The organism is Streptomyces sp. E2N166 (assembly GCF_003671715.1).
Classification (GTDB): domain Bacteria; phylum Actinomycetota; class Actinomycetes; order Streptomycetales; family Streptomycetaceae; genus Streptomyces; species Streptomyces thinghirensis.
The window spans coordinates 1876632-1933877 of the sequence record NZ_RAIF01000032.1 but is presented as its reverse complement, the minus strand read 5'-3'; the positions used below and the strand labels follow the sequence as shown (position 1 = coordinate 1933877).

Below are 57246 nucleotides of genomic sequence, written 5' to 3'. Positions count from 1 at the left end.
GCCGGCACCAGTTCGTGCGACTGCCGTTGGTACCTGGAGCTGGACTGGTCCTCCCAAGGCCGCAAGGGCACCGTGCGCGTCGACGACGACGGCCGCCCCTTTCGCACCAGCGCCATCGAGAACCTCCCCCAGTACACGTACGACACCCTGGAACACCAGTGGACACCCGACGGCTCGGACGCGGCATAGCTGCACGCGGGTGGGAGCGGCCCGAGGGGGAGGCCGGCTCGTAGCTCGTGGCGGGCCGCAGGCACTGCGCACCGAGGGCCCCTTCGGGTACGGGGATGCACCAGACGCCGCGGCCACCAGGTCCCAACAAGTCGAGACGTATCGTCTTGCCTATCGGCTCGTCGTGGCGTACCGTCCTGCGCATGGGTTCCCTGTGAGATCAACGATGACGACCGCGTAGAGCAGTGCTCCGCCGTCGCCGCACACAGCCGTGCAGTCATCCACCCCGAACCGGCCCGGGCCGAAGCCCGCGCGGCCAGGAGGAACCCAATCATGCACACCTCACAACTCACCCTTCGCCACGTCACCAAGCGCTACCCCGGCCGCACCGTCCTGGACCAGGTTTCCTTCACGCTGAGACCGGGCGAGAAGGCCGGTCTGATCGGTGACAACGGCGCCGGCAAGTCCACCCTCCTCAGACTCGTCGCAGGTCAGGAGCGCCCGGACAGCGGCGAGGTGACCGTGACCGCCGCCGGAGGCGTCGGCTACCTGCCGCAGACCGTCCCCCTGCCCCCGACCGCCACCGTCCAGGACGCCGTCGACCTGGCACTCGCGGACCTGCGCGCCCTGGAGGCGGACCTGCGCCGGGCCGAGCAGACACTCGGTGACGGCGAGGACCCGGCGGCACTTGCCGAGTACGGAGTTCTCCTCGGGCGTTATGAAGCCCGGGACGGCTACGACGCCGACCACCGGGTGGACGTCGCGCTGCACCACCTCGGCCTGCCGGCTCTGCGCCGCGAGCGCCGGCTGGGCACCCTCTCCGGCGGCGAGCGCTCGCGTCTCGCCCTGGCCGGCGTCCTCGCCGGCCGACCGGAGTTGCTGCTGCTGGACGAGCCGACGAACGATCTGGACGATCAGGCCGTGGAGTGGCTGGAGGCGCAGTTGCGGGCACACCGCGGCACGGTGCTCGCGGTCACCCATGACCGCGTCTTCCTGGAGCGTCTGACGGCCACGGTCCTGGAGGCCGAGGCGGGACAGGTCACCCGTTACGGCGACGGTTACACCGGCTACCGCACGGCGAAGGCGGCGGAACGGCGCCGCCGGCTCCAGGAGTACGAGGAGTGGCGGTCCGAACTGGCCCGCAACGAGCGGCTGGCCGTCGGCCACGCTGCCCGGCTCGACGCCATCCCGCGCAAGGCGTCGTTGGCCAACTTCGGCCACGGCGGCTTCCGCGCCCGCGGCCGGGCGCACGGTGCGATGGCCCGGGTCCGCAACGCCCACGAGCGGGTCGAGCGGCTGACCGCGAACCCGGTGGCACCGCCGCCGGAGCCGCTGGCCTTCACGGCGCGCATGGCGAGGACTGCGCCCGTCGTGGAAGGCACCGAGGCCGCTTCCGCGGAGCTGCTCGCCGTACGGCTGTCGGACGTACACGTCGGTGGCCGCCTCCAGCTGGGCTCCCTCGCCCTCGGCCGCCAGGGCCGGCTCCTCGTCACCGGCCCCAACGGTGCCGGCAAGACGACGCTGCTGAAGCTGCTCGCCGGTGAGCTGCGGCCGGACGAGGGCTCAGTGCGCGTGCCGGGCCGGGTGGGCCATCTGCGCCAGGACGAGACGCCGTGGCCGCCGGACTTGACGGTGGTCGAGGCGTTCGGGCTGGGCCGCGCGGGTAACGCCGACGAGCAGGCCGACGCTCTGCTTGCCCTCGGCCTCTTCCGCCCCGCCGAACTGCGGCTGCGCATGAGCGAGCTGTCGTACGGCCAGCGCCGCCGCGTGGACCTGGCCCGACTGGTCTCGGAACCCACCGACCTCCTGCTGCTCGATGAGCCGACGAATCACCTGTCACCGGCGCTGGTCGAGGAAGTGGAAGAGGCGCTGACCGGGTTCCCGGGGGCGATTGTGCTGGTCACGCACGATCGTGCGCTGCGGAGGCGGTTCCAGGGCGAGCATCTGGAACTGCCGGGGAGAGCGGGTGCCCGAGTGGGGTGACGGTCGGCCGGGCCTGCCTGCCCCGGTGCACGGACACCGGAGCATGGGGCATCGGCGCGGCAGCCGGCCACCGAACCGCCGGAAAGGGCCGAAGCCCACTGTGCAACACGCGAGTTGACCGTCTGTGGTGACCTTCACGCCGCCGACGGCGTCGAACAACCGCTACTCCTGCGTGGTGTGGCAGACGGGCAGGTCCGTGTCCCGGGCCGCACCGGGCGACGCGATGCCGGTAGGAGGACCGGTGGGCAGGACGTCGCCGTCGAGGACGGGGGCGCGGAGCGAGAGGTCGTGGTGGCGGGATCCGGAGGCGGGGGGCCACGTCGTCGCTGCTTCCGGTGCCGCCCGGGCGGCCCAAAAGCGCAGTCCCTCAGTGCTCGGGGTCGCGCAGGCCGACGCAGTCGAAGGCCCAGAACGCCTCCGAGTAGACGAAGGTGCCCGTCATCCACGGCTCGTGAGCGGACAACCGGGCGACCTGAAACGCCGGTTCAGGGATACGCAGCGACGGCGAACGGAAGCCCACCGCGCCGGCGCCCTCGAAACCGCGCGTACCGTAGTAGTGCGGCGAACCCTCCAGGAACACCAACGGCACACCCTGGCCGTCGGCCGCCTCGAGGGCGTGGGCGATGAGCTGCGTACCGATGCCCTGGCGCTGGAACTCCGGGACCACCCCCAGCGGTGACAGCGACAGGACGTCCACGATGCGGCGCGGAGCGTCCAACCGCGTCGCGCTCAGCAGGACATGCCCGACGACCCGGTCGTCGGCGACAGCGACGAAGGACATCGGCGCCAATGCGGCCTCCGCGACGCGAAGTGCCTCCACGAGCCCGGGAACGCGATCGCTGTCCCCGAAGGCCCGCGTGTGAACCTCGCGCACCTCTCGGTGATCGTCGGCGGTTTCCCGCCGGATCACCAGCCCGGTACCGGCGGGAGCGATCCGGGAGCCCGCAGGCTCATCGTGTGACGTCATGGCCGCGAGGGTAGATCGCATGGCGGCCCAGCGCGAGGCAATTACGCACCAGCTCGTGAGCCAGGACACCCTTCCAGGAACGTACTTACCAGTTGGAAGGGTGCTCCGCGCGATCGGGCAACGGCTCCGGGATCCACTCGCCCACATACCTCTCGCGCCGCGCCCGCGCCCGCGCCGGAAGGCCGGTCGTCGAGGCCGCTCGTTCACACGCTAGTCGGCGACTATGCCGCGGGCGCTGAGGACGTTCAGCAACTCCGGGCCCAGGAACTCGGAGCCGAGCACACGCCGGAGATTGGGAAGCAGTACGAGGTCGTCGAGGGTGGTCACGTCGAACAGGTCGTCCTCGCCGTCCCACACCGGGGCGCACTCCTGGTACACCTGGTTACCGCCGTCCATGCACAGCTCCTCGACGCCGGCCAGGAGTTCGTCGCTGATCTCCAGTGACTCGAAGTAGCCGCGTGCCTCGGGCACGATCTGGTAGGCGAGGCCGTGCTGCTCGGCGTACTCCCAAGGGGAGTCGCCGAGCCCCTTCTCCTTCAGGAGGTCGGCGAGGCGGAACCGAGGCGTGAGGGTCTCATCGATGAACATCAGCTGCTCGACGACGATGAGCTTGAAATTGAAGTCCTTGAATGTGGCCATGCGCACAACATAGACGGACGTTCGGTCATTGACTGTTCGGTGGGCCGTAGGGCTGGAGGAGCTGGTCGACGGGTGCGTAGTCGTCGGTGAGCACCTGGGCGTCGCCGATCCAGGAGGAGAGGTCGTCTCCGGAGGAGATCCTCCAGCCGGTTCCCCGGGTATCAAGCGCTTCCTGGGTCGCGCGGAGGTCGACCTGCCGGTCGGAGGCGAGCACCACCAGGTTGCCGCCCTTGGGGGTGGTTGTCCGGCTGAGGCCGATGTCGCCGGGTTCACCGATGAGGACGACATGGTCGAAGGTCTCGGCCAGGGTGGCCACTTCGGCACGTGCGAACTCAAGAGCGCCATGATCGATGAGGTTGGCGACGTACAGGCCGTCCTCGTCGAGCACCCTGCGCACGTCGGTCATCGCCTCCACCGTGGTGAGGTGCCATGGGACGCTGACACCCCCGAAGGCGTCGCCGACGACGAGGTCACGACTGTTCGTGGCCAGTCGTCGCAGGCCGAGCCTGCCGTCCTCCGTGCGTACGTCGATTCCGGCCTGCGGCGTCAGACCGAGTTGGTCATGGTTGATGCGCGCGACCCCGCTGTCGATCTCGGACACAACGCTGTGCGTCCCGGAACGCGTCGCCGCGAGGTAGCGCGGCAAGGTGAGCCCGCCGCCGCCCAGATGGTGAGCGGTGAGTGACTCTCCTCCGGGGTAGGCGCTGTCGACCACCGAGGCGATGGCGCGCACGTACTCGAACTTGAGGAAGGTCGGGTCGTCGATGTCGACGTACGAGTGCCTCAAACCGTCCAGGACGAGTGTGCGGCCGCCGGCCCGGTCGGGATCCGCGACGACCCGTGCGCAGTGGTACCTGGTCTCCGTGTCGCAGGCACCGGGCGCCACACTGCCGGCGAGGCCGCCGGCTACGACCACGAGTATGAGGGCAGGGGCGCTGGTCCACCCGCGCACGCGCCACTCGACCAGTGCCGAGCCGACCACCAGCAGTACTCCGAGGCCGACGAGGATGCCGCTGACGGGCCATCGCGAAATAAGGACGAAGCCGGTGAGGACAGTGCCGAAGATGGCGCCGACGGTACCGACGCCGGACAGCCGTCCGACAACCGTTCCGGTCTCGGCAATGGTGGTGAGACGCAGTTTGGTCACCACGGGCGTCACCGCGGAGAGCAGCGCGCCCGGCAGGAGGACGGTCAGCGCCGCGATCAACAGGAGCATCGCCGGTGCCCACTCCGCGGTGGTGCGGAGCACGGCAGGGGTCAGCGCGACGACCGCTCCCGACACCCCGAGCGAGGGGCCCAGAAGCCGGCGTGGATCGACCTGGTCGGCTACGCGCCCGCCCAGCCAGGAGCCGAGAGCGATCGCGGTGAGGGCGATGCCGATCACCATGGTGCTGGTCTCGAGGGTGAGGCCGAGATAGGGAGCCAGCAGCCGCAGAGCTACGATCTCGACCACCAGGACCGCGGCGGAGGACCCGAAGACGAGCGCGGCAGCCGCACGGGAACCCAGGCCGCCGCTGTCAGGCGTGCCCTCGGCGAGAGGCGCGGAAGACGATCCGGTCATGGGCGACATCCTGGCATGCGGCGCCAACACGGGCAGGAGTTGAGGAAAGGCCGTCATTCCGCACTCCGCTGCAAAGCGTCGTTGTCGGTCGTGAGCGCCCGGGCCCGGGACTGGCCGACTGGTCACCGCGTTCGCTTCGGTGTGAGCGCCGTCCGTTCTGGCGACGTCGCCCCGAAGCGGCCGCGGCGCCTGCGGGCGATACGCGCCCTAGGCGTCCGCGAGGAGGGGGTCGTACGGGGTGCTGGTGCGGCGGGCGGACATGAACGAGAGGAAGTCGCTCACGAAGGCGCTCCGGCCGTAGGCACCACCCGTGGTGGCGAGGTCGCGGTGGAAGGCGGTGCGGAAGAGATTCCGGTGCTCCTCCGCGTCGATGGTTCCGCTGCCGTCCTTGTCGGTGGCGTCGAAGAGGACCTCGGCGACGCGGATGAGCGCGGCTCCCGCGAGGGAGGGCACGGCCGCGGCGTACTCCTGCGCGCTCACCCGGCCGTCACCGTCCGTGTCGAGGGCGGTCTGAAGTTCGCGCCACCAGGCGGCGAAGGCGTCGTACAGCCGAGTCTCCTCGGGCTCGTCCAAGTCGAGTCGGGTGGAGAGTTCACGGGCCATGGCGGCGAGGTCGGGCCAGTCGAGGTGGCCGTCGCCGGTCTGGTCCAGCACCTGGTGGAAGAATTCTTCCGCCGAGCGCCGGTCCTCGCCCGCGCCCGCCGCGGGGGCCGGATCCGGAGCAAGGTCGTCGCCCAGCGGGGTGAGGAGGCGGAGCAGGGCCGACGCCCGCTTCATGCGGCCGCGCAGGGCGGCCACGGTCCGGGCTCGGGGGTCGTCGCTTCCGGGTGACAGGGAGAGGAGTTCGATGACGCTTCCGGCGTTGAGCCACCCGTCGGGCAGGAATCGGGCCAGTCCGGCGGCGAGGTAGGCGCCCTGCATGAGGGTCTGGGCACCGGGCATCTCCGGCAGGCCGGCCCGGCGCCGGTACGGCTCGGGGAGCGAGGCAACGGTGATCGCACCGAGGACGGGACCGACGACGGCCCGGCCGGCCGCCCACAGCGTCGGCGCGCCGTCGAGCAGCGCCGGGGCGGGCAGGTGGTCGAAGAGGCGGTAGAGGATGACGCGGGCGGCTTCGGTGTTCTCCAGCCGGGTTTCGACGATCCGGTCGAAGTACCGCCAGAAGTCGTCGAGTTCGTCGGGGAGTTCGCTGGAGTCGCCGTCGAGAGCGGCCAGGAACGCACGGTACTCGGCGTACATCTGCTCCATGGTGTCCTGGTCGAGCGGCTGGCCGCTGAACCGGCACATGGTGACGGCGCTCTCGAAGAGCGTGGCGACCACCCAGGCCCGAGCCGCGCGGTCCATCGCGTCGTAGGACCGGCCGCGGGCGTCGGATCCGCTCATGCGGGCGTGCAGCCGGTTGAGCCGGGCGGCCTCCCGCTCCCGTGCCGCGGGGTCGTCACCGAACATGCGCCGCATGCTGAGGAAGGTGTTGCGGAGCCGGCGCCATGGGTGAGCGAGGAAGGTCGAGTTGTCGACCAGGGCGGCGCCGATCTGCGGATGGGCGGCCTCGAGCACGGTCGCGCGGATCATGGCGAGCGCCCAGCGCGGATCGTCGAAGAAGGCGTGGAACTGCGAGTCGGGTCCGAACAAGGGCGGCACGCCGGCCGGCCGCGGGGTGCCGGTACCGGCAGGACCGGTCGTTCCGGTCGTCATCGTGGATCTCCGTTCGTCTGGGACGGCAGGCCGCCGAAGCGGCGGGCGCGACGCTGATAGGCGTGCAGGCACGCGAGGAAGTCGGAGGCTCGAAAGTCCGGCCAGAGCACTTCGGGGAAGACCCACTCGGAGTAGGCGACCTTCCAGAGCATGAAGTTGGAGATTCGCTGCTCACCGGAGGTACGGATGACGAGGTCCACGTCCGGGGTGTCGGGAAACGGCAGGTACTCCGCGAACAGCCGCTCGGTCACCTCGTCCGCCGGCGTCCCGCTGAGGATCAGCGCTCGAGTGGCCTCTACGATGTCCCGGCGTCCGCCGTGGTCGAAGGCCACGGTCAGCGTCATCCCCCGGTTGTCGCCGGTCAGCATCGCGAGGTCGTCGAAGTCCCTGGCCAGTCCGTGAGGGATGCGCGGGTCCGCGGCCCCAGTGAAACGGCAGCGGATTCCGCGGGCCAGCAACAGCGGCGCGTGCTTGCGCACCACCCGGCGAACCAGACGCATCAGGTAGTCGACCTCGGCACCGGGCCGGTTCCAGTTCTCGGTGGAGAAGGCGTAAAGGCTGAGCCACTCGACACCGGCGGACCGGGCCGCCTCGATGATGTCGATGACGGTGGCCTCGGCAGCCTGGTGCCCCGCCGTGCGCGGCAGTGAACGCCGCTGCGCCCACCGCCCGTTGCCGTCCATCACGCACGCCACGTGTCGGGGCACCGCGCGCGCCGCTCCGTCGCTCCGCCGTTCCCGGCCCGGCAGGCCCTCCGTCGCCGAGCGTCCGCCCGGAACGTCGTACTCCGTCATGCCCGGCCCCGCTCCCCCGCAGTGACGCGACCGGTAGTGCCGTGCTCGCTCACGCCTGTCCCGCCTCGTCCCCCGCCCTCACCGGCGTGTTTCCTGCCGGAATTGTGGCAGGAAGGAGAGGCGCCGGCCTGCTGGTACGGGGCACTGTCACCCTTGGCTCGTACGTCCGAGTCCCCTCCCCCACCCCGGCCGGCCGTCTCCGCCGAAACCTTGACCTGCTGGAGGCCGCACAGGGCGTGTGGGTACCGCGCCTCGTCCACCGGGCCCTCGATGGACGCCACGAGCTGCCGGACGTGGTCGGCGTCGTTGGACAGCCCGCGCAGGGGGTTGGCGGCCGCCACGACTGTGCAGTCGTGCGACTGGCGTGCCTCAACGACACCGTCCCGGCTGGAGGAGTCCGCGAAGGCGCCCTGGACAGGAACGATGGTGGCCGGCTGGACGCGATCCCCGCGCGTACCGAAGTGACCTCACCCTCGGCGCCGGTGACGGCCCCGAAGGGCCGGCCGACGACCTGCATGGCGCTATGAGAGGTCCAGGTCGGCGTACATCCGGTGGTGGTCGGAGTACCGGGAGGGGTGCACGCGGTGTTCGGCGGGGGTGATGCCGCGCAGGAAGACGTAGTCGAACTTGCTCTGCCAGTCGGTGGTCGCCCGGCAGGCACCGGCGGCGGTGCGCGTCGGACGGCACTGGGGGTCCGCGTCGGCGGCCAGTGCCCAGATGCGCGTGAGTTCGGAAGCGTCCGGCACCGCGTTGAAGTCGCCGAGGACGACGGCACGCTCGTGCCGGGCGACTTCGGTGGCGAGTACGCGGGTCTGCCCCGCCCGGAAGGACTCCTGCCGGCGTTGGGCGAGGTGCGTGTTGAAGACCCTGACGTTCCGGCCGCCCACCGTGGTGGTGACCGCCATGTAGCCGCGGTCCTCGGAGCCGCCCTCGGGGTATTCCACGCTGACGTGGTCGGTCATTGGCGCCGCGGAGAGGATCGCCTGGCCGAACTCTCCCGGGTTCCACGGCGTTCCGCCGCAGCGGCTGCGTTTGTGCAGGACCATTCCGTACTCGACGCGGTAGACGAGCCCGTGGCGGTTCCGCAGGTATTCCCGGATGGCCTCGACATCGCGGACGCATGCTTCCTGTACGCCGATGACCTGGGGCGCGAAGACGGCTATCTCCGCTGCCCGGTGGACGTTGCCCGCTTCGCAGGGGTTGCACAGGTTCCAGGTCATGACCCGGTTCGGCACGACGTCCCGGACCGGGTCCACGGGGGCCGCCCGGCCAAAGTGGGGGCCGTCGGGGGCGCTGGAGCCGATGAGGATCACGCAGAGGACGGCCAGGGCACCCACGAGCAACCGTGTGCGACTTGCGAGCACCGTCGCCTCCTCCGTGTCGACGCGCGGAGCGTTCGATGTCTTCACGCACGAGGTTATGGGACAAGTCCTCCGCGCCCCGGGCCGGGGCACGGGTTGCCGCCGGTGCGGCCGGTGTTCCGTGACGCGGGCAGTACCTGAGTAGGAAGTGAGTACGCGCGCTCATGCCCGGCGGGGTGACGGGGAGCACACTCCGAGACATGACGAACCTTCCGCCCCCGGCCGAGGAGCTGCGGCTCCTCGACGCCGAGTTGTGGCACCTCGACGCCCGCCGGGCCGTCCTGCTGCAGCGACGCGCGTGGCTGATCCACACGTTGCGGTCGGCAGCCGCGTCCCGTGGCGGCCAGGACGGCGGTGCCGTGCCGCCGGTGTGGCCGGGCCGGGGCTCCGGCTTCGCCCACCGGCCGGAGGCCACCGCCCCCGGCGTGCAGAACCTGCTCCTCGTCCTCGGCGGAGTCCTGCTGACGGTCGCCGGGGTCGCGTTCACCTTGGTCGGCTGGGGACATATGGGGATCGCCGGACGTTCGCTGGTGCTCGGGGCCGTGACCGTGGGGACCCTGGGCGCGCCGGTGGCGCTCCTGCGCCGAGGACTGACGTCGACGGCCGAGGCTGTCGCCGGTCTGGGGCTCGCCCTCACCGTGCTCGACGCCTACGCGCTGTACCAGGTGGCGTTCACCGGCACGGACGTTCTCACGTACACGGCCGCCGCGTCGGCCGTCCTGGCGGGAGCATGGGCCGCATACGGCCTGGGATCGGGCTCGAAGCCCGCGACGGACGCCCCGGGTGAGGAGGGCACGGAACAGAAGGCGGCACGGCTCATGCTCCGTCTTCCTCTCCCCCTGGCCACGGCGACCGCGCACCTTCCCCTGCTCCTGTGGGCACTCGCCGCCGGCGCGGGGCCGCCCACGCTCACGGCCGTGCTGCTGGTGACCGCGGCGGCCGGAGCCGCCGTCGCACTGCGGACGGGATCGGTGCCGGTGCGGATCGTCGCGGCCGTCGGCTCGCTCGGTACGGGGGCCGTGGGAGTTGTCTCGGCCAGTCTGCTCACCTGGAGTGCTTCCGCCCCGGGCACCGCCGTGCGGTCGGCCGCGCTGCTGGCCCTGGCCGCGTCGACCGCCCTGGTGGTGGCCCGGTTCGTCCCGAAGCCGGACGTCGCGGTGGGCGCGGCGATGACGGCGGGGCTGTGCGTGGCGGCCGGAGCGGGCGGGATGATTCGGGTGTCGCTGCCCGGAGCGTGGACTGTGCCGGGGTGCCTGGTCTGCGGCGTCGCCCTGCTGGCGGCCGTCCGGACGCCGCTCCCCCGGACATCGCGCAGAGGGCTTGTGCTCGCTTCGCTGACCGTCCAGGGTCTCGCGGTGGTGTGGGCGGTGCCTGTGGTCGCCGGGACGCTCCTCGGTCCGGTGGCCGGTGTGGGGCGGCCCTGGTCCGGTGTGCCGCGGGACATCCGAGCCGCCGTGTTCACGGACGTGCCCTGGCCTCCGCACGCGGCCACCGTACCGCTCGTGCTCACCGTCGTCGCGGGCGTGCTGGCGGTGGTGGCCCGGCGCGGTGAGGGACGGCGGCCCGCGGCCGCGGTGGGAGCGCTCGTCCTGGGGTGGGCGGCGGTGCTCGTGCTTCCGCTCGTGCTCGAACTGTCCTACGGCGCGGGCCTGGTGGCGCAGGGCGCCGTGGTCGTGGGCGCGCTGGGCTGCGCGGAGTGGGCCCGCCGTGCGACTGACGGAGCGTCGCCACTGACCCTCACGGCCATGATCCTGGCCCTCGTGACCTCCGTCGCCCTCGCTCTCGTCTCCCTGGCGTCCGAGGCGGTGACGATCGGTGTGCTCGTGGTGTTGACCCTGCTGTTCGGCGCCGCGGGCCCGCGCCCGGGGACCGGTCCGTTCGCGGCGCCCGCGGCTCTCGTTCATGCCACGGCCCTGGCCTGCGCGATCGGCGCGTCCATCGGCTTGCAGCCGCAGCACACGGCGCTGCTGGTTCTCGTCGTGCCCGCCCTCGCGGCCCTCGTCGCGGCACGTCCGGTCGGCTCGTCCACGACTGCGCCGGTCGAAGGGGCGGGCGCGGCAGCGGGGCTGCTCGCCCTCGTTCTCGCCGCGACCGACCCGCCGATGCTGGCTCTGGTGCTCTCGCTCGGCGGGGTCATCGCGGCCGGGACCGCGCTGCGACGAGAGCGGCGGCCGGTCGCCCATGTGGCCGCCGTTTTCTTCCTGCTGGCCACGTGGGTGCGATGGGCGGCCTGGGACGTCACCACGCCGGAGGCCTACACGCTGCCGGTGACCGTGCCCGCACTCGTCGTCGGTTTCCTCGGGCGCCGCCGTGACCCGGCCCTCTCCTCCTGGACGGCGTACGGTGCCGGCCTGGCCGTCACCGCGGTGCCGAGCCTCTTTGCGGCGTGGGGCGACCCGCACTGGCTCCGGCCCCTGCTGCTCGGTACCGCGGCGCTGGCGGCCACCCTGGTGGGAGCCGGCAACCGGCTCAAAGCGCCGCTGGTTCTCGGCGGGGTCGTGCTCGCCCTGGTGGCACTGCACGAGCTCGCCCCGCACGTCGCCCAGGTCGTCGGCCTGCTCCCCCGGTGGGCGCCTCCCGCACTGGCCGGTCTGGTGTTGCTCGCGCTCGGTGCCACCTACGAGCAGCGCCTGCGCGACGCACAGCGCGTACGGGAGGCGTTCGGGCGGTTCCACTAGGCCGCGTGAGACCGTCGGCGTCTCCGCGGACGCGCCGGCGGCTCCCCGGCACCGGACCGTTGGCCGATGCCGGGACCGGCTCCTCCTACGGGGCCATCTCGTAGGCGCCGGACAGCGCCTCGACACGCTCCCAGACGCGGGCCGACCGGGCCTCGTCCACGACGGGCCGCCGGACGGCGCCGAGAGCCCAGCTCTGCTGGAGCTCCGTGGCCGAGTCCTTGCCGTGCAGTTCGACGGCATGGTTCGAGAAGTCACGGACGAGGACGGAGAACAGCTCGTCGAGGACGTCCTCGTCCAGGTCGGTCAGCTCGGCCTGTTCCAGGATCAGCTGACCGTGTACGACCAGGGCGAACAGCTGGCCGACGGCGAGCAGCAGATCCAGGTCGCGGCTCTGCCGCTCGTCGGGTGCCGCGGTGGTGACGAACGTGCACAGGGCATCGGCCTGCTCCCGGAACCGGGCCACGTTCGGCACCCCGGCGTAGGTGTCGAAGGCGGAGCGCCAGTCGTGGAACCGGATCGAGCCGAGCCCGCGGGCCGGGCCCTGCCGGAAGAGGAAGGTGTCGTCGGCGGCGTCGAGACGGGTCGGCACCCGCGGGTGGTCGACCGGGTCCAGCAGGTGGTTGCGCATGAACTTCAGGATCAGCGCCAGGTTGACGTGCACCGTGCCCTCGAGCTTCGGCAGGCCCCGGATCTCGATCGCGGCCTGGGCGAAGTAGTTGTCCTTCTCGAATCCCTTGGCCGCGATGACGTCCCACATCAGGTCGATGACCTTCTCGCCCTCGGTGGTGACCTTCATCTTGGTCATCGGGTTGAAGAGCAGGTACCGGCGGTCGTCCGGGCCGGCGGAGCGGAAGTAGTCGACGGCGCGGGCGCTGAACAGCTTCATGCCGGCCAGGCGCACGTATGCGTCGATCAGCTCCCGCCGTACGTGCGGGAAGGCGGTCACGGGGCGGCCGTACAGGATGCGGGTGTGGGCGTGCGTGACGGCCTCGTACATGGCGTGCTCGCAGATGCCGATCGAGGCGGTGCACAGGTTGAACTTGCCGACGTTGACGGTGTTCAGGGCGGCGTCGAAGGCGGCTCGCCCGGTGTGCAGGACGTCCTCGCGGCCGACCGGGTAGTCCTCAAGCCGGAACTCGCTGACGTACTTGGAGGAGTCGACGACGTTCTTGACCAGGTGGTAGGCGGGATGACGGCTGTCGGCGGCGAAGAAGACGTAGCCCTCCGGCCCCTCGACGTCGGTGCGGCGGCCGAACACCGACACGAGCCCGGCGGCGTTGCCGTTACCGATGTAGTACTTGGAACCGGTCGCCCGGAAGCCGCCCTGCCCGTCGGGCTCCAGCAGCATGTCCGTGGAGTAGATGTCGGCGCCGTGGCTCTTCTCGGAGAGGCCGAACGCGAACACCTCGCCCCGGGCGAGGAGTTCGGCCGCTCGGGCACGGGCGGAGGCGTTGTCGCTCTGCCAGACCGGGCCGAGGCCGAGGATGGTGACCTGCCAGGCGTACCAGTAGTCGAGGCCGTAGAACCCGAAGATCTCGTTGAGGGCCGCGATTCGGGCGGTGTCCCAACGCTGGTCCGGACCGTCGCCGTCCGCCGCCGGGGTCAGGAAGGTGGCGAAGAGGCCCTCCTTCGCGGCGAATGCGAGGAAGTCCTCCAGCCACACTCGTGAGCGGTAGTCCTCGATCAGCCTGCGCTTGCCGCGCGCCTCGAACCAGTCGACCGTGGCACGCAGCAGCCTGCGGGTCTCGGGGTCGAAGTGCGCCGGGTCGTACGTGCGCGGGTTGAACAGGAGCTGGTCGGCCATGAGGGGTGCCTTCCGGATATCGGGTCGAACGGAAACGGGCGGATGCGGACAGGTCGTGGGCGGGTTCGCGAGGGGTCAAAGGCAGGTTCCGGCGCCGACGGGGCTCGAAGTCAGTCTCGGCTGCCGGGTCGCGCGGCGCGGAGCCTGCGGAGGGTGTCGAGGACGTCGTCGAGCCATGCGACGGTCATCCGCTCGAAGGCGATGCCTCCGCGCAGGACGGCGTGCTGGAGCTCCTGGCCGACGTCGAGCGGCCGGGGAGCGTCCGGGCCGCCGAAGTCCCGTCGCTCTCCGGCCAGGTAGTGCCGGAGCCGGTCGTCGTGTGCCTCGCGGTGACGTTCGACCTCGGAGATCAGTGCGGACGGTTCGTCGAAGGCCGCGCCCCGGATCTTGACGGCGAGCTCGTGCCGGATGCTTTCCGGTTCGACCGGCTCGTGCAGCCATGCGGTGAGTGCCGCGCGCCCCGGCGCCGCGACGGAGTACTCCTTCTTGTCCGGCCTTCCCTGCTGCGCCACTTCCCGGACTTCCAGCAGGCCGTCGCCGTCCATGCGCCGCAGCACGCGGTAGATCTGCTGGTGGGTCGCGGTCCAGAAGTATCCGATGGATCGATCGAACCGGCGCGCGAGTTCGTACCCCGAGCCCGGCTTCTCCAGCAGCGAGACGAGGATCGCGTGTTCGAGCGCCATGTTCCGGATCTTTCTATGCAACTTGTTGCATAGACAAGTCGTCGCGCTCCGATGAGATCCGGCTCACTCCGCCTTCACGTGGATTCGCGCGTTTTCTCCATGGTCAGGGCTGCTGCTCCGGCTCCGTCGCGCAGCCCTGACCGGGGAGGCCATGTCCGAGGGCGTGACGACGCGCGCGGCGGAAGTCGGCCCCGGAGGCCTGGCGTGGCCTACGCCGCCAGCGTCTCGTCCTCGCGGGAGACGCTTGTCCGGCCGGCGTACTGCGCGAGCAAGGTGTCTGCCGTGAGCAGTGCCTGATCGACGGTGCGGGCCCCGGTCATCACGCACAGCGTGTACGTCGTGTCCTCGAGCACCCTGCTGGTGTGGCCGGTGGGGCACAGATCGTGCTCGATGCGCGCCTGAGCGAACCGGGCCAGCACCGCACGCAGCTCCTTCTCCGCCGGAAGGATCATGGTGATACCTCTCCCCTCACAAGCCCACCCGCGGCACGGTCGGCCCGCACCGCGAGGAAGTGGCTGTCTCCATCACGTCTGACGGCCGCGGTCCAGGTCCGGCGGCGTCAACCGCACTTCGAATGCCCCGTTCCGACAGGTCTACGCCGCAGCGCCCACCGCCGTTCCGCTCGCCCGTACGCTCCAGCCCGTGCCGGCTGTCCGACGACCGCAGGCGGAGGCCTGGCGCCCAGGCGGACAACGGTCCGCTCACAGTCCGCTGCGCCACCGCGCCGGGTCGATCCGCCCCTCGTACAGGGGGAGTTCCAGGGGAGTTCCAAAGGCTGCCGGCCGTTCGCGAACGTGTCCCGGACTGGGGTGAGACCCGCGGTGCCGTGCTCGCGGACCCGACGGGTATCGGCCAGGCCGAGGACGTCCGTCACGACGATTGCCCGCCGTCATGTGGACCATGCATGGCACCTACCGGGGCACGCCCACCTTCGGCGCTCTGACCGGGCAGCCGGTGACCGTGCTGGGCGTCTCCCAGTTCCTGATCCAGAACGGCCGGATCGTGCGGGAGTACCGCGTGTACGACGAGATCCCGCTGCGCGCCCCGATCAACGCGGCACGCGGGGACGGCGCTGACGAGGTCGACGCCAACATCTACTGAGCCGCACACACCGCAGCTCCCGTCGGACAGCGGCGGCGGGGGCTCCGCGCTGTCAGGCGACCGTCCCGCCCGCGTTGCGGATCAGTCGCCGGAGCACTTTCAGTGTGCTGACGTAGTCCGAGTCGTCGATGCCCTCGTGAAGGGCGGCGCGGATCGCGGGCGCGTTGCGCGCCAGACCGACGCGGGCCCTCTCCCCCTCCTCAGTGAGCCATAGACGGTGCTCGGCGTCCCGGGTCAGCCAGCCGCGTTCCAGGAGCAGCTCGGCCTCCGCTGTCAGATCGTCCTCGGGTCGGATGTAGGAGGTCATGGCCTCCCGAAGGTCGGCCAGGGTCATCCCCTCGCCGTCGGGGGAGATGTCGTTCGCCGACAGGTTGCGCAGCAGCCAGAACTGGGGCTGGGTGTAGCCCTTTTCGACGAGCTGGGACCGGGTGTACGCGATGAGCGCCTCGTAGGCGACCCCGGTCCAGTACGCGGCGGGCTGTCCGGCGAGTTCGGCATCGGAGATCTGCTGGGTCGCCACCATGGGGTGTCCCTCCTGCATTTCGCGGAGCCTGCACGCTCTGCGGTTCATGCAGGGAACATACGACCTCAAGTGCGGTTGAGGGCAAGCAGGTGATCTTCCAAAGGTCGTCGGTGCGGAGGCGGGAAGCCGGCCGGTCCGCGAGCCTTGATCGCTTCCGCGCCCGGTGGCAGGTCGGCCGGCATGGCTGACCCCAGACCCCTCGCCCGGCCGACTGCCCCGATCAAGACCGAGCCGCTCGTACTCCGCGAGTCGGAGGCCCGGGACCGCGCGGCGGTCATCGGGCTGAACGCCACGGACGACTGGTCGGCTACCGCGTGTGCGGTACCCGGGCGCCGCCTGCCGCGTCCGCGGTACCCGGATGCCGCAACGGCGGCAGCGGCAGATGCCCGCGCCTGCTGGACGACCGGCGGGGAGACCGGCGCGCATGCTCGAGCCCGTCGAACGTCGCAATCAGCGACGGAGAGGCTGGCAACGGGCTCGTCGGCGCCGTCGCAGCCGTCCCGCTGGGGGTGGGCGCCGTGTTCCTCGGCCGCCAGGCGCTGACCCGCTCGCGCCGCGACGACCGGCAGACCGATCGGGCGGCCGTCTGACCGCCCTCTGTCTCCGGGCCACGGCCTGCGTGCGGCCACCGCGCGCCGAGGACACGTCGCTGCCACTCTTCGCGCCGCATGCACTGCTCAGGCCCGATGGGGAGACACGCGGTGATCCGCTCTGCCATGAGCCAAGGGTGACGACCACTTGGGCGCCGACACTGTGCACAGGATCGTGAACGACCGATACCGGAAGGGCCGGCGCCACCCTCGGCCACCTGCACGCCACCGCCGCTGAACGGGAGTTCCGACGTGGCTCCGCCCGATGGTTGCCCGTGCCGTGGAGGGGTACCCCGTCGATCTTGGAAGGAGAGAGAGGAGAGTCGTGTCTGAGGACAATGTCAGGAACATCTTCGTGGTCGGCCTCGACGAGGCCAACCTTCCGACGCTCCAGGCCGTACCGGGCGCCGATACACTGCGCTTCCACGGCCTGTTGACGGTGGAGGAGCTACAGGACGGCGAGGTGTCGCTACCGGCGGTCCTGGAAAAGGCACAGAAGGTGCTGGACAGCTTCGACGGAAGCATCGACGCGATAGTCGGCTACTGGGATTTCCCGGTCAGCACCCTCGTCCCGATCCTCGGCGAACGGTACGGCACCCGGACCACCAGCCTCGAGTCGGTGGTCAAGTGCGAGCACAAGTACTGGAGCAGGCTCGAGCAGCAGAAGGTGACGGACCGGCATCCGCGCTTCGGCCGCGTCGACCTGGAGGCGGATCCGCCGCGGCCCCCGGACGGGGTGCGGTTCCCGATGTGGCTGAAGCCCGCTTTGTCCTACTCGTCCGAACTCGCCTTCGGGGTCGGGGACGAGGAGGAGTTCCGGGCGGCCGTCGCGGAGATACGCGAGGGCATCTCCCGTATCGGCCGCCCCTTCGAGCACATCCTCGAACAGGTCGAGCTGCCGCCGGAGATGGACGGTGTCGGTGGCCGGGTGTGTCTCGCCGAGGAGTCGCTGTCGGGTGTGCAGGTCGCGGTGGAGGGTTACGTGCACGAGGGGGAGGTGACCGTCTACGGCACGCTGGACTCCATCGACTACCCGGACACACCGTGCTTCCTGCGTCACCAGTACCCCTCCATGCTGCCCCCGCAGGTCGTCGCCCGGCTGCACGAGGTCACCGAGCGGGTGATGCGCCGCATCGGCTTCGACTCGGCGACGTTCAGCGTGGAGTACTTCTACGACCCCGGCAGCCAGGACATCAGCCTGCTGGAGATCAACCCGCGCCACTCGCAGTCGCACGCCGAGCTGTTCCAGTACGTGGACGGTGTCCCCAACCACCACGCCATGGTCGCCCTCGCCCTCGGGGACGACCCGCGCATGCCCCACCGGCAGGGCCCGTACGCGATGGCGGCCAAGTGGTACCACCGGTGGTTCACGGACGGAGTGGTGCGCCGTGTGCCCTCCCCCGAGGACATCGCCCGCATCGAGAGCGAGATACCGGGTGTACGCATCGAGGTCATGCCCGAGCCCGGCCAGCGGCTTTCCGACCTTTCCCAGCAGGACAGCTACAGCTACGAACTCGCACACATCTTCACCGGCGGCGACGACGAACAGGACTTGCGCAGGAAGTACGACCAGTGCGTCGCCGCCCTGGGCCTCACCTTCGACGAGCCGTCCGAAGGAGCGCGAGGTTAAGGAGCGCCGACCATGCGTCATGTGACCCACCTGCCGCACACCACCAAGGAAGAAGAACACGTCGTCATCCCCATGTCGGACGGCGTCCGTCTGTCGGCGCGCATCTGGCGGCCCACGTCGTCGGACGACGACCCGGTACCGGCGGTGCTGGAGTACATCCCGTACCGCAAGCGTGACCTCACCGCGGAACGCGACTCCATCCACCACCCGTACATCGCCGGGCACGGCTACGCCTGCGTCCGCGTCGACCTGCGGGGCACCGGTGAGTCGGAGGGGGTGCTGCGCGACGAGTACCTGGAGATCGAACAGCGCGACGCCGAGGAGGTACTGGCCTGGCTCGCCGACCAGCCCTGGTGCGACGGCACCACGGGGATGATGGGCCTGTCCTGGGGCGCGTTCGCGGCCCTTCAGGTGGCAGCCCGGCGTCCGCCGAGCCTCAAGGCCATCGTCATCGCGTCCTTCACGGACGACCGGCACGCCGACGACATGCACTACATGGGCGGGGCCATGCTGTCGGACAACCTGGCCGAGGCGGGCACCATGTTCGCCTACGCCACCTGTCCCCCCGACCCGGCCGTGGTGGGCGACCGCTGGCGCGACATGTGGCACGAACGCCTCGAACACGCACGGCCCTGGGTCCTGGAGTGGCTGCGCCACCAACGCCTCGACGACTACTGGCGGCACGCCTCGGTCGCCGAGAACTACCAGGACGTACGCTGCCCGGTGCTCGCCTCCAGCGGCTGGGCGGACGGCTACTCCAACGCGGTCACCCGGCTGCTCGCCCACCTGGACGTCCCCAGGAAGGGGCTCATCGGCCCCTGGTCGCACAAGTTCCCGCACCTCGGTGAGCCGGGCCCCGCCATCGGCTACCTGCAGGAGGTGGTGCGCTGGTGGGACCACTGGCTCAAGGGCGTCGACAACGGCGCCATGGACGGGCCGATGCTGCGGACGTGGATGCAGGACAGCGTCCCACCGTCCACCTCGTACGAGGAACGGCCTGGACGCTGGGTGGCGGAACCCCGCTGGCCGTCCCCGCACGTCCACCCGGTCACGCACCCGCTCATCGGGCACCGGATCGCACCTCCCGGCGCGCTGCACGCAGGGACGGCTCCGGAGGCGACGGAGGACGGAGCGGAGGACACGGGCGTCCGGACCGGCGGAACGGACGGAGCCGGCGATCACAGCGTCCTGACCGTGCGGTCTCCGTTGTCCGTCGGGCAGTTCGCCGGCAAGTGGGCCTCCTACAACGCACCCCCCGACCTGCCCTACGACCAGCGCGAGGAGGACGGCGGCTCACTGGTCTTCGAGACCGCACCGCTCACCGAACGGGTGGAGATCCTCGGTTCGCCCACCCTCGATCTCGACCTGTCGTCCGACGAACCGGTCGCCATGGTGGCCGCACGGCTGTCGGACGTCCGCCCGGACGGAGCGGCCACCCGGGTCACCTACGGCCTTCTCAACCTCACCCGGCTGGACAGCCCGGAGCAGCCCGAGCCCCTCGTGCCCGGCCGTCGCTACCGCGCCACGGTCCACCTCAACGGAGTGGCGCAGAGCTTCCCGCCCGGCCATCGCATCCGGCTCTCCCTGTCCACCTCCTACTGGCCGCTCGCCTGGCCGCCGCCGAAGCCGGCGATGCTCAGCGTCCACGAGCACTCCAGCACGCTCACCCTCCCCGTCCGGCCGCCGGAGAAGGCCGACGACACCCTGGCCGCGCCGTTCGGCGAGGCCGAGGGCACCCCGCCCGTCAGCAGCACGACGGTGACGCCCCCGGAGGAACGGTGGGATGTCAGGCGGGACCTGGTCGGCTACCGCTCCGAGCTGGACACGGTGAAGGACCGGGGCACGGTCCGCTTCGAGGACATCGGCCTGGACGTCGGCCGGCGCGCGCACGAACGCTACGCCTCCGTCGCCGACGACTTCACGTCCGTGAGCGGCGAGTCCACGTGGACCATGGGCTTCCGGCGCGACGACTGGGACGTACGGGTGGTCACCCATACCCGCCTCACCTGCGACGAAGGCCGGTTCTTCGTCGACGCCACACTGGACGGGTACGAAGGCGGCCGACGGGTGTTCTCGCGCACCTGGAACGAGACGGCGCCCCGCGATCTGCTCTAGTGATCCGATCCGGAGGCTCACCGCCAGGTCCTCGTCCGGCGGCGGCACGCGACGGGGCGTGCCGCCGTCGCGGAGGAAACCCGGGCGACCGGGCGGCGATCTCCGCTCCGGGCCGGGATGCTCAGTCGAGACAGAACTCGTTGCCCTCGATGTCCTGCATCACGATGCACGAGTCGTTGCCGTCATACAGAAGCCGCACGCGTACCGCGCCGAGCGGGATGAGGCGTGCGCACTCGGCTTCGAGCGCGGCGAGGCGCTCCTCGCCCACGAGCCCGGTGCCGACCCGCACGTCGAGATGCACCCGGTTCTTGACGACTTTCCCTTCGGGAACGCGCTGGAAGAACAGTCGGGGGCCCGCGCCGGAGGGGTCACCGCAAGCGAACCACGAACCCCGTTCCTCACGCGGCCGCGAGCGATCGAAGTCGTCCCATGTGGCGAACCCCTTCGGCGGCGGCGATACGACGTACCCCAACACCTCGCACCAAAAGCGCGCGAGGCGCTCGGGTTCTGCGCAGTCGAAGGTGACTTGGAACTGCTTGATCGAAGACATCGGCGCACCCTAGCAGGGGGTTTCGCCGCTCATCCGGGGACGGGCACGGGCGCGGCCAAGCGCCTTTCCAAGGCTCAGTCGCCCGTGCCGGGCCGGTGACCGGCGTCACACACGGCCCCTGTCAGCAATCGGGACGCCATCTCGTTCAAGGGGCACGTGAACGAGACAGGGAGCAACGCCATGAAGCACCGCATCGTCGTACTCGGCGCCGGATACGCCGGCGCCTTCGCCGCCGGAAACCTGGCCCGCCGGCTCTCCCCCGCCGACACCGAGATCACCGTCGTCAACGCCGTGCCCGTCTTCGTCGAGCGAATGCGGCTCCACCAGCTCGCGAGCGGCCAGAACATCGCGTTCCGCGAGCTCGCCGACGTGTTCGCGGGCACCGGGGTGCGGCTGCGCCTGGCGCGCGTCACCGGCGTCGACCCGGAGCGCAGGACCGTCACCGTGACCGACGAGGACGGACCCGGCGAGCTCGCGTACGACACGCTTCTCTACGCGCTCGGCAGCTCCGTCGCCCACCACAGCGTCCCCGGGGCGGCCGAATACGCCTTCGATGTGACCGGCCGGTCCTCGGCACTGCGGCTGCGCGAGCGACTGGCCGGTCTGGACGAGGGCGGTACCGTGCTGGTCGTCGGTGAGGGGCTGACCGGCATCGAGACCGCCACCGAGTTCGCCGAGTCCCGGCCCGACCTCTCGGTCGCGCTCGCCGCCGGCGGCGAGCTGGGCGCCTGGCTCTCGCCGGGGGCCCGCCGTCACCTGCGCCGGGCGTTCGAGCGGCTCGGCATCACCGTCCTCGAACACACCCACATCGAGGCAGTCGAGCCGGCACGGGCGATCACCGCCGGCGGTACCTCCGTCCCGGCCGACGTGACGGTGTGGTCGGCCGGGTTCGCCGTACACCCCATCGCGGCCGCCAGCGGCCTGGAGGTCGCCGGGACGGGCCAGATCGTCGTCGACCGCACCATGCGCTCGGTCTCGCACCCGGACGTCTACGCCGCCGGCGACTGCGCCCACGCGATCGGTGACAACGGCCGGCCGCTGCCGATGTCGTGTGCCTCGGCCGGCTTCACCAACATGCAGGCGACCGCCGCGATCATCGCGCGCCTGACGGGCGGCGAGGTTCCGACCACCGGGCTGAAGTACCACGGCAACCACATCAGCCTCGGACGGCGGGACGCGATCTTCCAGATGGTGGACGGGGACGTCCGGTCGAAGTCCTGGTACCTCGGCGGCCGGGCCGCCGCGCGACTCAAGTCGGGAGTGCTCAAGGGGGCCGGTTGGGGCATCGCCCACCCGACCTTCGGCATGCCCAAGCGCAAGCGTCGCCTGGTCAGCACGCCTGAGCGGTCCGGTGTGCCGGGCGCCGCATAGGCTGTCGCGCATGGACAGTGCAGCCATCGATCGTTTCGCGGCCAGCCGGAGCCGGCTGGCCGCGCTCGCGTACCGGCTGCTCGGCTCGGCCGCCGACGCCGAGGACGCCGTGCAGGACACGTTCCTGCGCTGGCAGGCCGCGGATCACGAACGGGTGGAGGTGCCGGAAGCGTGGCTGACCAAGGTCGTCACCAATCTCTGCATCGACCGGCTCCGCTCGGCGCAGGCGCGCCACGAGCGGGCGGCCGGTACCTGGCTCCCCGAGCCGCTCCTCGAGGGCGACCCGATGCTCGACCCGGCCGACACCTTCGAGCAGCGTGAATCGGTGGCCTTGGCCGTACTGACGCTCATGGAGCGGCTCTCGCCGGTCGAGCGGGCCGTCTACGTCCTGCGTGAGGCCTTCTCGTACAGCCACGCCGAGATCGCCGGGATCCTCGACATCACCGAGTCCGCGAGCCAGCAGCACGTCCACCGGGCCCGGGCCCGGGTCACCGCCGAGCGCCGCCGCGGCCGCGAGGCCGACCCCGCGTCGGCCCGCCGGGTCGTCGAGGAGTTCCTCGCCGCCGCCGCGTCAGGGCGCACGGAACGGCTGGTGGCGCTGCTCACCGACGACGTGACGGCGGTCTCGGACGGCGCCGGACTGGCGAGGCGGCTGCTGCGCTACACGACCCGCGAGCGCGTCGCCTCCTACGTGCGGGCCGGCTTCAAGCCCACTGCGGCGAAGCGGCGGCTGGCCGGTGGCTCGCCGGCGATGCACATCGCGTGGGTCAACGGCGCCCCGGCCGTCCTGGCCGTGATCGAGGACCGAGTGGTGGGCGCCGTCGCGTTCGAAGTGCGCGAGGGCAAGGTCGCGTCCCTGTACGGCATCGCCGCCGCGGACCGGCTCGCGCGCCTCAGCGAGTCCTGGCGGCAGCACGGATCCGGCACGCCGGTCATCGAGGCGTGGTGACCCGGTCCGGAGCAGGCGGGAAGGGCGCCTAGAGCTTGCCGAGTTCCCGCATCGCGTCGCGTTCGATGCGCGAGAGCTCGTGCAGGAGGGTGCCGGCCCGCATGAGATTCTTCGCGTCGCCGGTTTCGCCCGCTGTCGCGATGAGGGCGGCCACCCGTGTCCAGAGGGAGGCGGCCTCGGTATACAGGCTGTGGGCAGTGCGCAGGTGGCTGCTGTCGATCAGCTGGGCGCACTCGGCGAGGAAGTCCCGGTAGAGATTGCGGAACAGGGCGCCGCCGGTTCCGGCCTTCTCCATGAGGAGTGCGGCCCGTGGCAGGTCCTCCCGCGGATTGTCGCTGCGCTGAAGCCACTTCAGTACTTGTCCGGCGGTCTTCTCGATGCCCCGATGGCCCAGATTCGCGATGGGCGGGTGCAGGAAGGCGTCCGCGCAGGTCTTGATCGCGGGAATGATTCGCTTCTGCGGCGACGTCAGGTTCTCGGGCGCCGTGATGGTGAAGGAGCGGTGCTTGGCCGTCATGGGGCCGCGTTCGGCCCTGGCCCTGGCCAGACCCGCGAGGCTGGTCGAGACGGCTCCGCCCTGCGGGGCGGTGTCCACCAGGAAGGCGTCCTGTTCGTCGTAGCCGTACATGGCGACGACGTGCCCGCCGAAGTGCGCCTTGCTGCTGAAGTAGTCCAGGTGGTAGCTGTCTAGCTGCAGGCCGACCGGTCGACCGGCGTCAATGGGTGCCGCCACGTTCTGCCATGCCTTGCGCGGAGAGCTGGTCTCCCCGACCCGCAGCTCCAGCCCGAGAACGGCGGCCAGACTCCTGGTGAGCTCGAACGGCTTGACCCGGCCTCCCAGGAAGGGGAAGCTCATGCCTTTGCTGTCCCAGTAGACGAAGGACAGTCCGGAGCCGAGCCCGAACAGCATGGGCTCGGACAAGTCGAGTCCCTCATAGCGCAGCAGCACGCCCAGCGCCGTCGTCTCACAGTGCTGCATACCGCGGGCATCGATGCCTTCCACCATGGTCATGCCGCTCATTCTTCCTCCCCCAGCGCCAGGCCACCGGGGAAGGCGGCGATCGGGCAGGGCTTCCAGTGCTTCGAAGCCCTGCCCGTCGGGGGCCGGTTCGCAGATGTCCGGCCGACGCGCTCGCTACGAGCGGCCGCGAGGTCGTCTCAGGCGACCGCGGTTCCCTCGAGTTCGACCATCAGGTCGGGAACCGCCAACCGTGCCACCCCGAGCATGGTGGTCGTCGGTGCCACCCCGGCCGCGCCCAACCGCGACGCCAGCACGCCGTAGTGTTCGAAGAGCCCGTCGACGTCGGTGGTGTAGACGTTGAGCCGGACCAGGTTCGCGAGGGACATGCCGCCCTCGCGGAGCACGGCCTCCAGATTGTCGATGGTCAGCGCCAACTGCGCCGCCATGTCACCGGCATGCTGGGGCTTGCCCTCGCCACTCATGGCGGCCTGCCCGGAGCAGTACAGGGTCCGGGTGACCCCGGAAACGATCTCTCCCTGGCTGTAACCCATGTCCACCGACCACGTCCACGGGTTGACCGTCGATCGCTCCATTGCCACATCAGCTCCATTCGGTTTCACCGGCAGTACGTACGTCCGAAGACTCCGCAACCACCGTCTTCGGCATCACGTCGAAAAGCCTCCCCGCAAATGACGACATCCTTGGTCATGTATTCCGCTAACGTGCTCGTATGCGTGCCGACCGGTTGATCTCGTTGGTGCTTCTGCTGCGCCGACACGGTCGGCTGACCGCGGCCGCGCTCGCCCGCGAACTGGAGGTGTCCACCCGCACCGTGCTGCGCGACATCGAGGCGCTGTCCGCAGCCGGCGTCCCGGTCTACGCCGAACGCGGCCGGCACGGCGGCTTCGCGTTGTTGCCAGACTTCCGGACCGATCTCACCGGACTGCATCACGACGAGGCCGTTGCCTTGCTGGTCGCCGGCGCGGGACGTGGCGAGCAGGTGTTCGGCCTCGGTCCGGCACTCGCGTCGGCCATGCGCAAGGTGGCGGACGCACTGCCCGAAAGCCACCGGGACACCGCGAGCGACGCCGCCCGGCGATTGCTCGTCGACCCGGAGACCGACCTGCTCTCGCGCCGCCTTCCCACCGGGGAGTTGCCCGATCCCACGATGATCGAGGTCCGGCGCGCGGTACTCGCCGGCCACAAGCTGCGCATCCACTACGCGGCCACGGACCAGGCCCCGCAGTGGCGCACCGTGGACCCGATCGGCCTGGTCACCGTGCGCGGCCGGGGCTACCTGCTGGCCACCAGATCCGGCACCGACCGCACCTACCGCCTGTCGCGGATGCTGGCCGCCGAGGAGCTCCCAGAACCGGCGGAGCGACCGAACCAGGTCGATCTGGACCGGATCTGGCGGGAACGCCGCGCGCAGTTCCTGTCGGACGGCGACCAAGTCGGCGTACTGGTACGGGTGAACCCGCAGCGTCGGGAGGAACTGGTCAGCACCGCGCTGGCCGTCCGTGCCGAGGAACCCGACGCGGACGGCTGGCTGCGGTTGGAGGTGACCTACCAGGACGCACGACACGCGGAGTGGGCGCTGTGGCAGCTCACCACGGACGCGGAAGCGCTGACTCCGCAGTGGTTGCGCACCTCCCTGCGCGACCGCGCGGCCGCGATGGTCTCCTGTTACGGAGTGTCGTACTGACGAGGCTTGACCTCAAGTCAGGTCGAGGTCGCAGAGTGGGTGTGCTTCTGCCGACCGACTGGAAGGAACGGCCATGCGCGCCGTCGTGCTGCACGAGTTCGGACCCGCCGACAACCTCCGTTACGAGACGGTGCCCGATCCGGTTCCGGGCCCGGGCGAGGTCCTCGTCTCGGTGAGGGCCGCGGGAGTCCACCAGATCGAGACGGCCCTGCGCGAAGGACTGGAGATCGGTCCGCCGCTTCCCCGGCTTCCGGCTGTCTTCGGGGGCGAGGTGGCCGGCGTCGTCGAGTCGGTCGGGCCGGGCGTGGACACGGCCTGGATCGGCGCCAAGGTGGTGACCTCCCACGGCAGGCCGGGCGGCTACGCCGAGCTTGCCGTCGCAGACGTCGCGTCCCTGCACCGGATCCCGGCCGGACTGGGCTACGAGGCCGCCGTCACGATGGTCGTCACCGGCACCACCGCCATCGGCCTGCTCGACATCGCGGAACTCACCTCCGACGACGTAGTTCTGGTCACGTCCGCCGCCGGTGGGATCGGCCGTCTGGTCGTCCAGTTCGCCCTCCGCCTCGGCGCCACGGTGATCGGCGCGGCGGGCGGTCCGGCCAAGACGGCGGCCGTGCGCGAGCTGGGAGCCGATGTCGCGGTCGACTACAACCTGCCCGACTGGGCGGACACGGTCCGCCGCGCCCTGGGCCGGCGCGGTGTCACGGTCGTTCTGGACGGTGTCGAGGGCGACAAAGGACGGGCCGCCTTCGGACTGCTGACCGAAGGCGGGCGCCACCTCAGCATCGGCGCGGCCTCCAGGGAGGAATTCCGCCCGGGCGAGGCGGAGATGAAGGAGCGCGGCGTACGCTTCATCGACGCGCTGGCCCTGCTGTTGGAGGGCCAGGACGCGCCCGCCGACGAAGCTCGCGCACTCGCGGCGGCCGCCGACGGGAGCCTGGAGCCCGCCTTCCAGAGCTTCCCCCTGTCGCAGGCCGCAGCGGCGCACGCCGCTCTGGAGTCGCGGGAGACGACAGGCAAGGTCGTTCTCGTCCCCGACGCTCGATGACGAGTACCTCGTCCGGTACGGTCACGGCATTGTTGTTGCTGCCGGGTGCCACGGGACTCGTCTGTGGCACCCTGTCTCGCCCAGAACTGAGAGTAGGTTTCGTCAATGGCATGTCGTATCAGTGAACTTGTGCTCGGCTGCCGCGACCCCGAGGTGCTGGCGCGGTTCTGGTGCGAGGTCCTGGACTTCGTCGTGCTCGATCGCGAGGACGACGGCACGCTGGAGATCGGGCCGCGCAAAGGGTTCGGCGGCCCGCAGCCGACAATCATCCTCAGTCGCAGGGACGAGCCGGAGAAGGGGAAGTCCCGGCTGCACATCGACGTCAACGCCACCGACCGCGATCAGGACGCCGAGCTGGAACGCCTTCTCGGGCTGGGTGCGCGCCCAGCCGACATCGGCCAGACGGGGCAGGAGCAGTGGCATGTCCTGACCGACCCCGAAGGCAACGAGTTCTGCCTGCTCAGGGCCCGCCTCAACCCACTCTGACGCTAGTCACGCGGCTTCCGCCGACGCAGCCGCCACCGCGCCGTCGCCACGACGGCGTACGGCTGCGTCGCCGCCCGGCGGCCATGGCCGTCTCGCTTGCGGGCCATGCGGAGGGCGCCAGGTCGGCGAGCGTGACTCCGCCCTCCGCCAGCGTCCTCCACTGCGAACCTCGGCGCTCCCCCAATTGCCCTTCGCGTCGAGCCACCGAGCGCTAGTGTTCGGATGCAGCCAGCTGATCCACGAGGAGTTGCAGACATGGTCGGTCTTCCCAGCGCGCGTTGACGTTGTGGGCCGATCGGCCTGTCATCGCGTGCTGCCCTTGATGTCGCGGCACAGCGAGCCTTCCCCTGCCCGAACCGTCGGCGCACCCGTCGTGTGCCCGGTGATGGGCCTCGTTGTCGGCGCTCCGAGGGATCCCTGTGTCATCCGCGTCCACCCCCGCATCCGATTCCGGCCGCCCCGTTTCGCCGAGCCTGTGGCGGGACAGCGACTTCCGCAGACTCTGGGTGGGACAGACCGCCTCCCAACTCGGAGAACACACCGCCCTGGTGGTGCTCCCGCTCTTCGCCGTCCTGACGCTCCATGCCAGTGCCACCCAGCTGGGCATCCTGCGGGCCGTGGGCCAGGCGCCGATCCTGTTGCTCGCGCTTCTCGCCGGCGCATGGGTGGACAGGTGGCGCACCCGCACAGTGATGGTGCTGACCGACGTCGGCCGGTCCCTCGTCCTGGGAGCAGCCGCCCTGGCCGGTCTGTTCGGCTGGCTCGGCCTGCACGCCCTCTTCGTGGTCGCCTTCGCCGTCGGGGCCCTCTCCGTGTTCTTCGACGTGGCTTACCAGGCCTCGCTTGTACGCCTGGTACGACGCGATCAGCTGGTGCGGGGCAACAGCGCGCTCGAGGGCAGCCGGTCCGCGGCCCAGATCGGCGGCCCCGCCCTCGGCGGTGCGTTGGTGTCCCTGTTGTCGGCGCCGGTCGCGGTCGCCTCCAGCGCGCTGTTCTTCGCGCTGTCGTTCCTGTCGATACGGCGGATCCGTCGAATCGAATCCACCCCACCGCACCTGGAACGTCCGTCTCGGGTCCGGCGGCGGATCCACGAGGGGCTCCGGTTCGTCGTCAGCAACGCCGAGCTGCGGACCGTGTGCCTGGCCTCGGCGTCCTTCCAGTTCTCCTTCGCGGCCGTGATGACCGGCTATCTGCTCTTCCTGCCGCGAGAACTGCACCTTTCCGGCACCGCCGTCGGGCTGTCGCTCGCGGCGACGGGACCGGGCGCGCTCGTGGGCTCCGTGCTGGCCGCCCGTCTGCCGAACCGGTTCGGGTACGGCCCGGTACTCGTGGCCGCGGCGGCTCTCGGCGACGGCGTGTTCCTGTGCGTACCGGCGCTGCACGGCTCCTCCGCTGTGACCGTTCCCGTGCTTCTCGCGGTCAACTTCGTGTTCGGAGCCGGGGGCCAGTTGGTGAACGTGGCACTCATGGCCGTACGGCAGACGGCCACTCCGGACGGGATGCAAGGCCGGACGGCCGCGACGATCACGTTCGTCGGCATGGGGCTGACCCCGCTCGGCTCCCTGCTCGGCGGGTTCCTCGCCGGGCAATGGGGGCCGCGCACCAGTCTCCTGGCAACGGCCGCAGGCATGCTGCTGTCCCCGGTGGTGATGGTCCTGTCCCCGCTCGCACGCCTCGGACGGACGCTGCCGGCGGCCCCGGACACGCCACTGCCGGCCTGCCGCTCCGAGCTCCACGAGTCCGGCAGCAGCCGCCTTCCAGGTGACGTCGAGTGACACGGGCCATCTCGAGACCCGGCGATGACCAGTCCGCGTACACGACGACCAGACACAGAACCGCGGACGGCAGGACTCACGGCACACGCCATGGGCCGGTCGGTCCACTACGGATGCAGTTCCAGGCTGATGTGCGGGGACAGCGCACGCAGGAAGTCCGCGGCGTCGAAGGCCTCGCCCGCGGAGACGACCCCGACCGCGGCGGCACGTCCGTCGAGGACACGGCCGAGGGCTTCCACCACCAGCGGTGCGGTGACGGCGTAGATGTCCTGTCCCCGGGCCACGGCGCGCCGTTCGGTGTCGCCCGAGCGCACCAGGACGTCGACGAGGAAGGTCTGGGCGGATCTTCCGCGCTCGTCCACCGCGGCCGGTGCCGGCGTGTCCGGGGCGGCGATGTCTCGGGCCGCCTCGACCGTCATGTAGGTGCGCACTTCGGGAATGGTCAGGTGGCTCGGTATGGTCACGACGTCGGCCATCGTGAACTCCGCGAGCACGGGGCGCCGTCCCACGGGGTCGGGGAAGGGCCAGTCCTCGGTCCGCGCGGCGTCGTTCGTGTACTCCAACCGCCCGCCGGTGTAGCGCACCCGCCGGCCGTCGCGCCGCTGCCGTGAGACGGCGCCTGCCGTGCGAGTGCCGGCGGTGGGGTGCCATTCGCTCAGTGCGTAGGCGATGTGCGCCTCGTCGGCCACCGTCCAGTCACCCATCGCGGCAGAGGCCAGCAGGTCACCGAGTCCGCCGAAGAAGGCCATCGCCGGGACGATCACCGCCCCCGCGTCCCGGGCGCGGTCGGCGAAGTGGGCGAAGGTGTCGGCGTTGGCCTCGATCTCGGCCGCCACGTCGAGGTACGGGAGCCCCGCCCGCAGGGCCGCCTCGATCACCGGTGCGGCCGTCACGGCGAAGGGGCCGGCGCAGTTGATCACGGCCGCCGCTCCGGCCAGCGCACGGTCGAGCGAGGCCGGGTCGTCGACCGACGCCGGGCGGGCGTCCAGCCCCGTCTCGTATGCCAGCTCCTTCAGCCTCCCGACGTCGCGACCGGAGAGGACCGGGCGGAAGCCACGCTCCCTCAGCTCTGCCACCACGAACCGGCCGGTGTGCCCGTAGGCGCCGAACACCACCACTGTCTGGCCCGACTCCATGAGTTCTCCCCTTCACTCGAACGACCCGCTGCGCTCCGACACGAACATCCTCACGAGAACCGGCCCCCGCCACTACTGTCCGGAACGCCATCACCCATACAATTCCGGACATGACCACTGTCGCGCTGGCCGCCACCGACGGCATGCTGCACTTCGAACTGTCCTTGGCGTGCGAGGTCTTCGGAACCGGTCCGGCGGGCATGGCCGGCCCCTGGTACGGCCTCTCGGTCTGCGGCCCGGGCGCCGTGCGGGTCGGCCGCTTCCGGCTGGAGCCCGACCACGGGCTCGACCACCTCCCGCACGCCGACACCGTGATCGTGCCGGGGTGGGCCGACATCGACCGGGATCCGCCGGCCGACCTGGTCGATGCGGTGCGCGAGGCCCACGAGGCCGGCGCGCGTGTGGCCTCCCTGTGCACGGGCGCCTTCGTGCTGGCCGCGGCCGGCCTGCTGGACGGCAAGCGCGCGACCACGCACTGGGCCCACACCGAGGAACTGGCCCGACGCCATCCACGGGTGACGGTGGACCCGGACGTCCTCTACGTCGACAACGGCAGCGTGCTCACCTCCGCCGGCAAGGCAGCGGCCATGGACCTGTGCCTCCATCTCGTCCGTCTCGACCACGGCTCGTCGGTCGCCAACAGTCTCGCCCGCCGCCTGGTCGTGCCGCCCCACCGGGACGGCGGGCAGGCCCAGTTCGTGACCACTCCGGTCCCCGCCCCGGGCAACCACCCGCTCGCCGAGCTCTTCCCCTGGGTCATGCAGCGCCTCGACCACCCGCTCACCGTCGAGGACCTGGCCCGCCAGGCACGCATGAGCTCGCGCCACCTGGGCCGCCACTTCAGGTCGGCGACCGGCACCACCCCACTGCAGTGGTTGCTCACCCAACGCATCCGTTACGCGCAGGAACTGCTGGAGACCAGCGACGCCACCATAGACGCGATCGCGACGGCAACCGGCATGGGCACCGCCACGACGCTGCGCCGGCACTTCCACCGGACGGTCGGTGTGCCGCCGGACGCCTACCGCCGCACCTTCCGCTCGCGGACCCGACTCGCCCGGACGACCCCGGAGTCCGCGCCTCCCCGTCCAACCCGGTGACCGCTTCGCCCGGCGGCGGACCACCCCGTCGAACCGACCGCGATCGTTGCGGATCGGCGGATTGACGGATTGGCGGCCGTGCGCGGTGGGCAGGGAGCCACGTGATGTCATGCACACGACTGCCCTTCCCCCACAAGGAGGTCGAACCATGCACGTCCGTACCCTGACCGGCGGCCTGGCCGCGGCTCTGCTGCTGTCCCTTCCCCCGCTGAGCGGCCAGGCCGTGGCCGCCGAACCGTCCGGCGGCACCACGCTCCCCCTGTCCGCCGCCCGGGTGCTCACCTACGACGCGAGCGGCTCCGCGGAGTTCGCGTCCGCGGTCGACCGGGGCGCGGCGATCTGGAACGAGAGCGTCGACGGCGTGGTACTGCGTCCCGCCGCGTCCGGGCAGCGCGCCAACATCCGGGTCCTCGCCGACAACGGCTGGCCGCGCGCCCTGCCCACGTCCCTGGGCAACGGCACCGTCTACATCGGACGCCAGGCCGTGAACCAGGGCTACAACACGGTGCGCATCTCGTCCCACGAGCTCGGCCACATCCTGGGCCTGCCGGACCGCAAGCCCGGCCCCTGCTCCAGCCTGATGTCGGGTTCCAGCGCGGGCGTCCCGTGCACCAATCCCTACCCGAACGCGGCCGAGAGGGCCGAGGTCGAGGACAACTTCCAGGCAGGCTTCTCGGCAGCCTCCCGGGCACCGGTGCCGACGCCGCGGGCCGCCACGGTCGGGGACTGACCGGGCGCACGGGACCGCGAGTCGACGCTGGGCCGCCGCCGGGTCCGGGCCTAGCATCGAAGGCGTGGACCTTCCCCATGACCTGATCGTCCTGGAGCGGGCGGCGGAAGAGCAGCGTGCGCGCCTCGCCGGACTCGACGGCGAGGAGTTCGACGTGCAGCACCGGGCCTGGCAGGAGGCCGCCCGGGCCGCGCAGGCGGCGATCGCCGATCACGCCACGGTCAGCGGCCAGTCGGCGGAAGCCGTCGAGAGCGAGGTCAAGAGCGCCGTCCGGCGGACGGAAGAGGACCCCGCCGAGTAGCCGGTCGCGAGGTGAGCGCGGCGACCGGCATGGCCGCGGCCTCACCGACCGGACCCGCGCCGGAGTCCGCGTCGGCCAACCGCTCCGGGCCGCCGCCGGCCACATACTCCCCCATCGGGCTTCCCGCCGCGCCCGAAGCAGACGGTCAAGCCCCGGGCGGGGCGGCGCGCTCGGCTCGCCGGTGCGGGCGTGCAGCGTCGCGGGCGTGGTGGGCGCCGCGACGCGGCGCGCGAGGCTTACGGAGAGGGGTATCGCTGGTCTCCTCGGTTCTCGGCGCACGGTTCTCGGCGCACGGCGCACGGCGCACGGCGCACCGACCAGTGCCGGCCCCCCTCCGCGGGACCTCTTCCGCACCGGGCCGCCGCTGCGAAGCGAGCACATTATGTTGGTCCTGTGCAGCTTCGCGGTCGACCCCATGGAACCCGGACGAGGCGGCCCATCTCGCTGGGCGGTGCCCGGCGACGCCGTGATAGCACGGAGTACCAGATGGGAAAGGGCTCACGATCATGGGTATCTTCAGCCGTCGCCAGACCGCCGTCATCGAACGGAACCCGGCTGACGACACCGGCGTGTCGGGCACGGAGGCCGCGGCCCGGGGCGTCGCGCTCGACCCCGCGCTTCGCGCGCTGACCGGGCGATGGACCATCGACCGACCGCACAGTCGCATCGGCTTCTCCGTACGGCACGCGATGGTCACGACGGTGCGAGGGGCTTTCACCGACTACGACAGCATGCTCTACTTCGACGGAGCCCGGCCCTCCGAGTCGCGGGCCGACCTCGTCATCCGGGTCGCCAGTGTCGACACGGGCGTGGAACAGCGGGACGCGCACCTCGTCGGCCGCGACTTCTTCGACGTGGGCCGGTACCCGGAGATGGTCTTCCGCAGCACCTCCACCGTTCACGAGGGCGGTGAGACCTTCCGCATGACCGGGGACCTGACGATCCGCGACGTCACCCGGCCCGTCGACCTGCAACTCGACTACCTCGGCTCGGTCCTGGATCCGTTCGGCGCCGAGCGGGCCGGCTTCGACGGCACCACCACCATCGACCGTACGGAGTGGGGCCTGGTCTACAACCAGCGCCTGAAGGCGGGCGGCACGATGGTGAGCGAGAAGGTCCGGCTGCAGTTCGACATCTCCGCGGTCCGGTCGACGTCATAGGGCCGTGAAGTGCTGGTTGTCCGAGCCGTCGCAGTTCTGGATCCGCAGCGGCTCGCTCGGGCCGGCCAGGGTGAGGCAGAGCCCTCGCGCGGACGCCGGCCGGATCGTGGCCCCGTCACGGACGAACTTCTGATGCGCCCCGCCGTGGCAGTTCCACAGGACCAGGCCCGTGCCGGCCGGATACCTGGCGTCGGGGACGTCCAGGCAGCGGTCCTGGGTCAGCTCGGTATGGACGGTGCCGCGATCCGGGTCGTACCACCAGCCCTGGTTGCGGCCACCGTGGCACTCCCAGCCGAGGACGCCGGTGCCGTCGGCGCTCTCGGCGGCGTCGACGTCCACACAGGTGCCGGTCGCCCGGTTCGTCAGCGGTCGGTAGGCCGTGTCCCAGGCGTACGGGAAGAGGACCGGTTTGCCGGACGAGTCGACGTCCGCGCAGCTCGCCTCGTCGGCACCCGAGGCGTACAGCTGCGTGAGGCAGGAGGCGAAGGCGGCGTGGCCGCGCCTGTTGGGATGGAAGGACTGGCGGAGGGAGTTCTCGTCCGGCATGCCGGGCTTGGAGAGGTCGATGTAGGCGCCCCGGGCCCAGGTGTCCTCCATGCAGACCTCGTGGCCGTGGAAGAGCCGTGAGTTGTCGAGGTAGATGGCCCCGGTGTCGGCCGCGGCCTTGCGCATTCCGCGCTCGAAGGCGGGGACCGCGCTGTTGCGGCCCCAGACGGTGTCGGAGTCGTAGCCCAGGCCGCCGCAGGCGAGTTTACCGGCGAAGGCCGGGTTGTCGCGGAAGTCGGGGCCGATGGGGCTGGGGTAGCCCATGAGGACGAGTTCGTAGTCGCCGTCGGCGTAACCGGCGTCCCTCATCACGCTCTTCAGGTCGCGCACGGTCTGCTCGACCTTGGGCACGAGAGCGTCGACGCGGTCCTGCCAGCCGGGGGCGTACTTGGATTCGCAGGGGCCCCGGAGGAGCAGGTAGCGCGTGACGCAGTCGGTCATGACGGGGCCGAACTGGAGGTCGTCGTTGGCTCCGGCGACCAACAGCACCATCTTGACGCGGGTGTTGCGCGCCTTGATCGCGAGGCTGTCGCTCTGCACGAGTTCGTCGGCATACTGCTTGGCGCCGCCGATACGGATGTTGCCGGTGTACGCGCCGGAGCACGACACGTTGATCGTGAGGTCGGCGGGGATCCCGGTGCGGTGGATGGCGGCGTCCGGCGAGCGGTGGCACCAGTTGTCGGGGCCGTTGGTGCCGGGTTCGTAGGTGCCGATTCCCTCCCCCGAGATCTCGCTGTCGCCGAGTGAGATCAGGCTGGTCCTGCGGTCGCCGAGAGGTCGTTCCGCCGGGTTTCCGTAGAGCTTGGTGGCCTCGGCGGCGCGGATGGCCTCCAGTTCGGAGGAGAGCGGTACGGAGGAGACGGACTCGGCGGAGCCGGGCCGGGCGGCCTGCGCGGGTGCGGCGGCGGTGATGGATCCGCATACCACCGCCACCGCGGCGGCGGCCGTCAGCCAGTGGCGTCTGTGCCGTTTGCCCTTCACTGCACCTCCTGGTGGGTTCGGGTGTTACCAGGGGTTGTACTGACCGGTAGGCAACGTGGGAATGCTTGAAACAAGACAACTGCTCAACTTTGCTTCCCGCCCGCGGCTCGCCGGCAGCCGTCCGCGGTTCGCCCGCGGGTCATCGTGGTGTGCGCGGAGTCACGACGACGGTGACATGCGCGCCGGGCCGCGCCCGCACCCGCGCGATCGCCGCGCGGTCCCACGGCAGCACCGGCGTGGCCGTGCGGGCGCCGGTCAGCTCGATGCGCCAGCCGCCCGCCCGGGGCGGCACGGAGATCTCGGTGACACCGCGCCCGGCCCGGTACGACAGCCGGAAGGCTCCGCCGCCCGGCTCGTAGACCTCGGCGGTGACCCGGCCGGCGACCGCCGGGGCGTACGGCGCCGCGGTTTGCTCCTTGTTGGTCCGGAAGCGTCCCTCCGCGTCGACGGCGCAGTACCCTCCGCCGTAGCACCACACGTAGCCCGCCCAACCGGAGCCGTAGCGGTTCAGGGACGACAGGGCGTCACGGTAGAAGCGCCCCATGTTCGGCAGGGAGTTGTTGAGCGGGCCCCACTCGCCCACCACGACGGGAACGCGGTACCGGCGCGGATAGACGGTCACCGCGGACTCGTACGCCTCGATCCAGGCGGCCGAAGGGTCGTAGTCGGCGCCCGCCTCCATGGCCGTGTTGTAGAAGTGGGGCGCGTAGACGGCCTTCGGGTCGTCGATGCGGCCCAGACCGGTGGGGACGCCCTCCCCCACGATCGGGGTCGGTTCGAAGAAGATCCAGGAGTCGTCGTCGACGGAACGTACGGCGTCGGCGAGGCGGTTGTACAGCGGGGTGAGCTGATCGCGCTCTATGCGCCGGGCCGCCGTCGGCAGGTCCTCGCCCTGCCCGATCTCGCCCATGGGTTCGTTGATCAGGTCGTAGCCGAGGACGGCCGGATGGTCCCCGAGGCGTCCGGCCAGCACCCGCCACATGTCCGCCTGCGCGCGCCGCAGGTCCGGGTCCTCGTAGAGGTGGGTGAAGGCACGCTGCACGGCCGGTTCGAAGTACTCGGCGAACCAGTCGTCGGGGTGCGGCCGGAACGGCAGCCCGTCGGTCCTCGTCGCCCACTCGGGGATGCCGCGGTGCCCGAACGCGGGCCCGAAGACGTCCTGGTGCGCGTCGATCAGGACGTGGACGCGGTGCTTGTGCGCCCAGTCCAGGACGCGCTCGATCCTGCGGAGGTACCTCTCGCTGTACCCGCCCCGCTCGGGTTCGAGGTCGTCCCAGAAGACCAGCAGCCGCGCGAAGTTGAAGCCCCGGGCCCGCAGGTCCCGGAAGTGACGCTCGCCGATCGCGGACAGAGCGGCCTCGCCGCGGTGGGTCTTGTCCTCGACGTTCCAGCCGCGCAGGGTCAGGACGCGGCCCCGGTCGTCCGTGAGCCGGGGTATGCCGGGGGGCGGGTCCCCGTGGTCCTCGACGGCGGCCTTCGCGTGAGCGGTTCCGGTGGACAGCAGGATGATGCAGACGAGCGCGGCGCACAGACGGCGGTACATGGGGCCTCCGGCACGGTCGGTCGACAGTGCCGCAGATCACATCAGGAAAGCTGAGAATTGTTCAAGAGTGCGGGCGCCGAGGTCCGCCGCGGCCCGCCCCGGCGTCTCAGTCCTCCGCGATCAGGGCGGGAGTCGACCGGGTGAGCACCTCGCCGCGGAAGAAGGCGGGGCTGCGCCGGCGCATCACGCACATGATCACCACACCGAGTGCGAGCAGCCCCACGCCGATCACGAAGACCGATCCGACCCCGAGGACGGACGATCCGCTGCCGTATGCGGGGTCCCACATGTCGGCCAGCGTCTTGACGAAGACGGCCGCGAGCAGGCCGCCGCCGACGACCGGGAAGAGCCCCTTGAACATCAGGTCGCGCCCGGACCTCAGCAGGTCGGCGCGGAAGTACCAGGCGCAGGCGAAGGCCGTCAGCGCGTAGTAGAAGCAGATCATCAGGCCGAGCGCGTAGATCGTGTCGACCAGGACGTGCTCACTGACCAGCGTCATCACCGTGTAGAAGACGCCCGTGGCGATGCCCGCGGTGACCGTGGCACGGCCCGGGGTTCGAAAACGCGGGTGGACCCGGGCGTAGGAGGCGGGCAGTGCCTCGTAGGTCGACATGGCCAGGACCGTTCGGGCGACGGGGATGAACGTCGTCTGCAGGCTCGCCGCCGCCGACGCGAGGACCGCGACGAACAGCAGGACGCCGAGACCCGGGCCCATCACGGGGCCGGCGAGCGCGGCGAAGACGTTGTCCGACGTGTCGGGGTTGGCGAGTCCGAGGCCCTGGTCACCCGAGCCCACGGCCATCTGCGCGGCGACGCCCGTGGCCAGGTAGGAACCGACGAGCACGATCATGGCGACGAGCGCGGCCCGGCCCGGCGTACGACTGCTGCCGCTGGTCTCCTCGTTGGCCGTCAGACAGGCGTCCCAGCCCCAGTACATGAAGATCGACAGCGAGAGGCCCGCCGTGAAGGCGGCGAACGACTGGACTGCGAACGGGTTGAGCCACGACCAGGAGAAGTCGGCGGAGGTGGGGAGTCCAGCACTTCCGGCCTTCGAGAAGGCCATTGCCACGAAGACTGCCAGCACCAGGAGTTGCAGCGCCACCAAGGCGTACTGCAGGCCCTTGGTCGCCGTCATCCCGCGATAGCTGATCACCGTGGCGATCGCGATCAGCGCGAGGCAGGTCACGATGTGCACGACCTTGTTGCCGTCCAGTTCGGCCACCGAGACACTCCCGGTGATCTCTCCGGCAAGCAACCAGAAGTACGAAGTCGCCACGCCGGCCAGGTTCGACAGCACGATGATCGTGGCGATCACCAGGCCCCAGCCGCACATCCATCCCACGCGCGGACCGAACGCCTGCACCGTCCAGGTGAACGACGTGCCGCAGTCGGGCATCGCCTTGTTCAGCTCGCGGTAGGCGAAGGCGACGAGCAGCATCGGCAGGAAGCCGGCGAGGAACACCGCCGGCATCTGCGGCCCTACCTCGCCGGCGGTCGAGCCGAGCGTGGAGGTGAGGCAGTAGACCGGGGCCACGGTGGAGACGCCGATGACGGCACTGCCCATCAGGCCTACGGAATTCCCGTTGAGGCCCTTGGCGCGCATACCTTCGGCGGAGGCACCGTCGCCCGGCTCGGGGGCCTCCAGCCGCACGTCCAGCTGAGTCATGAACAAGACGTTAAGTCCTGCGGTTTCCGTGGTGGCCGTTACATGACTCGTCTCGCCGTCACTCACTTCACCATGGGATTGCAGGCAGCTTTGTTGATACACCTGCACTGCAGAGGAGAAGGGTCGGAAACACTCGCACCTCCCAAAGGACGGGCGATGACTGTCCGATATTCGGTTATCGCAGAAGTGGCCGATTCACGCGGTTCGGATGCGCCGCATGACCTGCGTCACACTTCCGGAACCCGTGGAAGGGGAGGGCCCGCTCACAGGCGAGCCGCCCCGCCCGCGCGCTCGTCCCGGCCGTCAGACGTGGCAGCGGCCGGAGGCGAGGAGACGGAGGTTCCCCGTCCCGGATCTGCACCCTCAGCCGCGACGACGTCCTCGACGACGGCACCACGCTGCGGCTGCTCTTGGGCACACACCCGGTAGAGATCCCGCCGCCGCTGGACGGGGATGCTCCGCGAACTGGTGCGCCACCCGGTCGGCAAGGCCCATCGCCTGGAACCCGGCCCGAGCCGATGGCCGTTCCCCGGGCCGGTCGGCCGATGGGGCCCGCCATGCCGCCCACCGGGCCCGCGGGGCGGACCGCGCCTGACACATCTCCCGGTCCTGCCGGGTAAGGGGCGGGACACACGGTGTGGGCGGGGGCCCTACAACAGGGCACCGCCGGACACCTCGAGGCGCTGGGCGGTGACCCATCGCAGGTCCTCGGAGGCGAGCGCGGCAATCGCGTCGCCGATCTCCTGCGGTTCACCGACGCGGCCGAGCGCGGTCTGCGCGCCCAAGCCCTCGCGCATCCGCGCGTCGTCCCGCATCGCACCGCCGTTGAAGTCGGTGGCGGTCGGCCCCGGCGCGATGGCGTTGACGCGGATCTTGCGCGCCCCCAGCTCCAGGGCCAAGGTCCGGCTGAGGACCTCGACCGCCGCCTTGGAGGCCGAGTAGACCGAGGTGCCGGTACTGGTGTGGCGGCTGAGGGAGGAGGAGACGTTGATGATCCGCCCCCCGTCGGCCAGCAGGGGCGCGAGCGCCTGGATGAGGAAGAACGTGCCTCGCACGTTGGTGTCCATCACCGCGTCGAAGTCGTCGACCGTGACCGCTTCCAACGGTCCGAACAGCCCGATCCCGGCATTGTTGACCAGGACATCCAGCCGGGTCGCATCCCAGCGCTCCAGTTGCGCAGCCAGGTGGGAGACGAAGGCGGGAAAGGAGGCCACGTCGCTGATGTCCAGCCGCAGTGCGGCGGCCGTGGCGCCGGATTCCTGAACGATTTCGACCGTCTCCTCGGCCTCCTGCGCGTCGCCGCGGTAGGTGACGATGACGCGCAGCCCGTGCCGGGCCAGCGCCTGGGCCGTAGCCCGGCCCAGCCCACGATTGCCGCCGGTCACCAACGCGATCCTGCCTGACTCCATGAGCACTTCTCTTTCGGGAACGGAGAGACGCCGGCCGGGAGTACTCCCGCCGACCGAATGCGAGTCGTGCGACTCGCCTCTTCGGCCACGTAAACATCTACACAGTGGCGAGTCAAGTGACTCGCCTCGTGATGAGTCATACTGAGCCCATGACCGCAGGACTCTCCGCGCACCATCAACGACTCGCACAGCGCAAGCGCGAGGCGATCACCGCAGCGGCCACGAAGCTGTTCCTGGAACGGGGCTATGACGGGACCTCGCTGGCGAAGATCGCCCAGGAAGCGGTCGTCTCGAAGTCCACGTTGTTCAAGCAGTTCCCCACCAAGGCAGCGCTCTTCGAAGCCATCGTCACCGAGTACTGGAAGGGCGGGCCGGACCCGGCGGCCTCCGCGAGGCAGCCCGGTGACCTGCGCGTCGGCCTGAGCTCCATCGGCCGCCAGTACGCCGACCTGATCGGCCGACCCGCGATGGCGGCCCTCTTCCGCATCGTCATCGCCGAACTGCCGCGCTTCCCGGAACTGGGACGGGTTCAGTTCGAGCTGGGCAAGCTGCCCTACTTCATCTCCGTCCAGCACTACCTGGAGGCCCAGCACGCCGCAGGCACTGCGGTGGTACCCGACGCGGAGAGCGCCACCAACCAGTTCCTCGGCATGATCGCCAACTACGTCCTGTGGCCGCGGATGCTGCTCGCCGACTGGAGCCCCGCACCTGCCGACATCGGTCGCGCGGTCGACGAGGCGGTCACGACGATGCTCGCCCGCTACGGTCGCAGCGCCAACGACTCGCAGCACTCCTGAAGGGCTCCGGCGCCCCTGCTGGTGCGGTCCGTGGAGGAGGCGGGACCGGCCGTGTCGTTCGGGACGGCGGCGCGGTCCCGTCGTAGGGGGTGCGGAGCCGCGGTACGCCACGTCCGCGTCGTCGGGGCGCGTCACCGGCCGGCCGTACTCCCGGCCGCTTCGGCTTGTACGTTCTCCACGATGGCGGGCCGACCGCGGACCGACCTCGACCGCTTGCCGCGCGGCGCGACCGTTGACGGCTCCGGCCTGCCCGGCCACATCTGAAGCGGTCGCGCGTCGACGGCCCGCCTCCCGTGACGGCACACCACCGTCTGGGCGGACGCGGTCCGCCGGGCATAGCCTGCGGCAAAGTGTCACGTACGTCAGCTGTCTCAGGAGGTACCGCATGCCTCAGCTTGTGACGTCCCGGGAGTTGGACGTCATCGTGGACCATCGGCTGTTCGGCCTGGTCGACGAGGAGGGCCAGGAGGGTGAGCGGCCGGCGTCGCCGCGGTCGGTCGGCAGTTTCGTCAGTTCCAACGCCACCATGCTCTACATCGGGTCGGACGAGGACATTCTCAACGCGCGGTTGCGGCTCGAGGCTTGGGACGGACCGGCGAGCGCCCTCGCGGACGAATGGCCGTCGACGGAGGTCCTGTCGCTGGACCTCCCCTCGGGCCGGTTCCTGGTGGACGAGATCGCCGCCGGGGGCAAGTCGGACGTCTTCCGGCTCCCGCATGCCGGCAGGTGGCGGGCGCGGGTGGGCTGGCGAGAGAACGCCCCTGCCCCGGACGGTGGCTTCGCGGAGCCGGGCGGCTGGGCACTGGTCCAGTTCTGGCCGGACGCGGACTGAGACGGACCGATACGTGTGCGGGGCCCGGCCTCGTCGGCCGGACCCCGCACAACTACTGGTCAGCGGTCAGCGGATGGGGATGTAGAACGCGTCCTGGTCGAGCAGCCGGTCGACGTCGTACCAGCGGCCGAGGCGCCGTCCGGCTTCCTGGTTGACCTCACTGTTGACCCATCGCGCCGAGTAGTGACGCTCGTACTGGGCACCACCGTACGGTTCGTCGGGGAACAGGTGACGTCCCGCCCCCTCGTAGGTCGAGGCCATGGGGTACTCGTCGCAGTCGTACGGACCCTGGTTCACCGGAAGGGTCGCCTTGAGGTCCTGCATCGCCTTGGTGGCGCAGAAGTTGCGGACGATGCGGCGGTTCTCGTCGTACCGGAAGCTCTGCTTCTCTCCCTTGGCCTGTGCGAGACGGTGGATCGGGTCGCCGGGTGTGCCGCCGGCCAGGTGCTTGTCCGCCTGCGTGGGCATCGTGGCCCCTGGGTTGACCCGGGCCCCTTCCAGGTGGGTGGCGACGCCGGCCACCTGCGCGTCGGACTTCGTGTAGGACATGCCCGGCACCGCCCGGTCGAACACGGACCCGAGCTTGTGCGACTGGAGGTACCACGCCGAGTCGAACCGCATGCCGCCTTCGGGGCTCTCGGTATCGATGATCTGGAAGTACCAGGGCAGATCGAACTCGTACTCGACGTGGAACACGCCGGTCGCGATCTGCTCCCCCCACAACGGGTCCGAGCTGATCGCCTGGGAGGCGATGTCGAAGTACGCCTCGTCGTTCACGCGCCACTCGTTGATGGTCTTCTCGGTCTCCTCGTTCTCGTGCGCGTAGCAGGCGTGGTCGTCGTTGAGGTTGGAGTCCTCGTCGGTGTAGGTGCCCTCGCACTCGATGGCGGCACTCATGTCCGCTCCGGAACCGGCGAACGGGCCGGTGGTGACGATGTTCTCGACCTTGAGCCGGAAGTCCGCCCAGCGGAAGTTGGGATGGTCCTCGTGTCCGCCCACCTTGCCGTAGCCGATCAGCGTGTTCGTCGAGGAGTAGACGCCGCTGATCTTGCACTGCGGCGGGAAGAGCCCGCATTCGAAGGCCGGCATGAACAGCAGGTGCTTCTGGCAGTACGAGTAGCGGTTCTTGATCCACCCGGCGTCCTGGGATGCCGCGTCGGAGTTGGCGCCGCACTCCTCCCAGTTGGTGTAGTCGTAGATGTCGGCCGGGATGCGGCCGTTCGGGAACCGTGAGGAGTCCACCACGTAGCTCGCCGGGTCTGCGGCGAGGGCCGCCCTCTTCGTCATCTGTGAAGGACCCGCGGAAGTCGACGGCTTGACGCCCAGCCGGTCCAGATCGCCGCGCTTCGTCACTTCCTCGACGAGCTTCCCCGGGTCGGCGATGAGCGCCGGGTCGGATATGACGTACGGGGTGATCTTGTAGGTGGTCCTTCGGTCTTCCTGCGGGCTCTGCGCCTGGGCCGGCAGGGCGCCGACCAGCAGCAGAGCCGCGGCGGCCAGACCGGTGAAGGCCGCCTTGAGGCGTAAGGATGTCACTGCGCTGTCCCCCTGTGAGTGCAGTAGGCGTGCGATACGTCAGTACAGACCCAAGGGATGATCGTGTACAGGTCAAGTACGGCCAATGGTCCGGCACAGCGGACTCGCCCCAGAGCCTGCTCAACGCCTTTGGCGCTGCGTGCCCGCGTGTCCGAAAAGCTCGACGCCGAGGCTGGCGGAGGTCCATTGCCACCGTTTCCGAGGAGCGGGATGACGCATTCCGGATGCCGGCCTCGCCGCCGGCGTCCTGCCACTGCTGGCTCGCGGCCGATCCGTCTCCACCTGGCAGGAACCGGCCTACCGGTCACCCGAGCGGGCCGCCCGGGTGGCCAGGGCGGTCGTGGACGCCCAGGACGGCGACTGAGAAGGCCCTGGTGCACATCGGTGAAATGACCGATGTGCGGGCGGCGGGGGTGTCGGCATAGTCCTCGGGAGATCGTTCGCGGGTGGCCGTCGTGCACCCGCTTTCCGAAGGGGACCTTCCATGGACACGTATGCGGATCTGGTGTTTCTCGGCGGACGGGTGGTCACGGTCGACGCCGAGTTCTCCGTCGCCTCGGCCCTGGCGGTGACCGGCGGGACCATCAGCGCCGTCGGTGGGCGGGACGACGTCGCGCCGCTCGTCGGGCCCGGCACCCGGGTGATCGACCTGCGCGGGGCAACGCTGCTGCCGGGTATCAACGACTCCCATCTGCACGGCTGCGCGTTCGGCATGGCGACGCCACCACTCTCCGTCGACCTCGGTCACCCCGCCGTGTCCTCCCTCTCGGACGTGGCCGAGGCGGTGCGGGTGGCCGTCGGGCGAACCCCGGGTGGGCAGTGGATCACGGGGCACGGCTGGGACACCGGTTACCTCCAGGAGTGCGTCACCGATCCGTCGCGACTGCCCTCGCGGCACGACCTGGACGACGTGAGCCCGGACCACCCCGTCGTCCTGTACTCCTTCTCCGGGCACGCCACCTGGGTCAACTCCAAGGCACTGGAGCTCATCGGGGTCGACCGGCACACCGTGGCACCGCCCGGCGGGGCCGTCGTCGTGGACGACGCCGGGGAGCCGACCGGCCTGCTCCACGAGGGCGCCCAGGCCCTCGTCCAGAACGCGCTGCCGCCGCTCAGCCGGCAGGAGCGGACCGACGCGATCAGGTCGACCCTCGCCACGCTCGCCCGGCTCGGCGTGACCAGTTACACCGAGCCCGGGCTCGGCCCCGGCGGCGACGGCATCATGCGGGGAGCGCTCGGCACGCAGACCCTCGACGTATACCGCCGGCTGCTGGCCGAAGGAGAACTGACCGCCCGCGTAGGCGTCCTGCTCCTGCCCACCGGAATGGCAGGCACCGCCGAGGAATTCGCCCGCACCCTCACCGCCCTCGGCGAATCCGGAGAGTCCGGCGACACGGATCCGCGCCGCCTCGCCATCCACGGGGTCAAGGTCTTCGCCGACGGCATCGTCCCCAACAAGACGGCCTGGATGAACGAGCCGTACGTCGGCGGTGGCTGCGGCTCCCTGTGCGTCGGCGGCGAGAACGACACCGAGCGGACCGCCGAGATCGACGCCATGATCCGGCATGCCCACACCGCCGGGTACCAGCTGGGCGTCCATGTCACCGGCGACCGCGCCGGCGACACCGTCGCGGACGCCTTCGCCGCGGCCATGGCCGAGTATCCGCGACCCGACGCCCGCCACTACGTCATCCACGGCGACTTCCTCACCGCCCACAGCATGAAGGTCCTGGCCGCACACGGCTTCGGCGCCAACATGAACCCCACCATCAAGTGGACCGTCGCCGACATGGAGGAGGAGTTCGTCGGCGCCGAACGGGCCGCGTACGCATGGCCCTATCGCGACGCCATCGACGCCGGCGTGCGGGTGGCGAGCGGGTCCGACGCCCCGGTCACGTTCCCGGACTGGCGCCAGGGCGTCGCCACCATGGTGCTGCGCGAGTCGAAGGCCACCGGCCGGGTCAGCGGCCCCGAGCAGCGCATCGGTCTGGCCGAGGCGATCCGTACGTACACGATCGACGCGGCCTGGCAGGACTTCGCCGACGACTGGAAGGGCTCCCTGGAGCAGGGCAAGGTGGCCGACCTCTGCGTACTCGACGGGGACCTGCTCGACGCCGACCCCCATGACATCCCGGACATTCCCGTGGTGCTCACCGTCGTGGAAGGGCGGGTCGTGCACGACGCCCTTCGCGATTGACGTATCCCGGGCCCATGATCATCCTTGGTGGATGGCAGCGGAGCGGAGCACGACGGACATCCTGGACGCGGCCGTCCACGTCCGTGAGGCCGCCAGAAGCGCCACGAACGGCGCGACCGGCGCCGACTCGGTCCTTGCGGCGCTGTCGGAGGTGATGGCGTACGACCACGCCTCCCTGGCCCGGTGGGATCCGTTGCGCCGACGCCACACCACCCTGGCGGGAAGCTACCCGGACGACGCGACGGCCTACATCGAGTCCCGCCTCCACCACGACCCGGTGTTCCCCGTGCTCCGCAGCCCCGCCCGGGGCGGCCTCTGGCTCAGGGACGTCCCCGGGCAGCTCCTGGCCGCCTCCCCCGGCTTCCAGGAGGTGCTGCGCCCCCTGGGCGTCGAGGACGGCGTGGCCCAGTGCCTGTTCGCCGCCGACGGCCGGTACGTCGGAATGCTGAACGTCAGTACCCGCCGTCCACGGCACACGTCCGACCCGGCGCGCGCCGTGGTCACCCTGCTCACCGAGGTGCTCGCCGCGGCCGTCGGCTCCCCGGCGTGCGCACCTCCCCGCCGGGTCGCCGCGGACGCGCGGCGGCCCGGCGGTCTCTCGCCACGGGAACTGCAGGTGCTGGCCGAACTGACCACCGGCCGCACCAACCGTGAGATCGCCGAGCGGCTCCACATCACGCCGCGCACCGTGGGGACCCACATCGAGCACATCCTCGCCAAGCTCGACCTGCCCAACCGCGCGGCCGCCGCCGCCAGAGCCGCCGCCTGGGGCATCGAACCCTCCCGCTGAGGCACCTCCGCCGGCGGTCCCGGGACCGTGTGCCGGCGGGTCCTAGGCGGAGGGGCGGGTGACCACGTTGATGTTGAACGCGTGGGCCCCCAGGCCCCCGGCGATGCCCATGAAGAGCAGGGCGAAGTGCTCCTGTCCACGTGCGGTGTCGATGCCGCCGATGTCCAGTTGGGACGACGCGGGCCAGCCGAGGTCGGTGAGCAGTCGGCCGGCGGTCCGCTTGGCTTCGGCGTCATCACCGGAGAGGAAGACGGTGCTCGGGCCGGCCAGACCGTCCGGTGCGGTCATCACGGTGGAGTCCATGGTGCACAACGTCTTGACGACGGGGGTCGAGGGGAAGGCCTGCTGAATCTGTTCCCCCAGACTGCTGTTGGGGTGGGAGAGCTCGCTGAAGTCGTCGGAGAGGCCCACCCCGACATCGATCAGCGGGGTGCCGGCCAGGGCCGCTGCCCCTATGGAGTGCAGCAGCTCCACCGAGACGGTCCCCGGAGTGGCGTTCACGAGCACCTCCGCGTGGGCGGCTGTTTCGTTCAGGCCCGCCACGGGAAGACCGAGGTCCGTCCGGTCCCCGGGCCGGCGCGAACCGAGGAGCACATCGTGTCCTGCGGCGCTCCAGCCGTGGGCCAGTGCTCGGGCGACATTGCCGGTACCAAGTAGTCCTATACGCATGGTCAGACGCTAGCCATTGCCGCCGGGGCGGCGAATCGGGCGGCGGACCCTGGTGGACCGGTACCAAAGGCCTAGTTCTGTGGTCGCTCCTCCCTCCCGGTTCCACCATCGATGGGCCAGATGCAACCTTTCGGTTGCACTGAGGGGAGAAAAGTGCAACCATCGAGTTGCATTGAGGGACACGAGGGAGGAAGCCATGAACGACACCACCCACACGGGCTCGGAGCTCGACGAGCTCGACCGGATCGCCCGGCAGATCGACATCGACGCCCCGGCCGACCGGGTATGGGAACTGGTAGTACGGCCCGGCTGGTACATCAATGACGGCGTGGTCGAGGAGGAGCAGGACCTGAGCCACGAGGGCGACGTGGCCGTGGTGCGCCATCCTTCGTTGGGCGAGTTCCGGTTCCGGACGATGGAGCTGGACAAGCCGCGCTACGCGGCGTTCCGCTGGATCGGGACCCCGTCCCGGGACGCGTCGACGCCCTCGACCCTGGTCGAGTTCTGGATCGACGAGAGGGACGGCGGCGGGGTGACCCTGCGCGTGGTGGAGAGCGGGTTCTCCAGCCTCGCCGACGATCCGGCGGCGTGGCTGAAGGAGCGCGAGGGCAACGACAAGGGCTGGCTCACCGAGCTGGCGGCCGCGAAGGCGTTCGCCGAGAAGAGTGCCCCGGCCCCGACGGGGCACTCGTGACCGCCCCCGCCCTTCCCGACGTGTGTGCCGCGCTCGGCGACGCGACGCGCTGGGAGATCCTCACCCGGCTCGGCGAAGGCCCCATGTCGGCGTCCGCTCTTGCCAGGGTCCTGCCGGTGAGTCGGCAGGCGATCGGCAAACACCTGGAGGTGCTGCGCGAGGTCGGGCTGGTCGAGTCCGAGCAGCGCGGGCGCGAGGTCGTGCACGTCGCCGTCGGGGCCCGACTCGGCGCGCTGGCCCACGAACTCGACCGGATGGGCCGCTCCTGGGAGACCCGTCTGTCGGGGATCAAGGAGCTGGCGGAGCGTCCCCGACCGGACGTCAAGGGCTGACGGCCTTCCAGGCCGGACCGGACCGCGCGTCTCATGCGTCTCCGGGGACCGCCATTTCCCCGAGCAGGGACCAGTCCTCCTGCGGGACCGTGGCGTTGACGATCCGGGGCGTCTCCACCAGGTGGGGCGGCAACGTTTTCCGGGCCTCGGCGAAGTGGCCGGAACCGACGTGCGCGGCACCGGCCTCTTCGTCGCGGAACGCTTCGAGCAGCACGTACTCGGTCGGGTCGTCGACGCTGCGGGACCAGTCGAACCACAGGCACCCGGGTTCGCCGCGGGTCGCCTCGGTGAAGGCGCGGGTGATGTCGGGCCAGGCGTCGGCGTACTCGGGCCGGACGCGGAACCTGGCGGTGATGAAGATCATGGGTGGTCCTCTCGGACGTTCGGGAATGGCCGTTCCTACGGTCAGGGGATCACGAGCGCGCGTCCTCGGACGCGTCGGCCCCGCGTGAGCCACCGCCGGGCCGGCGCAGCGCGAGTGCTTCGGCGAGTGCTTCGGTCACCCTTGGGCAGGGGTGAGCACCACGAAGTCCGCGTTCGACGGATCCACGCACACGGCCAGCCGGCCGACGCCCTCCGCGTCCTCGGGGCCCATCTGCACCCTGCCGCCGTTCTCGGTGACCGCGGCGACCGCGGCGTCGCAGTCGCTGACGGCGAAGACCGGGTGCCAGTACGGTCGGCCGTTCGCCAGAGCGAGATCCTGTTCGCGGACCTCCATGACGCCGCCGTGCATGCGCTCCTCGGGAAGGCCGGCCGGAGTGATGAGAGAGTACGTGCCCCCTCCGCCCGGCAGCGCCATGTCACCGAACCGCCAGCCGAAGACACCGCCGTAGAATTCCTTGGCCGCCGCCGCGTCGCTCGTGTACAACTCGGTCCAGCACAGTGAGCCGGGCTGGTCCACCAGCTCGACGCCCTTGTCCTTCCCCGGCTGCCATACGGCGAACTGACCGCCCGAAGGGTCGCTGTACTGGGCCATCCGGCCCCAGTCGTCGAGGTCCATCGGCGCCACCCGCACCGTGCCGCCCGCGCTCCGCACGGTCTGGGTCGTGGCGTCCGCGTCGCTGACGCGGTAGTAGATCATCCAGGCGGGGCGCGCGCCTTCTTCGGTGAGCTTGCCGAGCCCGGCGACGATCTTGCCGTCCTTGCGGAACATGCCCCCTTCCATGTCCTCTCCCATGGACTCGTAGTCCCAGCCGAACACGGCGCCGTAGAAGGCCGCGGCACCGCGGACGTCGGGGGTGCCGAGGTCGAGCCAGCAGGGAGAGCCGGGGACGAAGTCGTTGGTGATCACGGCGATACCCTTTCGCAGGTCCTGTGTGGACTCAGCGTGACACCCCGCACTGACACACGCCCGTCGTGCTGGTCCGGTCCGCGCGGGCCCCAATGACCGACCCGCGCTCCCCCTTGCCTGTGCTGTTACCTGTGCTGTTACCTGTGCTGTTACCTGTGCTGCTCCGTGTAGTGCGCGCGCAGCAGGTCGGCGCCCCAGTCGTGGCGGACGTGCCGCCAGACCGAGTGGGCGTGATTGCCGTCGTCCTGTGTGTTGTCGTACTCGATGAGCAGGTCCGGAGCTCGGACGCAGTAGTAGTGCCGGTCCCCGGGTGCGCGGCCGCCGGCCCAGGCGAAGGAGAGGGCGTCCAGTCCACGCGCCACCATGCCGGACCAGCACTCCCGCGCGTACTCCGCGGGCGCGCGGTCGAGGTAGCGGCGCACCAGACGCTCGAGCAGCCGCTGCTGGCCGGGCGTCATGGCGCCGTACGGCAGACCGGCCGGCAGCAGGTCCGGATCGGCGAACGGGTCGGCGCGGGAAAGGATGTCGTCCGGCGGCGCGGCGGCGAAGACCGCCCTCGTCCGTCGGCCGACGTCCAGGTCCGTGACCAGGCCCCGGGCCAGATCCTCCTCCGGCCCCAGCAGCCGGCGCCCGGCCTGCGGGCCGTCGGTGATCCGCGCCGGCTCCGCACCGATGAAGTGCGGCGTCACCCGGATCCCGGCCGCCGTGATCAGTACGTGCACGGCGAGGTGGTGGCCGTTCATCCGCCAGCCCCAGGGACCGTCACCGTCCGGGTCGCCCAGCAGCCGCACCCAGTAGCGGTCGGCCCCCGTGGCGCCGACCGTGGCGCGGCGGTGCCGCTCCACCTCGATCGCCCCGCGCGCCAACGCCGCACCCGGCGCACTGTGCGCCGCGGCCAGCAGCGCATCGACAGCCTCGCGCTGCCGGCCGCCGAGGCCCTCGGTGGGCAGACCGGGGCGCGGGCCCGGCAGATAGGTCCACTCCCGCAGTTCGGGCGCGTCCAGCCTGGCGGGCCCCGCACGCAGCTCGCGCACCTGCTCCGGCTCCAGCACGGAGAGCAGCGCACGCGCCGCCTCCCGCATCTGCGCGTCCGCCGCCTCCGATCGATGCCCGTCCACGGTTTCTCCTCCCCCTCGGCCCTCGACGCGGCGCGTCCTCGGGGCGATGCCACACCTTGCGATACATGGTCCGCCACCCGGCCGCGAGGGGACACCGGATTCCCGGGTTCGCCGAAGCCGGCCGCCTGCCGAACGTGCGCTCCGGTCCGCATCGGCGGGCACACGGGAGTCCTCCCGCAACCGGAGGGCCACCGTCACTCGTGCACCTTGCACGTTCTGGCGCAAATCGCGCATCGGACGTGACGGACGCGGGTAGCCTGCCAGATATGCCAGAGACGGGGCCCCCTTTCACCGGCGCATCCGAACTGCTGTCCACAATCGGGGAGTTGGCTAGGCGACCCCGCTTTCTGGCCAGGACCTCGGACGACGAAGTTCGAGGCGAACGGCCACTGCCTCTGGTCTGCCTCGTGCGCGACCGAGGCACGGACGATTTCCTCTCCGTACTCAATGAGCGGCTGGAGGCGTCCGACCACCGGTCCTCGGTACCCCACGCCTATATCGACGCCCACTCGGTGGACGACTCGGTGACGGACCGCTGGCAGGACGTCCAGGACCGGTCGCTTCCGCTGGTTCCGCTGCTCGACGAGCTGAGGACCAAACTCGCCGGCGACCGCTTCGGCCCCGGGCGGCCCTTCCGCTTCGACTACTACCGGCTGGCCGACTGGCTGACCGGACAGCGGCTGTCGCCCACACCGGGACGCCACGAGCAACAACTGGCCGACCTGCTGCGCCATTGGAGTGGCCGGGCGCACCGGTCGGACCCCGGCGCTCTCACCACCTCCACGGCCGCCGCCCCCTCGGCCTTCAGCCTCATCGGATCCACCCTGTATCTGCTCGTGGAGGCCGGCCGCCGTATGGGGCTGCGCTGGCTGGGGCGGCGCAGCCCCGGCCTCGGGCGGGAGGCACGCTGGTTCATGCGGCGACAGCCGTTCATGGTGCCCCGCCACTCGACCAGCTTCCGTGGGTTCGCCGAGCGGCTGACGGAACGCGGCCGGGAAGCGGAGAGCCCCGAGCAGATCAAGAAGCTGCTGGTGCACGCTTTCCTGGAAGATCTGCGCCGGGCGTACCGCCGTCGACGCTGGGTCGTCTTCCCCAAGCGCTCCGGATGGCGCCGTACGACCTACACGACCGTCCTGCTCGACAACATCACCGACGCCAACGGCGGCTGGGAACTGCTGCGGCTCATCAGCGAGGTCCGCAACGAGACAGGAGAACTCGACCCCCTCCTCGTCGTCGCGGCAACCGACGAACGCCCGGCTGCGCTCGATGCGGGGGACTCCGGCACTCTTTGGAGTCCCCAGGATGCCCCCGCCGCGCTGACGGCGTGGCTGGACAACCTGCCCAGCAAACGGCAACGCCTGGTGGAGAACGCCCGTTACCTGTGGATCGCGCTGCCGCCCTCACAAGTGAGCCGGCCCGACGGCCGGGAAGCCCGGGTGAGATCAGGGGACTTCCGTCCGCCCTCGCCGCCCTTGCTGGCCCGACGGGGCATCGGCGAAACCCTGCTGACGATCGCCATGGTCCTGGTGCTGCTTCCAGTGACCCGGAACGTCATCGACTCGTGGGCCGCCGAGTGCGTCTACTTCCGTTCCGGTTTCCACGACGGCGTGTCGGTCAAGACCGTCGAGATCGGCCGGGACGACCGCCAGTGCATCGGCTACAGCGACGACGCCGTGCAGATCTTCGGCACCAACAAGCGTCTGCGCTGGGCTCAGCAGGCCATCTTCGCGCAGAACGAGGTGGCGAAGAAGCTGCACCGCCAGCAGCCCGGCCGCCCCTATCTCAGCATCGTGCACTTCGTAGGGCTGACCCACCGAGAGGCCGCGCCCGACACCGATCACGCCGCCGCGGAGGAACTCGAAGGGCTCCTCCTGCGTCAGCGGGCACAGAACGTCAAGTCCAAGACGCAGCCGTTACTGCGCGTCATCGTGGCGAACGGCGGAGACGGTATGCGCAAGGCGCCCGAGGTGGCGCGTGACATGCTCCGACCGCTGTTCGACGAGGATCCGTCGGTGGTCGCTGTCGTCGGCCTGGACCGCACGGTCAGGGAGACCGAGCAGGCGATCACCGAGACCGGCCTCGCCGGTGTTCCGGCCATCGGCACCACTCTGACCGGTTCGGGGCTGGGCGACAGATCACCGCTGTACTTCCAGATGGTCCCCGACAACACGGTGCAGGCGCAGCTGATCGCCGGCTACGCGCAGCTGCTCGAGGCGCGGAAAGTCACTCTGTACCACCCTGAGAAGACGGACAGCTACATCGACACTCTGGCCGAGGCGGCCGACGCGGAACTGGGCGAGCGGAACGTGCCAGTGGCAGAGACGACATGGGACGACTCAGCCGGCGAGGTCGCTTCCCTGTGTGCGGACGGGATCGACCGGAGCGATGAGATCGTCTACTACATAGGGCGCGAGGACGACTTCGGGGACTTCATCCGATCCGCGACCAACGGCTGTACCAGTCAGCGGAAGCTGCCCCTCATCGTCGCCGCCGACGCGGTCTCCCGGTTCGTCGCGCAGGGGGAGAACCGTAGGCAGAGCGCGCTGGCGAACCGGTCGATGTCGTACGTCGGGATGGGCAGCCTCGTCACGCTGGCGGGTGCGTCGTGCTCACAAGAGGGGCGCCCCGCGCCCCTGATGGGAATCGGGACGCCCTTGGACGCGTTCTGCGCGGGCTACGGAAAGCTCCGCACGGAACTCGGGAAGGCGCTGCCCGAGAAGGAGTCACCGCAGACTCCGTGGCCGGCCGAACGGACCGGCACGGCGTACGACGTGGCGGGACTGCTCGTCGAGGCCACTTCCACATTGCACCAGCGGTTGGACACTGGGACGAAGGGAACGGCGCCGCACCGGGCGGCGATCGCCCAGGAACTGCGGGAGAACACCTACCAGGGTGCGACCGGGAAGATCGACTTTCGGGCCTCACGCATCGGCAACGAGCGCAATCTCGCGATCCTGCGGATCGCCAATATCCACGACATGGGCTCCGCACCCACCTGCCTGTACATGAAGGGCGACCTGTTCGACGCGCAGCAGCGGCGCGCCCCGGACACCGGTTGTCCCGGGTAGCGGCTCATCCCTCGCCGCGTGCCCTCATCACCGTCCTGTTCAGCACCCACAGCCCGATGCCGATGACCAGCAGCACGCCCGCCCGGATGTAGACGTGCGCGGGCCGGTCGGACAGAGGGCTGGCCAGGATGAGGGAGGTGACCGCGCCCAGCACCGGCAGAGCGGTCGGCGTACGGAAGTGCTTGTGCTCGACGCGGTCGCGGCGCAGGACCAGTACGGCGATGTTGACGACGGCGAAGACGCACAGGAGCAGGAAGGCCGTGGTGTCGCCGAGGCCCGCGATCTCCCCGGTGGAGACCAGTCCGATGGCGAGTACGGAGACGAAGACGATCCCGACGACCGGTGTACGCCGCCGGGGAAGAACGCGGCCCAGGGCACGCGGCAGGATGCGTTCGTTCGCCATGCCGTAGCAGAGCCGGGAGGCCATCATGATGTTGATCAGTGCCGAGTTCGTGACCGCGAACAGGGCGATCAGCGCGAACAGCTTCGGCGGGAAGTCCAGCCCGCCTGCCTTGACGACCTCCAGCAGCGGGCCGCTGGAACCCTCCAGCACGCGGTAGTCGACGAGCAGCGAGGAGACCAGGGCGACCAGGACGTAGATGGTCCCGGTGACGGCGACGCCGATGAAGATGGCGCGCGGAAACGTGCGCACCGGATCCTGGGTCTCCTCCGCCATGTTGACGGAGTCCTCGAAGCCCACGAAGGCGAAGAAGCCGAGGGCCGTCGCCCCCAGCACGCTGGTGATCAGTGCGTAGCCGGTGCCCCCGGCCTGGAACTCGCCGAGCCGGGAGGGGTCACCGTCACCGGTGAGGACCGCCCAGGCGCCGACGGCGAGGATGACGAACAGGCCGGTCAGCTCGACCAGGGTGAGAACCACATTGGTCTTCACCGACTCGGACACGCCGCGCAGGTTGAGGGCCGCGAGGGCGAGGATGAAGAGGATCGCGATGAGAGTGGGCGGGAAGAAGTCCGTGAACTCGGCGAGGTAGTCGCCGCTGAAGGCGCGCGCCGCCGCGCTCGCCGAGGACAGGCCCGAACACATGACCATGAAGGCGACGATGAAGGTGAGGAACGGAACCTGGAACGCCTTCTGGGTGTACAGCGCGGCCCCGGCCGCCTTCGGATACTTGCCGACGAGTTCCACGTACGAGGCCGCTGTCAGGATCGCCACGACGAACCCGATGACGAACGGCAGCCACAGCGCCCCGCCGACTTTGCCCGCGACCTGACCGGTGGTCGCGTAGATGCCGGTACCGAGGATGTCGCCGATCACGAACAGGATCAGCAGTTTGGGACCGATGACCCGCCGCAAGGGGGTGCCGGCGCCCGCTCCCTCCGGCGAAGCAGTGGCGTCTCGTCCGCCTGTGGTCACGGAGGCCCCCTGATGTGTCTGGTACCGAACAACGTCTCCTCTGCCCGGAGCGCCGGTTGATCATGCCCGTGCATACTGCAATCGGAAGCACGCCGACGGGACCGGCGCCGGCGGACTTGCCGCATGCGGAGGCTCGGCACCGGAACGAGGAAGAGCGACGTGAAAACCCTTCAGGCCGGGTCCACGTCGGTGTGCAGCAGGTGGTGGTCCGAGTACGGAGTGGGTCGCACTCGGTGTTCGAGCGGGGTGAGGCCTCGCAGGAAGACGTAGTCGAACTTGCTCTGCCAGTCGGTGGTCGGCTCGCAGGAGCCGGCGGGCGAGGGGCGGCACTGGGGGTCTGTGTCCGCGGCCAGGGCCCACATCCGGGCGAGTTCGGGAGCGTCCGGCACGGCGTTGAAATCGCCGAGTACGACCGCGCGGTCGTACCGAGCGACCTCAGCGGCGAGTACCCCGGCCTGGTCCGCTCGGACTGCTTCCTGACGTCGCTGGGCGAGGTGTGTGTTGAAGACGCGGACGGGCTGACCGCCCACCAGGGTGGTGACCGCCATGTATCCACGGTCTTCGGAACCACCGTCGGGGTATTCCACGCGAACGCGGTCTGTCATCGGTGCTGCGGAGAGAACCGCCTGACCGAAGCCCCCCGGATTCCACGGCACTCCCCCGCAGCGGCCCCGGTGTTGGAGAACCATCCCGTACTCGACGTGATAGTCAAGCCCGTAAAGGCTCGCCAGGTGATCCCGGATCCTCTCGACGTCACGCACGCACGCTTCCTGCAGGCCGATGACCTGGGGCGCGTATGTCGCGATCTCCGCCGCCCGGTCGACGTTGCTCACCTCGCAGGGGTTGCATATGTTCCACGTCATGACCCGGTTCGGTACGACATCCCCGACGGCATCGACGGGCAGTGACCGCACGAAGAGGGCATGGCCCGGTGCACTGGGGCCGACGAGCAGCATGCAGACCACGGTCATGGCGCCTGTGAGCAGCCACCTGCCCCTTGCGAGCACCATCGCCTCCTGATTGTCGATCCACATGGCAACTGACGTCTCCACACGCAAGGTTATGGGACGGGGGCGACGCGGACGGCTTCGTCGATGGCCGCCCGGTTCGGCCGCCCGGTTCCGACAGCCGGGAGACGGACGGCGTCGTGAGCAACCGCGATGCTAGCTTTGCCTCTTGAGCCAGGGGGGCAGCACGTGACATCGACCACGTTTCGCATCGGCGGGGACCTGGGAGTACGGCGGCTCGGGTTCGGAGCCATGCACTTGCCGACGGAGCCGGGTGCAGCCCGCGAGAACTCTCTCGCGGTGGCCCGAAGGGCCGTTGAGCTGGGCGTCACTCTGATTGACACCGCGTACATGTACGGCGGGGGCGCCAACGAGGAACTGCTGGCCGAGGCCCTGCACCCCTACCCGGATGGGTTGCTGATCACCACCAAGGTCGGCGTCGCCCGATCGGGCCCTTCAGGCGAGTGGAGGCTCGATGGGCAGCCGGCCGTTCTGCGCGATCAGGTCGAGCGGGCGTTGCGCCGGCTGCGCGTCGAACGGATCGAGCTGCTCCAGCTGCACCGGATCGATCCGGAGACGCCGCTCGCCGATCAGCTCGGCACGCTGCGGGACCTGCGAGCCGAGGGCAAGATCGGCCGCATCGGACTGTCCGAGGTCACCGTGGACGAACTTGACCAGGCACGGCAGATCGTCGACGTCGCGAGCGTTCAGAACCGCTACAACGTGCTCGACCGCGAGCACGAACCGGTACTCGCCGCCTGCGAGTCCGCGGGGATCGCGTTCCTGCCGTGGCGTCCTGTCGCCTGGGGAGATTCCGGAGCGAGGGCCGAGGTCGCCGCGGTGGCGGACGAGCTCGATGCCACTCCCACGCAGGTTGCGCTCGCATGGCTCCTCGGCCACTCGCCCGTCATCCTCCCGATCCCGGGTACCGCCCGGGTGAACCATCTGGAGGAGAACCTCGCCTCGGAACGCGTCCACCTGACATCCGACCACCGCGATCGCCTCGACCGGCTGTCCGCCCTGGCGTAGGCCCTGAGCCCGGCACGGGGTCTCCTAGCCAGGGCCGGCGGTCCGCTCGGCCGGTACCTCGGAGTGGTGAGGGCAGGATGCGGCGACCACGAAGGGCCACACCGACTGGATGAACGTCACGACGCGTTCCGCGACGCCGGCGTTGCCGTGCCGGTCCATCTCGATCAGGAACCATGCTCCGCCGGCGGCCGTCAGGACGGTCACCACGATCGAGGGCGCAAGCCTCAGAGCCCAGGGAGCGGCTGCGCCGCCGTTGGCGGCCAGCACCGGCCACACCGCCAGGAGTGTGAACCCGACCGCCACCACCGCTCCGTGACGCAGTGAACCCCCGCTGGTCGGTGCGGGGAGCAGTACCACCGCCAGCGCCGCGAGACCGCCGCCGCCCAACGCCACGCGTCCGGCGGTGGCAGCTGTCCGCAGCCCCCAGGCGGTCAGCAGGTGGCAGGCGCCCAGAGCCAGGAACGCCGCCGTCATCACCCAGAAACCGGAAGCCCCGTAGGCCCCCAGGGCACTGATCGTCTCGGTGACGGGGTCGTAGGCGGGCCCTTCGAACAGTGCCGCACCCGTCCAGCCCCCGATCAGCAGGAGGGGCGCACACCCTGACGAGAGCAAGACCCATCTAGGGGCAAGTCGCATTTGAACACCATAAAACGTCGCATCCGTCCGGAGCGGAACCCCGGGCTTCTCCGGCCGCACCATGCGCGGCACGCCGCCCGACGGAGTGGTCAGGCGGCGTGGCAGAGCACCGCGGGGGCGGCCGGGGCGGCGTGGCGGAGCACCGTGGGGGCGGCCGGGGCGGAGT

Annotated in this window: 50 protein-coding genes and 2 pseudogenes (1 of these 52 cut by a window edge); 26 read left to right on the top strand and 26 right to left on the bottom strand. The window is 70.5% G+C overall.

The genetic code is table 11. The features are described 5' to 3' along the window. Together EBH09_RS35860 and EBH09_RS35855 are read left to right on the top strand one after the other, a co-directional pair. Positions 1–189: pseudogene (locus EBH09_RS35860) on the top strand (transcriptional regulator); its annotated part reaches 641 nt to the left of the window's first position; the annotation flags it as partial. A gap of 312 nt (positions 190–501) precedes the next feature. After that, on the top strand, positions 502–2151 hold the full coding sequence (locus tag EBH09_RS35855; protein ID WP_121750928.1) for a TlrC/CarA/OleB/SrmB family ABC-F type ribosomal protection protein: 1650 nt from the start codon (positions 502–504) through the stop codon (positions 2149–2151). 367 nt (positions 2152–2518) lie between these two features. Here EBH09_RS35855 and EBH09_RS35850 read toward each other — a convergent pair whose 3' ends face one another. From EBH09_RS35850 to EBH09_RS35820, 6 genes are all read right to left on the bottom strand, one after another. Continuing rightward, positions 2519–3187 (bottom strand): N-acetyltransferase, encoded by a 669-nt coding sequence (locus EBH09_RS35850; RefSeq protein ID WP_238697544.1) that lies wholly within the window; start codon positions 3185–3187, stop codon positions 2519–2521. Between the two features lie 141 nt (positions 3188–3328). Further along, positions 3329–3757, bottom strand: coding sequence for a hypothetical protein (locus tag EBH09_RS35845; RefSeq protein WP_121750927.1), 429 nt, complete (start codon positions 3755–3757; stop codon positions 3329–3331). A gap of 25 nt (positions 3758–3782) precedes the next feature. Then, positions 3783–5318, bottom strand: coding sequence for a fused MFS/spermidine synthase (locus EBH09_RS35840; protein ID WP_121750926.1), 1536 nt, complete (start codon positions 5316–5318; stop codon positions 3783–3785). A 207-nt stretch (positions 5319–5525) separates the two neighbouring features. Further along, on the bottom strand, positions 5526–7013 hold the full coding sequence (locus tag EBH09_RS35835) for an oxygenase MpaB family protein (RefSeq protein ID WP_121750925.1): 1488 nt from the start codon (positions 7011–7013) through the stop codon (positions 5526–5528). Then, the gene (gene uppS / locus EBH09_RS35830) at positions 7010–7696 is read right to left on the bottom strand and encodes a polyprenyl diphosphate synthase (protein ID WP_238697595.1); all 687 of its coding nucleotides are present in this window, start codon (positions 7694–7696) and stop codon (positions 7010–7012) included. The genes EBH09_RS35835 and uppS overlap by 4 nt, the downstream gene beginning before the upstream one ends. A gap of 632 nt (positions 7697–8328) precedes the next feature. Beyond that, positions 8329–9171 carry an endonuclease/exonuclease/phosphatase family protein gene (locus EBH09_RS35820; protein WP_238697543.1) on the bottom strand — a complete coding sequence of 281 codons (843 nt, stop codon included), beginning with the start codon at positions 9169–9171 and terminating at the stop codon, positions 8329–8331. 197 nt (positions 9172–9368) lie between these two features. On the opposite strand from EBH09_RS35820, the gene EBH09_RS35815 reads away from it, so the two are divergent. Beyond that, positions 9369–11846, top strand: coding sequence for a hypothetical protein (locus tag EBH09_RS35815; protein ID WP_121750922.1), 2478 nt, complete (start codon positions 9369–9371; stop codon positions 11844–11846). An 85-nt stretch (positions 11847–11931) separates the two neighbouring features. Here EBH09_RS35815 and EBH09_RS35810 read toward each other — a convergent pair whose 3' ends face one another. The 3 genes from EBH09_RS35810 to EBH09_RS35800 all read right to left on the bottom strand — a co-directional run bounded on the left by EBH09_RS35810 (position 11932) and on the right by EBH09_RS35800 (position 14785). Further along, entirely contained in the window at positions 11932–13650 is a 1719-nt protein-coding gene (locus tag EBH09_RS35810; protein WP_121750921.1) for an acyl-CoA dehydrogenase family protein, read from the bottom strand. 110 nt (positions 13651–13760) lie between these two features. Next, on the bottom strand, positions 13761–14333 hold the full coding sequence (locus EBH09_RS35805; protein ID WP_121750920.1) for a PadR family transcriptional regulator: 573 nt from the start codon (positions 14331–14333) through the stop codon (positions 13761–13763). Positions 14334–14542: 209 nt separating this feature from the next. Continuing rightward, positions 14543–14785: a DUF5133 domain-containing protein gene (locus EBH09_RS35800; RefSeq protein ID WP_121750919.1), complete on the bottom strand. Its 243-nt coding sequence runs from the start codon at positions 14783–14785 to the stop codon at positions 14543–14545. A 439-nt stretch (positions 14786–15224) separates the two neighbouring features. On the opposite strand from EBH09_RS35800, the gene EBH09_RS35795 reads away from it, so the two are divergent. Further along, complete coding sequence (locus EBH09_RS35795) at positions 15225–15434, top strand: hypothetical protein (RefSeq protein WP_121750918.1); 210 nt, start codon at positions 15225–15227, stop codon at positions 15432–15434. A gap of 52 nt (positions 15435–15486) precedes the next feature. On the opposite strand, the gene EBH09_RS35790 is transcribed toward EBH09_RS35795, so the two are convergent. After that, a complete protein-coding gene (locus tag EBH09_RS35790; RefSeq protein ID WP_121751185.1) occupies positions 15487–15954 on the bottom strand; it encodes a MarR family winged helix-turn-helix transcriptional regulator in 468 nt (155 codons plus the stop codon). 183 nt (positions 15955–16137) lie between these two features. On the opposite strand from EBH09_RS35790, the pseudogene EBH09_RS39625 reads away from it, so the two are divergent. The 4 genes and pseudogenes from EBH09_RS39625 to EBH09_RS35775 all read left to right on the top strand — a co-directional run. After that, positions 16138–16251 (top strand): annotated as a pseudogene (locus EBH09_RS39625) (GNAT family N-acetyltransferase); the annotation flags it as partial. Between the two features lie 20 nt (positions 16252–16271). Then, positions 16272–16547: a DUF6223 family protein gene (locus EBH09_RS39620; RefSeq protein ID WP_121750917.1), complete on the top strand. Its 276-nt coding sequence runs from the start codon at positions 16272–16274 to the stop codon at positions 16545–16547. Positions 16548–16872: 325 nt separating this feature from the next. Further along, positions 16873–18177, top strand: a complete 1305-nt coding sequence (locus EBH09_RS35780; RefSeq protein WP_121750916.1) for an ATP-grasp domain-containing protein — start codon at positions 16873–16875, stop codon at positions 18175–18177. 12 nt (positions 18178–18189) lie between these two features. Continuing rightward, positions 18190–20292 carry a CocE/NonD family hydrolase gene (locus tag EBH09_RS35775; RefSeq protein WP_121750915.1) on the top strand — a complete coding sequence of 701 codons (2103 nt, stop codon included), beginning with the start codon at positions 18190–18192 and terminating at the stop codon, positions 20290–20292. Positions 20293–20413: 121 nt separating this feature from the next. Here EBH09_RS35775 and EBH09_RS35770 read toward each other — a convergent pair whose 3' ends face one another. Beyond that, complete coding sequence (locus tag EBH09_RS35770; protein ID WP_121750914.1) at positions 20414–20842, bottom strand: VOC family protein; 429 nt, start codon at positions 20840–20842, stop codon at positions 20414–20416. A gap of 180 nt (positions 20843–21022) precedes the next feature. Here EBH09_RS35770 and EBH09_RS35765 point away from each other — a divergent pair, with 180 nt between their 5' ends. Together EBH09_RS35765 and EBH09_RS35760 are read left to right on the top strand one after the other, a co-directional pair. Continuing rightward, positions 21023–22213, top strand: coding sequence for an FAD-dependent oxidoreductase (locus EBH09_RS35765; protein ID WP_121750913.1), 1191 nt, complete (start codon positions 21023–21025; stop codon positions 22211–22213). Between the two features lie 10 nt (positions 22214–22223). Beyond that, positions 22224–23162, top strand: coding sequence for a sigma-70 family RNA polymerase sigma factor (locus tag EBH09_RS35760; protein ID WP_121750912.1), 939 nt, complete (start codon positions 22224–22226; stop codon positions 23160–23162). A 28-nt stretch (positions 23163–23190) separates the two neighbouring features. On the opposite strand, the gene EBH09_RS35755 is transcribed toward EBH09_RS35760, so the two are convergent. Beyond that, a complete protein-coding gene (locus EBH09_RS35755; protein ID WP_121750911.1) occupies positions 23191–24174 on the bottom strand; it encodes a BtrH N-terminal domain-containing protein in 984 nt (327 codons plus the stop codon). A 146-nt stretch (positions 24175–24320) separates the two neighbouring features. Next, positions 24321–24716 carry a RidA family protein gene (locus EBH09_RS35750; protein ID WP_121750910.1) on the bottom strand — a complete coding sequence of 132 codons (396 nt, stop codon included), beginning with the start codon at positions 24714–24716 and terminating at the stop codon, positions 24321–24323. Between the two features lie 137 nt (positions 24717–24853). Between EBH09_RS35750 and EBH09_RS35745 the strand changes: the two genes are divergently transcribed. The 4 genes from EBH09_RS35745 to EBH09_RS35730 all read left to right on the top strand — a co-directional run bounded on the left by EBH09_RS35745 (position 24854) and on the right by EBH09_RS35730 (position 29140). Continuing rightward, positions 24854–25828, top strand: coding sequence for a WYL domain-containing protein (locus EBH09_RS35745; RefSeq protein WP_121750909.1), 975 nt, complete (start codon positions 24854–24856; stop codon positions 25826–25828). A gap of 73 nt (positions 25829–25901) precedes the next feature. Further along, complete coding sequence (locus tag EBH09_RS35740) at positions 25902–26879, top strand: zinc-binding dehydrogenase (protein WP_121750908.1); 978 nt, start codon at positions 25902–25904, stop codon at positions 26877–26879. A 105-nt stretch (positions 26880–26984) separates the two neighbouring features. Continuing rightward, positions 26985–27365, top strand: a complete 381-nt coding sequence (locus EBH09_RS35735) for a VOC family protein (protein ID WP_121750907.1) — start codon at positions 26985–26987, stop codon at positions 27363–27365. A 419-nt stretch (positions 27366–27784) separates the two neighbouring features. Next, positions 27785–29140, top strand: coding sequence for an MFS transporter (locus tag EBH09_RS35730; protein WP_121750906.1), 1356 nt, complete (start codon positions 27785–27787; stop codon positions 29138–29140). 107 nt (positions 29141–29247) lie between these two features. On the opposite strand, the gene EBH09_RS35725 is transcribed toward EBH09_RS35730, so the two are convergent. Further along, positions 29248–30276, bottom strand: a complete 1029-nt coding sequence (locus EBH09_RS35725) for a saccharopine dehydrogenase NADP-binding domain-containing protein (protein WP_121750905.1) — start codon at positions 30274–30276, stop codon at positions 29248–29250. Between the two features lie 110 nt (positions 30277–30386). On the opposite strand from EBH09_RS35725, the gene EBH09_RS35720 reads away from it, so the two are divergent. From EBH09_RS35720 to EBH09_RS35705, 4 genes are all read left to right on the top strand, one after another. Then, positions 30387–31376 (top strand): helix-turn-helix domain-containing protein, encoded by a 990-nt coding sequence (locus EBH09_RS35720; RefSeq protein ID WP_121750904.1) that lies wholly within the window; start codon positions 30387–30389, stop codon positions 31374–31376. 148 nt (positions 31377–31524) lie between these two features. After that, entirely contained in the window at positions 31525–32106 is a 582-nt protein-coding gene (locus EBH09_RS35715; protein ID WP_121750903.1) for a snapalysin family zinc-dependent metalloprotease, read from the top strand. 64 nt (positions 32107–32170) lie between these two features. Then, the gene (locus tag EBH09_RS35710; protein ID WP_238697542.1) at positions 32171–32407 is read left to right on the top strand and encodes a hypothetical protein; all 237 of its coding nucleotides are present in this window, start codon (positions 32171–32173) and stop codon (positions 32405–32407) included. 506 nt (positions 32408–32913) lie between these two features. Next, positions 32914–33567 (top strand): YceI family protein, encoded by a 654-nt coding sequence (locus tag EBH09_RS35705; protein ID WP_121750902.1) that lies wholly within the window; start codon positions 32914–32916, stop codon positions 33565–33567. Here EBH09_RS35705 and EBH09_RS35700 read toward each other — a convergent pair. The 4 genes from EBH09_RS35700 to EBH09_RS35685 all read right to left on the bottom strand — a co-directional run bounded on the left by EBH09_RS35700 (position 33562) and on the right by EBH09_RS35685 (position 39712). Then, the gene (locus tag EBH09_RS35700; RefSeq protein WP_121750901.1) at positions 33562–35094 is read right to left on the bottom strand and encodes a ricin-type beta-trefoil lectin domain protein; all 1533 of its coding nucleotides are present in this window, start codon (positions 35092–35094) and stop codon (positions 33562–33564) included. The two genes, EBH09_RS35705 and EBH09_RS35700, sit on opposite strands and share 6 nt — an antisense overlap. Positions 35095–35233: 139 nt before the next feature. After that, a complete protein-coding gene (locus tag EBH09_RS35695) occupies positions 35234–36637 on the bottom strand; it encodes a cellulase family glycosylhydrolase (RefSeq protein WP_121750900.1) in 1404 nt (467 codons plus the stop codon). 106 nt (positions 36638–36743) lie between these two features. Then, positions 36744–38303, bottom strand: a complete 1560-nt coding sequence (locus EBH09_RS35690) for an APC family permease (protein WP_121751183.1) — start codon at positions 38301–38303, stop codon at positions 36744–36746. Positions 38304–38953: 650 nt separating this feature from the next. Continuing rightward, positions 38954–39712 carry an SDR family oxidoreductase gene (locus EBH09_RS35685; protein WP_121751182.1) on the bottom strand — a complete coding sequence of 253 codons (759 nt, stop codon included), beginning with the start codon at positions 39710–39712 and terminating at the stop codon, positions 38954–38956. 149 nt (positions 39713–39861) lie between these two features. On the opposite strand from EBH09_RS35685, the gene EBH09_RS35680 reads away from it, so the two are divergent. After that, on the top strand, positions 39862–40509 hold the full coding sequence (locus EBH09_RS35680; protein ID WP_121750899.1) for a TetR/AcrR family transcriptional regulator: 648 nt from the start codon (positions 39862–39864) through the stop codon (positions 40507–40509). A gap of 385 nt (positions 40510–40894) precedes the next feature. After that, entirely contained in the window at positions 40895–41341 is a 447-nt protein-coding gene (locus tag EBH09_RS35675; RefSeq protein WP_153182727.1) for a hypothetical protein, read from the top strand. Between the two features lie 66 nt (positions 41342–41407). On the opposite strand, the gene EBH09_RS35670 is transcribed toward EBH09_RS35675, so the two are convergent. Further along, positions 41408–42877 carry a hypothetical protein gene (locus EBH09_RS35670; RefSeq protein ID WP_121750897.1) on the bottom strand — a complete coding sequence of 490 codons (1470 nt, stop codon included), beginning with the start codon at positions 42875–42877 and terminating at the stop codon, positions 41408–41410. A gap of 484 nt (positions 42878–43361) precedes the next feature. Between EBH09_RS35670 and EBH09_RS35665 the strand changes: the two genes are divergently transcribed. After that, positions 43362–45074 (top strand): amidohydrolase, encoded by a 1713-nt coding sequence (locus EBH09_RS35665; protein WP_121750896.1) that lies wholly within the window; start codon positions 43362–43364, stop codon positions 45072–45074. A 31-nt stretch (positions 45075–45105) separates the two neighbouring features. Further along, positions 45106–45864: a LuxR family transcriptional regulator gene (locus EBH09_RS35660; protein ID WP_121750895.1), complete on the top strand. Its 759-nt coding sequence runs from the start codon at positions 45106–45108 to the stop codon at positions 45862–45864. A gap of 42 nt (positions 45865–45906) precedes the next feature. Here EBH09_RS35660 and EBH09_RS35655 read toward each other — a convergent pair whose 3' ends face one another. Continuing rightward, a complete protein-coding gene (locus EBH09_RS35655) occupies positions 45907–46533 on the bottom strand; it encodes an NAD(P)-binding domain-containing protein (protein WP_121750894.1) in 627 nt (208 codons plus the stop codon). A gap of 196 nt (positions 46534–46729) precedes the next feature. On the opposite strand from EBH09_RS35655, the gene EBH09_RS35650 reads away from it, so the two are divergent. Together EBH09_RS35650 and EBH09_RS35645 are read left to right on the top strand one after the other, a co-directional pair. After that, positions 46730–47227, top strand: a complete 498-nt coding sequence (locus EBH09_RS35650) for an ATPase (protein WP_121750893.1) — start codon at positions 46730–46732, stop codon at positions 47225–47227. Continuing rightward, positions 47224–47559: a metalloregulator ArsR/SmtB family transcription factor gene (locus EBH09_RS35645; RefSeq protein WP_121750892.1), complete on the top strand. Its 336-nt coding sequence runs from the start codon at positions 47224–47226 to the stop codon at positions 47557–47559. The genes EBH09_RS35650 and EBH09_RS35645 overlap by 4 nt, the downstream gene beginning before the upstream one ends. Positions 47560–47590: 31 nt before the next feature. Here the strand turns inward: EBH09_RS35645 and EBH09_RS35640 are convergent, their stop codons facing one another. The 3 genes from EBH09_RS35640 to EBH09_RS35630 form a co-directional block, all read right to left on the bottom strand. Further along, positions 47591–47923, bottom strand: a complete 333-nt coding sequence (locus EBH09_RS35640) for a putative quinol monooxygenase (RefSeq protein WP_121750891.1) — start codon at positions 47921–47923, stop codon at positions 47591–47593. A 135-nt stretch (positions 47924–48058) separates the two neighbouring features. Beyond that, on the bottom strand, positions 48059–48850 hold the full coding sequence (locus EBH09_RS35635; RefSeq protein ID WP_121750890.1) for a VOC family protein: 792 nt from the start codon (positions 48848–48850) through the stop codon (positions 48059–48061). A 149-nt stretch (positions 48851–48999) separates the two neighbouring features. Beyond that, the gene (locus tag EBH09_RS35630; protein ID WP_238697541.1) at positions 49000–49968 is read right to left on the bottom strand and encodes a DUF3500 domain-containing protein; all 969 of its coding nucleotides are present in this window, start codon (positions 49966–49968) and stop codon (positions 49000–49002) included. A 266-nt stretch (positions 49969–50234) separates the two neighbouring features. Here EBH09_RS35630 and EBH09_RS35625 point away from each other — a divergent pair, with 266 nt between their 5' ends. Next, the gene (locus EBH09_RS35625; RefSeq protein WP_193776704.1) at positions 50235–53036 is read left to right on the top strand and encodes a hypothetical protein; all 2802 of its coding nucleotides are present in this window, start codon (positions 50235–50237) and stop codon (positions 53034–53036) included. A 4-nt stretch (positions 53037–53040) separates the two neighbouring features. Here EBH09_RS35625 and EBH09_RS35620 read toward each other — a convergent pair whose 3' ends face one another. Both EBH09_RS35620 and EBH09_RS35615 read right to left on the bottom strand, forming a co-directional pair. Continuing rightward, positions 53041–54408 (bottom strand): APC family permease, encoded by a 1368-nt coding sequence (locus tag EBH09_RS35620; protein WP_121750888.1) that lies wholly within the window; start codon positions 54406–54408, stop codon positions 53041–53043. Positions 54409–54578: 170 nt separating this feature from the next. Next, positions 54579–55418, bottom strand: coding sequence for an endonuclease/exonuclease/phosphatase family protein (locus tag EBH09_RS35615; protein WP_238697593.1), 840 nt, complete (start codon positions 55416–55418; stop codon positions 54579–54581). Between the two features lie 186 nt (positions 55419–55604). Between EBH09_RS35615 and EBH09_RS35610 the strand changes: the two genes are divergently transcribed. Further along, complete coding sequence (locus tag EBH09_RS35610; protein WP_121750886.1) at positions 55605–56444, top strand: aldo/keto reductase; 840 nt, start codon at positions 55605–55607, stop codon at positions 56442–56444. Positions 56445–56468: 24 nt separating this feature from the next. Here EBH09_RS35610 and EBH09_RS35605 read toward each other — a convergent pair whose 3' ends face one another. Continuing rightward, positions 56469–57080 carry a DUF998 domain-containing protein gene (locus EBH09_RS35605; RefSeq protein WP_121750885.1) on the bottom strand — a complete coding sequence of 204 codons (612 nt, stop codon included), beginning with the start codon at positions 57078–57080 and terminating at the stop codon, positions 56469–56471. Positions 57081–57246 lie beyond the last annotated feature (166 nt).

Excerpts from the sequence above, each read along its gene's own strand:
- EBH09_RS35655 (WP_121750894.1), bottom strand. The coding sequence starts at position 46,533 with ATGCGTATAGGACTACTTGGTACCGGCAATGTCGCCCGAGCACTGGCC.
- EBH09_RS35800 (WP_121750919.1), bottom strand. The coding sequence starts at position 14,785 with ATGATCCTTCCGGCGGAGAAGGAGCTGCGTGCGGTGCTGGCCCGGTTC.
- EBH09_RS35755 (WP_121750911.1), bottom strand. The coding sequence starts at position 24,174 with ATGACCATGGTGGAAGGCATCGATGCCCGCGGTATGCAGCACTGTGAG.
- EBH09_RS35845 (WP_121750927.1), bottom strand. The coding sequence starts at position 3,757 with ATGGCCACATTCAAGGACTTCAATTTCAAGCTCATCGTCGTCGAGCAG.
- EBH09_RS35760 (WP_121750912.1), top strand. The coding sequence starts at position 22,224 with ATGGACAGTGCAGCCATCGATCGTTTCGCGGCCAGCCGGAGCCGGCTG.
- EBH09_RS35855 (WP_121750928.1), top strand. The coding sequence starts at position 502 with ATGCACACCTCACAACTCACCCTTCGCCACGTCACCAAGCGCTACCCC.
- EBH09_RS35625 (WP_193776704.1), top strand. The coding sequence starts at position 50,235 with ATGCCAGAGACGGGGCCCCCTTTCACCGGCGCATCCGAACTGCTGTCC.
- EBH09_RS35775 (WP_121750915.1), top strand. The coding sequence starts at position 18,190 with ATGCGTCATGTGACCCACCTGCCGCACACCACCAAGGAAGAAGAACAC.
- EBH09_RS35665 (WP_121750896.1), top strand. The coding sequence starts at position 43,362 with ATGGACACGTATGCGGATCTGGTGTTTCTCGGCGGACGGGTGGTCACG.
- EBH09_RS35750 (WP_121750910.1), bottom strand. The coding sequence starts at position 24,716 with ATGGAGCGATCGACGGTCAACCCGTGGACGTGGTCGGTGGACATGGGT.
- EBH09_RS35685 (WP_121751182.1), bottom strand. The coding sequence starts at position 39,712 with ATGGAGTCAGGCAGGATCGCGTTGGTGACCGGCGGCAATCGTGGGCTG.
- EBH09_RS35690 (WP_121751183.1), bottom strand. The coding sequence starts at position 38,303 with ATGACTCAGCTGGACGTGCGGCTGGAGGCCCCCGAGCCGGGCGACGGT.
- EBH09_RS35650 (WP_121750893.1), top strand. The coding sequence starts at position 46,730 with ATGAACGACACCACCCACACGGGCTCGGAGCTCGACGAGCTCGACCGG.
- uppS (WP_238697595.1), bottom strand. The coding sequence starts at position 7,696 with ATGGACGGCAACGGGCGGTGGGCGCAGCGGCGTTCACTGCCGCGCACG.
- EBH09_RS35725 (WP_121750905.1), bottom strand. The coding sequence starts at position 30,276 with ATGGAGTCGGGCCAGACAGTGGTGGTGTTCGGCGCCTACGGGCACACC.
- EBH09_RS35735 (WP_121750907.1), top strand. The coding sequence starts at position 26,985 with ATGGCATGTCGTATCAGTGAACTTGTGCTCGGCTGCCGCGACCCCGAG.
- EBH09_RS35840 (WP_121750926.1), bottom strand. The coding sequence starts at position 5,318 with ATGACCGGATCGTCTTCCGCGCCTCTCGCCGAGGGCACGCCTGACAGC.
- EBH09_RS35705 (WP_121750902.1), top strand. The coding sequence starts at position 32,914 with ATGGGTATCTTCAGCCGTCGCCAGACCGCCGTCATCGAACGGAACCCG.
- EBH09_RS35740 (WP_121750908.1), top strand. The coding sequence starts at position 25,902 with ATGCGCGCCGTCGTGCTGCACGAGTTCGGACCCGCCGACAACCTCCGT.
- EBH09_RS35795 (WP_121750918.1), top strand. The coding sequence starts at position 15,225 with ATGTGGACCATGCATGGCACCTACCGGGGCACGCCCACCTTCGGCGCT.
- EBH09_RS35745 (WP_121750909.1), top strand. The coding sequence starts at position 24,854 with ATGCGTGCCGACCGGTTGATCTCGTTGGTGCTTCTGCTGCGCCGACAC.
- EBH09_RS35695 (WP_121750900.1), bottom strand. The coding sequence starts at position 36,637 with ATGTACCGCCGTCTGTGCGCCGCGCTCGTCTGCATCATCCTGCTGTCC.
- EBH09_RS35675 (WP_153182727.1), top strand. The coding sequence starts at position 40,895 with ATGCCTCAGCTTGTGACGTCCCGGGAGTTGGACGTCATCGTGGACCAT.
- EBH09_RS35835 (WP_121750925.1), bottom strand. The coding sequence starts at position 7,013 with ATGACGACCGGAACGACCGGTCCTGCCGGTACCGGCACCCCGCGGCCG.
- EBH09_RS35770 (WP_121750914.1), bottom strand. The coding sequence starts at position 20,842 with ATGTCTTCGATCAAGCAGTTCCAAGTCACCTTCGACTGCGCAGAACCC.
- EBH09_RS35680 (WP_121750899.1), top strand. The coding sequence starts at position 39,862 with ATGACCGCAGGACTCTCCGCGCACCATCAACGACTCGCACAGCGCAAG.
- EBH09_RS35660 (WP_121750895.1), top strand. The coding sequence starts at position 45,106 with ATGGCAGCGGAGCGGAGCACGACGGACATCCTGGACGCGGCCGTCCAC.
- EBH09_RS35615 (WP_238697593.1), bottom strand. The coding sequence starts at position 55,418 with ATGGTGCTCGCAAGGGGCAGGTGGCTGCTCACAGGCGCCATGACCGTG.
- EBH09_RS35640 (WP_121750891.1), bottom strand. The coding sequence starts at position 47,923 with ATGATCTTCATCACCGCCAGGTTCCGCGTCCGGCCCGAGTACGCCGAC.
- EBH09_RS35815 (WP_121750922.1), top strand. The coding sequence starts at position 9,369 with ATGACGAACCTTCCGCCCCCGGCCGAGGAGCTGCGGCTCCTCGACGCC.
- EBH09_RS35810 (WP_121750921.1), bottom strand. The coding sequence starts at position 13,650 with ATGGCCGACCAGCTCCTGTTCAACCCGCGCACGTACGACCCGGCGCAC.
- EBH09_RS35715 (WP_121750903.1), top strand. The coding sequence starts at position 31,525 with ATGCACGTCCGTACCCTGACCGGCGGCCTGGCCGCGGCTCTGCTGCTG.
- EBH09_RS35805 (WP_121750920.1), bottom strand. The coding sequence starts at position 14,333 with ATGGCGCTCGAACACGCGATCCTCGTCTCGCTGCTGGAGAAGCCGGGC.
- EBH09_RS35765 (WP_121750913.1), top strand. The coding sequence starts at position 21,023 with ATGAAGCACCGCATCGTCGTACTCGGCGCCGGATACGCCGGCGCCTTC.
- EBH09_RS35720 (WP_121750904.1), top strand. The coding sequence starts at position 30,387 with ATGACCACTGTCGCGCTGGCCGCCACCGACGGCATGCTGCACTTCGAA.
- EBH09_RS35605 (WP_121750885.1), bottom strand. The coding sequence starts at position 57,080 with ATGCGACTTGCCCCTAGATGGGTCTTGCTCTCGTCAGGGTGTGCGCCC.